This window comes from Pseudomonas sp. FW507-12TSA (genome assembly GCF_058781435.1).
The window spans coordinates 1-54,204 of sequence record NZ_JBYSWT010000042.1 but is presented as its reverse complement, the minus strand read 5'-3'; the positions used below and the strand labels follow the sequence as shown (position 1 = coordinate 54,204).

Sequence of the window (54,204 nt, the reverse complement as noted above, 5' to 3'; positions counted from 1 at the left end):
CATCAAGGTCGCGATGGAGTTGAGCTCGCCACTGGAGGTATCCAGGTCCGAGGCACTGCGCTGCAGGCTGGTGAAGGTCTGGGCGAGGAAGTCACGCAGGGTGTTGGCGGCCGCGGCCAGCTTGCCCAGCTCGTCCTGGCGAGTGTTGTTCACCCGCTGGGAGAACTGGCCACGGCTGAGCTGGGCCACATAGTCGATCAACTGGCGGATCGGCTCCACCAGGCTACGGTTGACCAGCCACAGGCTGAGCAGGCCGATCAGCAAGCCGGAAATGAGCATCACCAGGATACCCAGCCACACCGTACGATCGGCGGCCGCACTGATCTGCAACGACTGCTGTTGGCCCTGCTTGCGCAACTCGACCACCAGCTCGCTCATCTGCTCGCTGGCGGCACGGTCGAAGCCCTTCACCGCAGCATCGCCGGCACTCGGATCGGCACCGCCGGCCACATAGGCATCACGGGCTCTCTGGTAGGCCTGGCCAAGGGCCAGATGCTCCTGGGACAAACGCTGGACCCGGCTCTTGAGCGAGGTCTCCAGGCCCTGGGTCTGTGCCAGCTCGCCAAGGATGTTCTGCACGTCGCGCTGGCGATCTTCGAACTGCTGCCAGTACTTGTTCATTTCCTGGGGCTGCTTGCCTCGCAGCAGCACGTTCTTCCATTCCTGCACCTGGATCTTGAACTGCAGGTTGGCCTCGTCGATCAGTTGCGAACTGTGCAGCGGACCCTCGATCAGCTCGCGGTAGCTCTGCACGCCATTGGACAGCAATTGAAAGCACGCCAGGGCGATCAACAGCATCGCCAACAGGCTGCCACTCAGCAGGGCAAGAATTTGCCCTCTCAGGGATTTTTGCAAAAACATCGAGAAGATCTCATGGCAGGGATGGAGCAGGCCCGATAAGGCATGCGTAAGTCCGAACGTCCCTGTCGGGGGCATTCGAGACGGCTCGAATGCGCATGGCATGTGAGCGTGATCGGCATCGACGACACATTCTTGAGAGCCGCCGACCGCCGGTGTAACGCGGCGAATCATGGACTTTCAATTGTCACAAAACCGTCAAGAAGCATTGCCATGATGTGGTTCAAGTGAACCTGTGAAACCCGCGTGGGCACTGTCCCTCCTGCGAGCCCCCATGAACCACAGCATCGACCAGAGTCACCGCGATTCCGATCTGTTCGGCCTGCTCTACGGTTACCGCTTCCGCCCCGGCGAACGTGGTCGCGAAATGGATTCGGCCAAGGCCCTGCAAGCCCTGCAATGCGCCGAACACCAGGATGAATTTCTCTGGCTGCACCTGAACCTGGCCCATGCCGCTTGCGAGCGCTGGATGCAGGCCCACCTGCAACTGCCCGATGAATTCTTCGAAGCACTGCATGAAGGTTCGCGCTCGACCCGCATCGAGCACGTGGACTCGGCCCTGCTGGCGGTGGTCAACGACGTGGTGTTCAACTTCAGCAGCATGCTGTCCTCGGACATCTCCACCCTGTGGGTCTGCGTGCGCAGCAACCTGATCATCAGCGCCCGCCTGCAACCCCTGCATTCGGTGGACAAGCTGCGCTCCTCGGTCAAGGCCGGCGAGCACTTCCGCTCGCCCCTGGAACTGCTGGTCCACCTGCTGCGGGACCAGGGCGAGGTGCTGACCCAGATCGTGCGCAAGACCAGCCTCAGCGTCGACCAGATCGAAGACCAGTTGCTGGCGGCCAGGGTCTCGGCCAACCGCGCCGAACTGGGAGCCATGCGCCGGGTACTGGTGCGCCTGCAACGGCTGCTGGCCCTGGAGCCGGGCTCGCTGCTGCGGCTGCTCAACCGGCCGCCGCAGTGGTTGCAGAAGGACGACGTCAAGGAGCTGCGCAAGTCCACCGAGGAGTTCGCCCTGATCATCAGCGACCTCACGGCCCTGGGAGAGCGGATCAAGCTGCTGCAGGAGGAAATCGCCGCCAACCTCAACGAGCAGAGCAACCGCACCCTGTTCACCCTGACCGTGGTCACGGTGCTGGCCCTGCCGATCAACATCATCGCCGGCTTCTTCGGCATGAACGTCGGCGGCATTCCCTTCTCCGGCGATCCGGAAGGCTTCTGGATCCTGGTGGCGCTGGTGGCCACCTTCACCGTGATCGCCGGGCGCTGGGCCTTTCGCAAACGCCAGGACTACTGACCCCGCGGCCGTACGCAGCCTCGCTGGCGCTCGACAGCGGCTACACAGCACCACCGTATCCGCAACCCCGCCTCGTGTAGCCGATGCCGCAGGCTGCGCACGGCTCGGCACGAGCCGCCGGGGGGCAAACGGATCAACGGGCCTGTCAATCGCACAAACCATGACCTGGGGCAGTCTGCCTGTAACATTCGGCAACGATCATGGAAGCCATTCCTTCCAGCCACAGGATTGTCCAGCAATGGCCACCCCTTCCCTGACCGTCGCCTCTCCCAGCGTCGACGCCAAACCGCAACTGGATAAGAAACCCGGCCCCTTCACCCTGGTGGTGTTCTTCGCCGTATTGGCCCTGGGCCTGTTGTTCACCGCCTACAGCCTGATGCACGACATGCACGAACTGGGCACCACGGTCACCACCTGGACCCCGTTCCTGCTGCTTGGCGTCGCGCTGCTGATCGCCCTGGGCTTCGAATTCGTCAACGGCTTCCACGACACCGCCAACGCGGTGGCCACGGTGATCTACACCCATTCGCTGCCACCACAGTTCGCGGTGGTCTGGTCCGGCCTGTTCAACTTCCTCGGGGTGCTGCTGTCCAGCGGCGCAGTGGCCTTCGGCATCATCGCCCTGCTGCCGGTGGAGCTGATCCTGCAGGTGGGCTCTTCCGCCGGCTTCGCCATGATCTTCGCCCTGCTGATCGCCGCCATCCTGTGGAACCTCGGCACTTGGTGGCTCGGCCTGCCGGCCTCGTCGTCCCACACCCTGATCGGCTCGATCATCGGCGTCGGCGTAGCCAACGCCCTGATGCATGGCCGCGATGGCACCAGCGGAGTGGACTGGGGCCAAGCCACAAAGGTCGGCTATGCCCTGCTGTTCTCGCCGCTGATCGGCTTCGTGTTCGCCGCCCTGCTGTTGCTGGCCCTGCGCCTGTTCGTCAAGAACCGCGCGCTGTACCAGGCGCCCAAGGGCGACACCCCGCCACCGTGGTGGATTCGCGCTCTGCTGATCCTGACCTGCACCGGGGTGTCGTTCGCCCACGGCTCCAACGACGGCCAGAAAGGCATGGGCCTGATCATGCTGATCCTGGTGGGCACCCTGCCCATGGCCTACGCCCTGAACCGCACCATGCCCGCCGACCAGGCCCTGCAGTTCGCCGCCGTGGCCGAAGTCACCCAGCAAGCCCTGGCCAAGAGCTCCCCACAGGCGGCGCCGGCCGATCCTCGCGCGGTGCTCTCGGAATACATGCGCAGCAAGCAAGCCACGCCCGAACTGGTGCCGGCCCTGGCCGCCCTGGCCGGTGCCATCGGCAATGAAGTGAAGGGTTATGGCTCGCTGTCCAAGGTTCCGGCCGAAGCCATGGGCAACGTGCGCAACGACATGTACCTGACCAGTGAAACCATCCGCCTGATGGACAAGAACCAGGTCGGCCATTTCGACCAGGACACCCGCGACAAGCTGCAACTGTTCAAGCAGCAGATCGACAACGCCACGCGCTTCATCCCGTTGTGGGTGAAGATCGCGGTGGCCATCGCGCTCGGCCTGGGCACCATGGTCGGCTGGAAACGCATCGTGGTGACCGTTGGCGAGAAGATCGGCAAGACCCACCTGACCTACGCCCAGGGCGCGTCGGCGGAAACCGTGGCGATGCTGACCATCGGCGCGGCGGACATGTTCGGCCTGCCAGTGTCCACCACCCACGTGCTGTCCTCGGGGGTGGCCGGGACCATGGTGGCCAACGGCGGCGGCTTGCAGATGCGCACCATCCGCAACCTGGCCATGGCCTGGGTGCTGACCCTGCCGGCGGCGATCCTGCTGTCCGGCAGCCTGTACTGGCTGTTCACCCAACTGTTCTAGCCGGCAGTCCCCTGCGGTAGCGGCTACACGATGCGTGAGCCGCCACGGACGGGTGGATCAGGACGCAAACAGCTTGCTCAGGCAAGCCAGCTTCTTCTTGTAGGAACGCCGGGCCTCCAGTGCCTCTTCCAGGGTCACCGGAATAAAGCGCGCCTTCTGGTTGGGCTGCATCTGCCCCACCAGGTCCAGGTCGGCGCTGATCACCGTGCCGATCATCGCGTAGCCACCACCGGACACCGCATCCCGATGCAGGACGATGGGCTCCAGCCCCGCCGGCACCTGGATCGAACCGATGGGATAACAACTGTCGACGATATTCGACGGATCGGAGCCGGCACCGAACGGCTGCTCCCGAGGCTGGAAGCCCAGGGCGCTGCCGCCCTTGAAGCGATAGCCGATGCGATCCGCCTCCGAGCCCACGGTCCAGGGTTCAGCGAAGAAGCTCGCCTTGGCTCCCTCGCTCAGGCGTTCGTAATAGAGCCCCGGCACCACCCGCAGACCGATCTCGCCCCCCAGGGACTGGCGCAGCGCCATGGGCAGGCTGGCCCCCGGGCGGCCCTTGCCGCTGTCGATCCCCACCGGCAGCTCATCGCCGGCCGCCAAGCGCCGCCCCTGGAAACCGCCCAGGGCGCCCAGGGCATAGGTGGAACGGCTGCCCAGCACCAGCGGCACGTCGATGCCACCGGCCACCGCCAGGTAGGCCCGGGCCCCGGCCTTGGGGAAGTCGAAACGCAGCACTTGCCCGGCCTTGACCGCGAACGCGGTATCCAGGTGCCTGTCCACGCCATCGAGCTTGGGCGTCATGTGTGCACCACAGACCGCCACCAGGGCATCGACAGTGAACTCAAGTTCCGGCCCGAGCAAGGTGCACTCCAGGCCCGCGGCGCCTGCCGGGTTGCCCACCAGTTGGTTGGCGGCGCTCAGGGCGTACTGGTCCAGGGCCCCGGACGGCGGGATGCCCAGGTGATAGAAGCCCTCGCGGCCCAGATCCTGTACCGACGTGGCCAAGCCCGGTTTGATGACCTTGATCATGCCAACACCTCCTGCAGCGACTTGGGATAACCGACCGGGTCGGCGAGAAAGGCATCCAGGGAAAACTCCACCTCACGGATGCGCAGGTCGAAGCGCCCGGCCTCCACCTCGGCCACCGCGTGGTCATAGGCCTCGCGATCGATAGGCTTGAACTGCACGATGTCCCCCGGGCGGAAGAACACCATGTGCTGCTTGAGGTAGGCCAGTTGCTGCTGCGGGTCGTAGATCGGTGCCGGGGTCACGCCGAACATCTGGTAGCCACCGGCGCCGCGCACCGAGTAGATGCAGCCGAAGCAGCCGCCATGGCCCAGGGTCAGCTTCGGCGTGTCGGTGCGCGGCCGCAGGTACTTGGGCACCTGCAACTGGCGCTCGCGCTCGACCATCTGGAACATGAACGGCAGGCCGGCGACGAAACCCACCATGGAGACGAACCAGGGCGCGCCACTGTGGGCGGCGATGAAGGCGTCGACATCCGCCAGGCCGTTGATCCGCGCCGCGTACTCGAGGTCGGTGGCGTCCGGGTCCTGGTGCCGGTCGCGAAAACGCATCAGGGTTTCATGGGTCCAGGGGTCGTTGTACAGCACCGGGATCTCGATGATCCGCGTGTGCAGGCTGCGCTCGGCCACGGCGCCGGCCTCGGCCTCGCGCACGGCCTCCAGCAGGGCCTGGGGCGCGATGCGATCCGGATCGAAACGGATCTGGAACGAGGCATTGGCCAGGCATACGTCCAGTACCCCATCCAGGGCCAGGCGCTCCACCGCGCGGGTAACCGCCATGCCCTTGAAGAAAGCCTCCAGGGACATGCTGTCGCTGACTTCGGCGAACAGGTGCTCGTCGGCACCAAAGCTGTAGCGGATCGGTTGGTTCATGCGACACCTCCGGCACGGCGCCCGGCCAGCCAGGTTTCCAGGGTTGCGGTATGGAAGTCCGCGTTCGCCAGCCAAGGCTCGGCCAGCAGCTCGCGATGCAGGGTCAAGGTACTGGCCATGCCAGTCAAGGTCGTTTGCTCCACGGCCGCCCGCGCCCGAGCCAGGGCCTGCTCGCGGTCGGCGCCATGGACGATCAGCTTGGCCAGCAGCGAGTCGTAGTAAGGCGGCACGGCATACCCCGGATACAGATGGCTATCGACCCGCAGCCCCGGCCCTTGCGGCCAGGACAACTCCTGGACCGTGCCCGGGCTGGGGAAGAAGTCCCGCGCCGGGTCCTCGGCGTTCAGGCGCATCTGCAGGGCCGCGCCATCGAGGTGGATATCCTCCTGGCGCAGATCCAGCGGTTCGCCACCGGCAATGCGCAGCATGGCCTGGACCAGATCGACGCCAGTGATCAGCTCGCTGATGGGATGCTCCACCTGGATCCGGGTGTTCATCTCGATGAAGAAGAACTCGCCGGTGCTGTCGTCATACAGGTACTCCAGGGTCCCAGCGCCCTGGTAGCCCAGGGCCTCGGTGAGGCGCACCGCACTGCTGCACAACTGCTCGCGCTGGGTGGCATCGAGCACCGGCGATGGCGCCTCCTCGAAGATCTTCTGCCGCCGCCGTTGCAGCGAGCATTCACGTTCGAACAGGTGCACCGCACGCTTGCCGTCACCCAGCACCTGGACCTCGATATGCCGGGCCCGGCCAATGAACCGCTCCAGGTACAAGGCGCCGTTGCCGAACGCCGCCTGGGCCTCGCGCTGTGCCCGGGGAAACTCATCGGCCAGTTGCGCCGCATCCTCGGCCAGGCGAATACCCCGCCCGCCGCCACCGGCCGATGCCTTGATCAGCAATGGAAAACCCACCGCCTGCGCCGCTTGCAACGCAGCTGGCAGGTCGAACAGTTCGCCGGGCGAACCGGGCACCACCGGCACCCCGGCGGCCTGGGCGGTACGCCGGGCCTCGGCCTTGTCGCCCATGCGGCGGATGGTCCGCGCATCGGGGCCGACGAAGATCGCCCCGGCCTGGACCACCGCCTCGGCGAACTCGGCATTTTCCGCAAGAAAGCCGTAGCCCGGATGCACGGCATTGGCGCCGCTGGCCTTGAGGGCTGCCAGCAGGGCCTGGATGTTCAGGTAGCTCTTGTCGGCCCGGGCCGGGCCGATGATCTGCACTTCGTCGGCCAGGCGCGCGGCCATGGAGTCGGCGTCTGCCTCGCTGCAGGCAGCGACGGTGGGAATGCCCAGGGCCTTGGCCGCGCGAATGATGCGCACGGCGATCTCGCCACGGTTGGCGACCAGCAGCTTGCGAATGGATTCGGTCATGGGGCGGCCCTCACTCGACCAGGGTCGCGACGACCTGGCCCGGTTCCACCGGGTCACCGTCCTCGACCAGGAAGGCGCCGACCTGGCCGGCGCTGCCGGCAGTGAGCTCGGAAAACTGCTTCATGACTTCGATCAGGCCGATCACGGTATCGGCGCTGACGCTGTCGCCGACCTCGACGAAAGGCGCCGAATCGGGCGTGGCCTTGCGGTAGAAAGTGCCCGGCAAGGGGGTGATGACGTTGTATTCGGCCATGTCTGTTTCTCTTGGAATAGTTGTCGAAAGGCAGGCAAAAAAAGCAAACCGCTTGCAGACGCGTCGATGCGCGAGGCTTGGCGGGCAACGCCTCAGCGCGGTGCTCGCACCTGGATGCCGGCCAGGTCCAGCGCGGCGCGGGTGGCTTCCACCAGGTCCAGGGCACCTGGGGTGTCGCTGTGCAGGCAGATGGAATCGAACTCGATGGCCAGGTCCTCGCCCTCCACGGTGCGGACCAGCCCTTGCTGGCAGGCGCGCAGGACCTTGGCGGCCACCTCATGGGGATCCAGGACCCGCACCCGGCGGGTAAAGACGATGGAGCCGCTGAGGTCGTAATCGCGATCGGCATAGAACTCGCGGATCACCGGTTGCCCCAGCTCCTGGGCGATCCGGCAGATCACCGAGCCGGGCATGCAATACAGCAGCAGTTCGGGTTCGAGTTTCTGCAGGTTTTCCACCAGCAGTCGCGCCGCCTCCTCGTCCCGGGCCAGGTGCATGTACAACGCGCCATGGGGCTTGATGTGCTGCAACTTGAGGCCCTGGACCCGGGCCAGCTCACGCAGGGCGCCCAGTTGGTAGAGCATGTCGTCTACCAGTTCCTGGGCCGGGGCGTTGATGTGGCGCCGGCCGAACCCCACCAGGTCGCGAAAGCCCGGGTGGGCCCCGATGGCCACGCCCCGCAGCCGCGCCTGCTCGATGGTGCGGCGCATGGTGCCGGGGTCGCCGGCATGAAAGCCGGTGGCGATGTTGGCCGAGCTGATGAAGCCCATCAGCTCGTTGTCGACGCCATCGCCGATGGTCCACGGGCCGAAGCTTTCGCCCATGTCCGAATTGAAATCCACTGCCTGCATCACTGTCGCTCCAACGTTCGTGACTTCGTGCGATGGACGTTAGAGCGGCCTTGACCCCTTGGGAAGATCTATTATCAGATAGAGCTTGTTCTGAAAATCAGATACGTGGACGGATAGAAATGTCGTTGACCCTGCGCCAGGTACGTTACTTCGTGGCCACTGCCGAGATCGGCCAGATCTCCCAGGCCGCAATCCACCTGAACATTTCCCAATCGGCGGTGACCACCGCAATCAAGGAACTGGAAGCGATGCTCGCCGTGCAGCTGTTCGTGCGGTCGGCCCAGGGCATGGGCCTGACCGATGCCGGCCGGCACTTCCTCAACCGCGCCTACGTGATCCTGCGCAGCGTCGACGATGCGCTGAACAGCCCGCTGCCCGACTACCGCGCCAGCGGCACCCTGCACCTGGCCGCCAGCTACACGGTGATCGGCTACTTCCTGCCGCACCATCTGCAGCGCCTCGGGCACTGGCACCCGGACGTCACCATCGAACTGCATGAGCAGGAACGCCAGGCCATCGAACAGGGGCTGCTGGCCGGGCGCTTCGACATGGCGGTGGTGCTCACCGCCAACCTGACCCACCCGGATATCGTCTCCGAGACGCTGTTCAACTCCGAGCGCCGGCTGTGGCTACCGGCCCATCACCAGCTGTGCGAACGGACCAGCGTCAGCCTGGCGGACGTGGCCGAGGAGCCGTTCATCCTGCTCACCGTCGACGAAGCGGAACAAAGCGCAATGCGTTATTGGGAACAGGCCGGCCAACAGCCCAGGGTGCGGGTGCGCACCAGCTCGGTAGAAGCGGTGCGCAGCATGGTGGCCAACGGCAGCGGCGTGGCGATCCTCTCGGACCTGGTGCATCGGCCCTGGTCGCTGGAGGGCAAGCGCATCGAGACCCTGAGCCTGAGCGATGCGGTCACGCCCATGAGCGTCGGCCTGGCCTGGCGTCGCGACCGCGTCTTCACCCCGGCGATGCAAGCGCTGCGGGACTACTTTCGCGATGCGTTCCTCGCCCCCCAGCAACTCTCCGCCCGGCGCTGAAGCGACCAGGCGACCTTCAGCGATCAAACGTCGATACGAAGCGGCTTGGGCCGCTGCACTGGATCAGGGGCAGGACCAGCGCTGGGCGGCGCCGGCGATCTGCCCGGCCAACTGGGCGATGGCCTGCTGGTGGGCCTGCACCAGGCTGCCGAGCTCGATGCCCGCCGGCTGGCGGATCTGGCTGCTGCAGGTCAGGCTGCGGGCCGGGGTGCCTTCGCTGCGCTGGCGCAGGCTCCAGACCACATCGATCAAGGCATAGCGCCCGGGCAGGGATTCGAAGCGCCGCACATCGGTCTGCAACGACAGCACCGGGCGCCCGGGCTGCTTCGGCAGGCCCTCGAGGTTGCGGGTCCCCAGCTTCGCCTCCATCTGGCTGGCCAGCGCATCGTGGAACTCATCCACCAATGGCGCGCTCCAGCGCTGGGTCTCGAGGATCGCCAGGGTGCCGCTGTCCTGGCGTACCACCAGCTGTGGCTGGTCCACCTGGACCGGGATGCGGACCGTGGACATCTCGAACTGCAATCCCGAGTTCCTGGCCGTGGCGCCTTCGGTCACTGGCGGCATCAGGGTGTAGTAATGGGTGGGCGCGGAGCTGCACGCGGCAAGTCCCAGGGTCAGGCTCAACAACAGGGCACGGGTTTTCATGGCTGGGCTTCCGGTACGGATTCGCGAACGGAGGAGGATGGCGACTGGTAGGCATCCGGTTGATTGTCCTTGAGGCGTCCGCGAATCAGCGCCTCAGGATGGCGGCCGAGGAAATCGGTGAGCACCCGCACCGAACGGGCCGTGCGCTGCACCTCCTCCATGGCCTGGCCAAGTCTCTGGCGCTGTGGCGAGTCCTCGGAGAAGCTCTCGTTGGCGCTGGCCAGGGTCTTCTTCGATTGCTCCAGGGTTTCGCGCAACTGCGGCAGGACCTGGCCGTTGACCTGCTTGAGGGTCTTGTTCATTTCCGCCAGGCTGGAATCCAGGTTGGCGGCGATGGAATCGATCGGCAGCTTGCTGATCTTGTCCATGGTCGCTTGCAGTTGCTCCTGCAGCTTGTCCAGGCTGCCCGGTACGGTAGGAATCTCCAGTGGCCGGGCGCTGGGGTTGTAGGCCACGGGCTTGGCGTTGGGCACGAAGTCCAGGGAGATGAACAGCTGCCCGGTCAACAGGTTGCCGCTGCGCGCCTGGGCCCGCAGGCCATTTCTGACGAAGGCGCCGATCAGTTGCGCGGAGCGGGCGTCGTCTTCGCCGCCGGTCTGCTTCAGCAGTTTTTCATGGGCCTTGCCCAGGCGCTCGGGGTAGATCACCGCCCCCACCAGGGTCGGGAAGTACTTGCGCTCCTGGTCGTAGTCCAGGTCCATGGACACCACCTTGCCGATGTTCACCCCGAGGAACTCCACCGGAGCGTTGATGGCCAGGCCACGCAGCGCCTGGTCGAAACGCATGCGGATGTAGTACGGGGCACCGTCTGGCGGCGCCAGGGCGGTGTCCTGGTCCCCGAACAGGTTGTATTCGGCGTTCTCTTCAGCCGGCTTGGCGTTGGGGCTGTACTTGGGTTCGACGAAGGCGATGCCACCGGCGAGGATCGACGACACCGACTCGGTGTTGACCTTCAGCCCGTTGGCACCGAGGGTCACGTCCACGCCGCTGGCATTCCAGAAGCGGCTATCGGTAGTCACGTACTTGTCGTTGGGCGAGTTGACGAAGATCTTCACGTCCACGCCCTTGCCGCTGTTGGCCAACTGGTAGGACACCACTTGGCCGACCTGGATGCGCCGGTAGTAGACCGGCGAGCCGATATCCAGGGAGCCCAGGTCGTCGGTATGCAGGGTGAAGCGCTTGCCCTTCTGGCCATAGGTGATGGGCGGTGGAGTCTCCAGGCCCTTGAAGCTGTCCTTGCGCTTGTCCGAGCGGCCGGCGTCGGCGCCGATGAAGGCCCCGGACAGCAGGGTGTCGATACCGGAAACGCCACTGGCGCCGATGCGCGGACGCACCACCCAGAACATCGAGTCCTCGGCGGTGAAAGGCTCGGCGGACTGGTCCAGCTCGACCTTGGCCACCACCTTGCGCCGGTCATCGCTCAAGGCAATGGAGGTCACCTTGCCGATCACCACATTCTTGTACTTGACCTGGGTCTTGTTGGCCTCCAGGCCCTCGGCGGTCTGGAAGCTGATGCTGATTTCCGGCCCGGCCGACATAGACTTGTGGACCACCATCGACAGCCCCACCAGGGCCGCGACTATGGGCACCAGCCATACCAGCGAGACATTGAAGCGTCGCGTGCGCAGCGCCGGGGCGCCAGGGGCTGACGGGGAACTTGCTGCGTTGGAACCTGGATGATCAGACATCTTCAACCTCTACATCCCAGATGAGCCGGGGATCGAAACTCATGGCGGCGAACATCGTCAGCACCACCACCAAACCGAAAAACAGAATGCCCATGCGCGGGTCGATGGAGCTCAAGGCACGGAACTGCACCAGGGCCGCCACCAGCGCCACCACCAGTACATCGAGCATCGACCAGTAGCCGATCACCTCGACGAAACGATACAACTTGGCTCGCTCGCGCTGGGCCCAGCGCGAGCGGCGCTGGCAGGTCACCAGGAGGATGCCGAGGACGAAGAACTTGATGCCTGGCACCACCACGCTGGCGATGAAGATCAGCAGTGCGATGTCCCAGGAGCCGGCTTTCCAGAACTCCACCACGCCACTCATGATGGTGTTCTCGCTGGCATTGCCGAAGATGTTGGTGTGCATCACCGGCAACAGGTTGGCCGGGATGTAGAAGATCAGGCTGGCCAGGAGCAAGGCCCAGGTACGCGACAGGCTGTTGGTCTTGCGCGCATGCACCACCGAATCGCAGCGCGGGCAATAGTGCTCGCACGCCTGGCAGACCTGGCCACAGGTGTGGCACAGCTTGAGTTGATGGTCCCGGGCATAGGGCGGTGTGCTCATCAGTAGCGACCCTCCAGGTCATCCCAGAGGTAGCGGATGTCCTTGCCGGAAATCAGGATGATCAGCACCGTCAGCATCGCCAGGGCCCACAGCCCCAGCCCGGGATGTACGTCGAGCATGCCCGCCAGCTTGACGATGGCCACCAGGATTCCCAGCAGGCAGACCTCGAGCATGCTCCAGGGCCGCAGGTGCTCCAGGGCGCGCATGCAGGCCTTGAACCCCGGCGCGGCGCGGCCGAAATTGGCAAAACCCAGCACCCAGCACAACAGGACGATCTGCAGGCCCGGGGCGAGGATGATGGTCAGGCCGGTGACTGCGGCAATCAGGCTGATCCGGCCCTGGGCCAGGGCCTCCACCGATTGCCAGAGCGTCGCTTCGTTGCTCAGGCCTTCGAGGCTGATCTTGATCACCGGGAAGAAATTGGCGAAGACGAACAGCAACCCGGCGGTGATCGACAAGGCGAACAACTGCTGCACGTTCAGGTGCCGGGCGCGGGCCAGCAGCGCACCGCAGCGCGAACACTGCGCCGCCTGACCTTTACCGAGCGGCACGGACTCGTACAGGGAGTCGCAGTGTTCGCAGATGATCCAGTTGCGAGAATTAGTCATGTTTTTCAGAAAGCCGGAAGGATGGCGAGCACAGAGGAAGGCTCCCGCCGCCGGGTATTTTCAGCAAAAGTAGAAGGTCGTGTCTAGTTTTTCCAAGGACTGGACGCAACCTTCTACGCCATAATAGGCGCCCCCGAAAAACTTCGCCGACCATGACCGACACAGCGCCCTCCTCCTCCAAGCTCCAGCGCATGCCCAAGCAGACCCGCGGCCACCAGCGGGTCACGGCCATTCTCCAGGCCTGCGCGCGCCTGCTGATCCAGCTGGGGGTAGCGAACCTGACCATGCACGGCATCGCCCGGGAAGCAGGCACCTCCATCGGCTCGCTCTATCACTTTTTCAGCGACAAACAGCAGGTGCTGGAGGCCCTGGGCCAGGGCCATATCGCCGCCATGAGCGCGATCGCCGAGCCCCTGCACGGCGTCGATGAGAGTCATTGGCGAGGCTTGAGTTCCCGACAAGTGATAGAACAGACCAGCCTGCCGCTCCTGCAATACATCGAGCAGCACCCCGACCTGTTGCAGATGCTCACTCCGGGCTATGCCCTGGGCCAGTTGCAGGCCCCGGGCCTGCACGTCCAGATGCAGAACCTCTATGACCGGGTATTGCGGGCGCGCCTGCCCAATGCCAGCGCCCGGCAGCGCGAAACCTGGGTGCAGGTGCTGCTCGGCCTGCCCCTGGGCCTGTTCCAGCGGGCCCAGGAACACCAGGAGCTCAAGCGCGAGTTATTGCTCGAAGAAGTGCCGCGAGCCTTGGCAGCCTACCTGGACACCATCGAGAAGCTGCTCGCTCCGGCATGAAGCTGGCCCTCAATGCGCCAGCCGTACCTGCAGCCACTTGTTGCGCAACACGTCATAGGCCCAGTGGTAGAGGTAGGTATAGGGCAGGAAGAACAGCAACACGCCAATGTCGAGGATCAACGCCTGCAGCAGGCTGATCCCCAGCCACCAGGCGATCAAGGGCACGGCGACCACTACCAGCCCAGCCTCGAACAGCAGTGCGTGCACCACCCGGCTCCAGCCACCATGGGCTATCCGCAGGCGCTTGAGCAGCCGATCGAAGAGGCTATTGAACAGCACGTTCCAGGCCAGCGCCAGGAGACCGATGCCCAGGGTGACCACGCCCATGTCGACCATCGGCCGATCCATGACCCAGGACAGCAGCGGAGTACAGATCAGCAACGCCAGCAATTCGAAGGCGACGGCCTGGGCAATGCGTTCGGTGAGGGATTTGTGAAGGCTCATGGCCTGCTCCTGAAGTGAAGACGCTGGCGATCTTCCAGGATGCGATCGATAGTTCCTAACCAATAACCATCGACCAAGGCGATACTTCATGGCATCCAACGAAGTGCTGCTGGCATTCGTCCAGGCCGCGACCCAGGGTTCGTTCTCCGCCGCCGCGCGCAAGCTCGGCAAGAGCCAGTCGACCATCAGCGCCGCAGTGGCCAGCCTGGAGATCGACCTCGATGTCCAGCTGTTCGACCGCTCCAGCCGCAAGCCCGGCCTGACCCCGGCCGGACAGGTGCTGCTGCGCCGCGCCGAGGAGATCCTCGCCGCCACCAGCCGCCTGGAACTGGCCGCCAGCCAGTTGTCCCAAGGCATCGAGGCGAGGCTCACCGTAGCCCTTTCCGATACCTACCAGTCCGATCGCTTCGAAAGCTGCCTGAATGCCTTCGAGCAACGCTACCCGGAGCTGGAACTGGAATGCCTGATCGCCGAGTGCGATGACCTGGTCGACCTGGTGCAAAGCGGCCGCGCGCAGATCGCCTTCGCCGAGAAACAAGCCGATTACCCGGCCGACCTGGAGCACCAGACCATGGCCGAGCGCGGCGAGGTATCGCTGTTCGTGTCATGCCAGCACCCCCTGGCCAGGCTCGATCGGGTGGATCAGCAGGCCCTGGGCCAGCACCGCGAACTGCGCCTGGCCACGGTGCTCAACCCCTATGACAGCCGCCCCCAGGGCCGGGTCTGGTCGGCCCCCAGTTACCTGATGCTGATGGAAATGGCCCAGGGCGGTTTTGGCTGGGCGCCGTTGCCGCGCTGGCTGGTGGAGAACTTCGGCGCCGGCAGGCTGCAGGAACTCAAGGTCCGCGGCTGGCCACGGCCGGTGCTGGTGGACGCGCTCTGGTCTCGCCTGCAGCCACCGGGGCCGGCCGGCAGCTGGTTCCTGCAACGGATGCTCGGCTGATCGAGACTACAGCTGGCCCAGGCGACGCTCGAGAAAACGTCGCTCCGGCGCCTGGCGGACCAGCTCCAGGGCCCGCCGGTAGGACTCGCGCGCCGCCTCGACCTGCCCCAGCTGGCGACAGAAATCGGCGCGGGCGGCATGGGCCAGGTGATAGTCGGCCAGCTCGCCGCGACGCAGGATCCGTTCGACCTGGGCCAGGCCGGCCGCCGGTCCGTCACGCTTGGCCAAGGCCACCGCGCGGTTGAGTTCGATCACCGGCGAGGGCTGCAACCGCAGCAGCACATCGTACAAACCGACGATCTGCGGCCAGTCGGTCTGGCTGGCCATGGGCGCCTCGGCATGCACCGCGGCAATCGCCGCCTGCAGGCAGTAAGGCCCGCCCCCGCCGCTGCGCAAGCCTTGCTCCACCAGCGCGCAGCCTTCGTCCATCAGCTCACGTGACCACAAGCGGCGGTCCTGTTCTTCCAACAGGATCAACTCGCCATCGGCGCCCAGGCGCGCCGCCCGCCGCGATTCGTGCAGCAACATCAGGGCCAGCAGGCCCATCACCTCGGCCTCCGGCAGCAGCTCCAGCAACAGGCGCCCCAGGCGGATCGCCTCGCGAGTCAGGTCGGCGCAGGTCAGCTCGTCCCCCAGGGACGCCGAGTAGCCTTCGTTGAACACCAGGTAGATCACCCGCAGGACACTGTCCAGGCGCTCGGGCAACTCGTTCAGTGCCGGTACCTGGTAGGGAATCGCCGCATCGCGGATCTTCGCCTTGGCGCGCACGATGCGCTGGGCGATGGTGGCCGGGGTCGCCAGGAAGGCGCGGGCGATCTGCTCGGTGCTCAGGTCGCAGATTTCCCGCAGGGTCAACGGCACCTGGGCATCCGCCGCCAAGGCCGGATGGCAGCATGTGAAGATCAGCCGCAGGCGGTCGTCTTGCACGTCTTCACCGCTCCAGTCCTCCTGCTCCAGTTGCTCCAGCTGGCTGGCCAGGGCGGCCTGGGAAGCGGCGAAACGTGCCCGCCGGCGCAGGCCATCGATGGCCTTGAAGCGCCCGACGGACACCAGCCACGCCCGGGGGTTGGCCGGGATGCCGTCGTCCTGCCAGCGCTCCACCGCCACGAAGAAAGCCTCATGCAAGGCTTCCTCGGCCAGGTCGAAATCCCCCAGCAGGCGGATCAGGGTGGCAAGGATGCGCCGCGACTGCTCGCGATAGACCTGCTCCACCAGCGCCGTCACCGCCGCTCCGGCCTGGCCCGGCATCAGTCGGGCATGCCCTGGGTGACTAGGGTCACCAGGCGCTCCAGGCTCTGCCCCCAGCCCTCATGGAAGCCCATGGCTTCATGGGCCTGGCGATCGGCCTCGCTCCAGTGCATGGCGCGAGCGGTGTAGAGAGTCTGGTCGCCCCGCTCCTCGAAGGTCACCTCGGCGGTCATGAACGGCTTGCCCGAGGGGATCCAGCCCGGCAGGAAGGCGTCGGTGAACACCAGCCGCGACGGTGCGTCGATCTCCAGGAACACCCCCATGGTCGGATACTCGCTGCCATCGGGGGCGCGCATCAGGGTCCGAAACTGACCGCCGACCCACAGGTCCATCTCGCACTCGGGAGTGGTCATGCCGTGGGGCCCCCACCATTGCGCCAGCAACGCCGGTTCGGTCCAGGCACGGAACAGCTTGCTGCGCGGGGCATCGATCAAGCGGCTGATCGACAGTTCATGTTCGGCGGGCACGCGGCCCGCAGTCTGCAAAGTCATCGCGACGCTCCTCTGGCTGATTGCCATCAGGGATTGAGTTCACGTACCGGGCGCACTTCCACGCTGCCGACCCGGGCTGCCGGAATCTGCCCGGCGACCTGGATCGCTTCGTTGAGATCCCGGGCCTCCACCAGGTAGAACCCGGCCAACTGCTCCTTGGTTTCGGCGAACGGGCCATCGGTGATCGACAACTTGCCGCCGCGCATGCGCACCGTGGTAGCGGTCTGCACCGATTGCAGGGCCTCGGCGGCGAGCATCCGCCCGCTGTCGCGCACCGCCTCGGCATAGGCCAGGCACTCGGCGTCCTTCGGGCTATCGGGCAGGCTGTGCAGCAGTTGTTCGTCGCTATACACCAGGCATAGGTATTTCATGGGCACCTCCATGATCGGGCTGATCAACTATGGTCGCTGTTCGTGGCTTTGGCGAACCCGCCGACGGTCAGGGCTCGAGGTCGAACAAGGTGGTGCCGGTCTGCATGTCGAAGGGCGCCGACCAATGCTCGTGCACCACCTGCCACTGGCCGCCCAGGCACTGGTACGCCGCGCTGACCCGCATCCAGCAGGCCTTGCCCACACCGTCGGCATCGGTGCCACCGCAATGGGCCAGCCAATGGGCGAACGCCAGCTCGTCGCTGGCCCGCACCTGCAATTGATGGAACTCGAAGATCCCGGGACCGGGGCACACCTGCATGCAAGCCTGCCAATGCGCACGGTAGGCCTCCTTGCCTTTGAATTGCAGGGCGCCGACCGCGTCGAAGGAGACGATGTCATCGGCGTAGAAGCTGACGATCTGCTCGATATCCCTGGCCATTACCGCCTGCCGCCAGTGGTCGATCAGGCTGCGTACGCGGGCTTCACTGGATGGATTGGACATGGCGAAATTCCTCGGAAGGTGAATGGGTATCACCGAGCTAACTGCTCGATTCATCCCTAGTCGCCTGGGCTTTCGCACAATCGACAATGCCGATGAAAAAAATCACGCCAACCATGCAGGCACAAAAAAGGCCGCGACATAGCGGCCTTTGGCGGTGGCGGAACTACAGAGCCCGCACCATCTCATGCCAGGCCATGCCGCCGTGGTCCGAAGCCGATGCCTTGAGGTAGACGAAACCGAAGCGCTCGTAGAGCGGTACATGGCGCTCCTTGCACATCAGGTGGATACGCGCCTTGCCAGCGCCTGCCATGCGCGCGATGAACGCTTCCAGCAACTGCCGGGACAGGCCCAGGCCCTGGAAGTCCGGATGCACCACCACTGACATGATCACCACCTCGGAGCCCGCCGGGTCGTGGCCGACCAGTTCCTTGAAGGCCTCGTCGGCCATCTGCACCTCGAAGGTGGCGCCGGAGTTGATGAAACCGGCCACCACACCCTCGACCTCGGCGACGATGAAACCCTCGGGCCAGGTGGCGATACGCGTGGCGATCTTGTCCCGGGTCGCGGCTTCGTCGCCTTCATAGGCCAGGGTCTCGATGGCGAAGCAGCGATCCAGGTCGGCAGGCAGGACGGTGCGGATCAACGGGGTCGGAGCGGTCATGGAACAGCAGCCTGAAGTCAGTTGAGGGGGCATCGATTCTAGCAAGGACCCGGCGTTGTGTATGACCGGCGTAGCGTTCGCTGGCTACCCCGTAAAGCTTTCATATAAGCCCTGGCCAGGCTCGCGCCGAGGGACTATCTATCAGCTCCCCGACGCTTCGCGAACGGCTCCCGGGCCGCTTCGCCGCGCCTTGCCAAGGACCTAGACCATGAGCTCTGCCCAGATCGGTTTTTTCATCTTGCTCGCCATCGCCATCTTCGGCGGTATCACCTTCTACCTCGATTTCTTGCACGAACGCCGTCGCGACAAGCGTGTATCAGACGCTAGCCATGCCCGGGCTCAGAGCCCCACCAGGCGATAACCCACCTGCAATTCGGTGACCAGATGCTGGGGCTGGGCCGGATCGGCCTCCAGCTTCTGCCGCAGATGGGCCATGTGCACCCGCAGGTAGTGGGCCCGGTCCACATAGTCCAGGCCCCAGACTTCCAGCAGCAGCTGGCGATGGGTCAGGACCCGGCTCTGGCCGCGGATCAGCGCGCAGAGCAAGCGGTACTCGATCGGCGTCAGGTGCACCGGCTGCCCTTCGCGGCGCACTTCATGGGTCGCCAGGTCCACCTCGATGGCGCCGAAGTTGACCTTGCTGGTGGCCGCGGCCGCCCCGCTCTGGCCATGGCGGCGCAGTTGCGCGCGAATCCGCGCCAGCAACTCCGGTACGCCGAACGGCTTGACCAGGTAGTCGTCGGCCCCGGCGTCCAGGGCGGCGACCTTCTCCGCTTCCCGATCCCGCGCCGAAAGCACCAGGATCGGCACCGCCAGCCAGCCCCGCAGCTCGCTGATCAGTTGCTTGCCATCGCCATCGGGCAGGCCCAGGTCGACGATCACCAGGTCTGGCTGGCGGCTGGCTGCATGGATCAGCGCGCGCTTGACACTGTCGGCCTCGAATACCTGGAAACCTTCGTCCTCCAGGGCGATACCGACGAAGCGGCGGATATTGGCTTCGTCCTCGACGATCAGGATGCGTGGGCTGCTGCTCATAGGGTTTCCATCGAAGGCGGTTGTCCCGCCGGCAAGGTGATGACAAAACTCAGCCCGGCGTCGGCGTGAGGCTGGGCCTCGATCCGTCCGCCATGGGCCTCGACGATACGCTTGGCCAGGGCCAGGCCCAGGCCGATCCCGGCCACGGCCGATTCCTGCTGGCCACGGCTGAAGGCCTCGAACAGGCTGGCCGGGGAACTGCCCTTGGGGCAACCGGGGCCGCTGTCGCTGACCTGCAGGATGATCTGCTGGTCGACCTGGCGCGCGCTGACCTGCACCAGGGTACCGGCCGGCGTGTACTTGGCGGCGTTGTCCAGCAGGTTGACCAGTACCCGCTCCAGCAACAGCGCGTCCACCTCCACCAGTGGCAACTGCGGCGCCATGGCGACCCGCACCTGATGCCCGGCCAGGGGCTCGCGCAACTGGCGCAGGGCACTGCCGACGATCTCCTCCAGGGAGTTCCACTGGCGATTCAGGCGCACCCCACGCTCCTGCATGCGGGCCATGTCCAGCAGGTTCTCGATCAGCCGCTGCATGGAGCCGGCCTGGTCATGGATACCCCGCAGCAACTGCGCCAGGACGCCGTCGGGGGCATGGGGCAAGGCGGCGTCGGCAGCGCCGATGATGGTGGTCAGAGGGGTGCGCAAGTCATGGGAGATCGCCGCCAGCAGGGTGTTGCGCATGCGCTCGCCCTCCATCTGCACCACGGTGCTCTGGGCCACCTCGACGTAGTGCACCCGTTCCAGGGCGATCGCCAGCTGGCTCATGCAGGCTTGCAACAAGCGTTGTTCTTCCGGCTCGCGCAGCCGCTCGGCGTCCGCCAGTTCCAGTACCAGCACGCCACGCACGCGCATCGGCGCCTTGAGCGGCAAGTAGCGCCCCCGGGCCGCCGCCAGGGTATCGGTGCCGCTACCGGCCGGCTGGCCATGATCGTAGGCCCACTGGGCGATGCTCTCGTCCAGTTCCAGGCCATTGGCGCTCAAGGCCCGCACGCGATCGCCGGCATCCGGCAGAGCCAGCCCGACCCGCGCCGCGAACACCCCGCTGAAGGTGCGCAGGGCCACGGCGCAGATCTGCTCCTCGGTGAGCGCCGCCGACAGTTCCCGGGCCAGCCCGGCCAGGGATGTGGCCCGGCGCTCACCCTCGGCGGCGGTACGCGCCTGGTGGCGCAGGCGCGCGGTGAGCTGGCCGGTGATCAGGGCGATGCCGAGCATCAGGGCGAAGGTGAAGAAGTACTGGGTGTCGTTGACCGTGAACGACCACACTGGCTGGACGAAGAAGAAGTCGAAGCACAACACCGCCAGCATCGCCGCCCAGACCCCGGGGCCGCGCCCCAGGCGCAGGGCCACCAGGACCACGGTGAGCAGGAACAGCATCACCACGTTGGCCGGGTCGAAGACCTTCAACAATAGCGCCGCCACTGCCGTGGCGGCGAAGCACGCCAGGCTGGCCCACAGGTAGGCCGGCGCACGACTGGGCGCCAGGCCGGCCTCGGGCTTGGGTGCCACGCTGCGCTCGCGGTCCGCTGGCCCATTGGCGATCACGATCTGGTCGATTTCCGGGTGCTGGCGACTGAGGCGATCGCTCACCGACTGGTGCCAGACCTGCCACACCCGACGCGGGTAATGGCCCAGCACCAGGCGATTGGCGTTGTGCTCGCGGGCACAGGCGGCCAGGGCCTGGGCCACGTCCATGCCGGGCAGGGTCGCGGTCTCGGCACCGAACTCGGCGGCCAGGGCCAGGGTCTTCATGGCAGCCGCATACCGACTGGCGCCGATGCCCCGACGCTGGGCCGGCGCCACGTGCACCACCATCCAGTCGGCCTCGAGCTTTTGCGCCAGGCGCGCCGCCTCGCGCACCAGGCGCTCGTCCGCCGGATCCCCGGCGATCCCCACCAGCAACCGCTCCCGGGCTGGCCACAGGGCGTTGATCGAGCGTTCGCGGCGGTAGTCGCGCATCTGCGCGTCGACCCGGTCGGCGGTGCGCCGCAGGGTCAGCTCGCGCAGGGCCAGCAGGTTGCCCTTGCGAAAGAAGTTGCGCGAAGCCCGCTCCGCCTGGGGCGCCAGGTACACCTTGCCATCCTTGAGCCGGCGCAGCAGGTCGTCCGGCGGCAGGTCGATCACCAGTACTTCGTGGGCGTCGTCGAACAGATGATCGGGCACCGTCTCGCGCACGCGGATGCCGATGATCCCGCTGACGATGTCGTTGAGGCTTTCCAGGTGCTGGACATTGAGGGTGGTCCAGACGTCAATGCCGGCCCGCAACAGTTCCTCGACGTCCTGCCAGCGCTTGGGATGCCGGGAACCCTGGACATTGCTGTGGGCCAGTTCGTCCACCAGCAGTACCGCCGGCTGGCGGGCCAGGGCGGCGTCCAGGTCGAATTCGGGCAAGGCATGCTCACGGTGCATCAGCTGGTGCCGAGGCAGCACCTCGATGCCTTGCAGCAGCTCGGCGGTGTCGCGCCGGCCGTGGGTCTCGACGATCCCGGCCACCACATCGCGACCCTGGGCCAGTTCCTGGCGGGCGGCGGTGAGCATGGCGCAGGTCTTGCCGACCCCGGCATTGGAGCCGAAGTAGATGCGCAACTTGCCGCGCCGGGCGGCCTGCTCGTCCTGCTGCAGTTTTTCCAGCAACGCATCGGGATCGGGGCGCCCATCGCGAGGGGGGATACCAGTGTCGAGAACAGCCATGTGCATCCTTGAATGAACAAGGCGGCGCTCCGGGGAGCGCCGCCTTGCGAGTCCTGTCAGACCAGGCCGAGCCCGGCCAGCAGCATGTCGATCAGCTTGATCCCGGCAAAGGGTACCAGCACCCCGCCCAGGCCGTAGATCAGCAGGTTGCGGTTGAGCAACGCCGCCGCCCCGATGGAGCGGTACTTCACGCCCTTGAGCGCCAGGGGGATGAGGAACACGATGATCAGGGCATTGAAGATCACCGCGCTCAAGATCGCCGAGTTCGGGCTGTTCAAGTGCATCACGTTCAACGCCGCCAACTGCGGGTAAGTAGCGACGAACGCGGCCGGTACGATAGCAAAATACTTGGCCACATCGTTGGCCACGCTGAAGGTAGTCAGCGCGCCACGGGTCATGAGCATCTGCTTGCCCACCTCCACCACCTCGATCAGCTTGGTCGGGTTGCTGTCCAGGTCCACCATGTTGCCGGCTTCCTTCGCCGCCTGGGTGCCGCTGTTCATGGCCACGGCCACATCGGCCTGGGCCAGGGCCGGGGCGTCGTTGGTGCCGTCGCCGGTCATGGCCACCAGCTTGCCCTTGGCCTGGTAGTCGCGGATCAGCTGCAGCTTGTCCTCGGGCCGGGCTTCGGCGAGAAAATCGTCGACCCCGGCCTCCACGGCAATGGCGGCGGCGGTCAGGCGGTTGTCGCCGGTGATCATCACGGTCTTGATGCCCATGCGCCGCAGCTCGGCGAAGCGTTCCTTGATCCCGCCCTTGACCACGTCCTTGAGCTCCACCACGCCCAGGGCCTGGGCCCCGTCGCTGACCACCAGCGGCGTGCTGCCACGGCGCGAGACTTCATCGACCCTGGCCTGCAGGGCTGGCGCAAAGCTGCCGCCCAGGGCCTCGATGTGGCGGCGGATGGCATCGGCGGCGCCCTTGCGGATGCAGCGGCCCCGGGGCAGGTCGACGCCACTCATGCGGGTCTGGGCGGTGAACGGCACGGCACTCGCACCCAGGGTCGCCAGGTCGCGCCCAGCGATGTCGAACTGTTGCCGGGCCAGGACCACGATGCTCCGCCCTTCAGGGGTTTCATCGGCCAGGGACGCCAGTTGCGCGGCATCCGCCAGTTCGCTGTCGCGGATCCCCGGGGCCGGCAGGAAGGCGCTGGCCTGGCGATTGCCCAGGGTGATGGTGCCGGTCTTGTCCAGCAGCAGCACGTCCACGTCACCCGCCGCCTCTACCGCGCGGCCGGAGGTGGCGATGACGTTGGCCGACATCATCCGGCTCATGCCCGCCACGCCGATGGCCGACAGCAGGCCGCCGATGGTGGTGGGAATCAGGCACACCAGCAGCGCCACCAGCACCGTGGCACTGACCACGCTGCCGGTGCCGCTCATGGCCACGGCGAACAGCGAGTACGGGCTCAGGGTAACGATCACCAACAGGAACAACAGGGTCAGGCCCACCAGGAGGATGGTCAGGGCCACCTCGTTGGGGGTCTTCTGCCGCCGCGCCGATTCCACCATGCAGATCATGCGGTCCAGGAAGGATTCGCCGGGGTTGACGCTGATGCGCACCACCAGCCAGTCGGACAGCACCTTGGTGCCGCCGGTGACCGAGGAGAAGTCGCCGCCGGCCTCGCGGATCACCGGCGCCGATTCACCGGTGATGGCGCTCTCGTCCACCGTGGCCACGCCTTCGATGACCTCGCCGTCCAGGGGCACCAGGTCGCCGGCCTCGATCAGCACCACCATGTCCTTGCGCAACTCGCTGGCGGCCATGGGCAGCCAGGCGGCGCCGTGCCGTGGCTGTTGCAGCAACTTGGCCAGGGTCTGGCGCTTCATGCCCTTGAGGCTCGCCGCCTGGGCCCGGCTGCGGCCCTCGGCCAGGGCCTCGGCGAAGTTGGCGAACAACACGGTGAACCACAACCACAGGGCGATGCTCAGGATGAAGCCGCTGGGGGCCTCGCCCTGCCCGCCCAGGGACTGCAGCCACAGCAAGGTGGTGAGCAGGCTGCCCAGGTAGACCACGAACATCACCGGGTTCTTCCATTGCGCCTGGGGCAGCAGCTTCTTCACGGCATCCTGGCACGCCGTGAGCAGCAACCCACGGTCGAACAAAGCAATACGAGCGTTCTTACTCATGGTCTCTTACTCACTGGCCGCGAGGGGCGAGGCAGGCATGGGCGCCAGGGCGTCCAGCGCGAGGTTCAGTTGCAGCACATTGACCCGGGGTTCGCCCAGCAGGCCGAAGGTGCGGCCTTCGCTGTGTGCTTGCAGCAGGGCTTGCAGCTCGCCCGGCGGCAGGTGCCGGGCGCGGGCCACTCGCTCCAGCTGCAGCCGGGCGTTGGCCAGGGAAATGTGCGGGTCCAGGCCAGATGCCGAAGCCGTCACCGCGTCCACCGGCACCAGGCTGTCGGCGGCCAGGCCATTGAGTTGGCGGTAGGTACGGGCCCGCTCGGCGACGCTGTCCAGCAGCTTCTGGCTGGTGGGCCCCAGGTTGCTGGCACCACTGGCCCCGGCGTTGTAGGGCTGCGGCACGCTCTTGCTCGGGTCCAGCGGATCGCTGCCCAGGGTCATGCTCGGCCGACCCTGGAAATACTCCGGCCGCTGGAAGGCCTGGCCGATCAGGCTGGAGCCCACCACCAAGCCGTTGCGCTGCAGCAGGCTGCCCTGGGCCTGGAACGGAAACAACAGGTTGGCCAGCAGCGTGGTCGCCAGCGGATAGGCCAGGCCGGTCAGTGCCAGGCACAGCAACGCTGTCGCCAGCACCGGGCGCAGCAGGCCCTTGAACAGCACCGCGGTGGTGCCCTGGGTTTGCATTTGCGTAGTCATCACAACCCCTTACTTGTAGGTCTGGCCGGCCAGCAACTGCAGTTGCTCCACCAGCGGGCCGAGCGCGAGCGCCGGCAGGAAGGTCAGGCCACCGACCACCAGCACCACGAACACCACCAGGAACATGAACAGCGGGGTCGCGGTGGGAATGGTGCCGGCGCCGGCCGGGATGTTCTTTTTCGCCGCCAGGGAGCCGGCCACGGCCAGCATCGGCAGCATGGTGAAGAAGCGCCCCATGAGCATCGCCAGGCCGATGGTGGTGTTGAAGAACGGCGTGTTGGCGTTCAGCCCGGCGAACGCCGAACCGTTGTTCGCGGTGCCCGAGGCGTAGGCGTAGAGCACCTCGCTGAAACCATGGGGACCCAGGTTGTTGAGGCTGTTGAGGGTGTCTGGCCAGAGCGCCGCCAGGGCGGTGAACCCGAGGATGCAGATCGGATGCGCCAGCACCGAGAGCATCACCAGCTTGATCTCCCGGGCCTCGATCTTCTTGCCGAGGAACTCCGGGCTGCGGCCGATCATCATGCCCACCAGGAACACCGTCAGCAGGGCGTACTGGATCAGGTTGATGAAGCCCACGCCGTCGCCGCCGAACACGCAGTTGAGCATCATCTGCGCCAGGGGTACGAAACCGCCCATGGGGGTCAGCGAGTCATGCATGGCGTTCACCGAGCCGGTGGTGGCACCGGTGGTGGTGGTGACGAACAGCGCAGTGTCGGCGATGCCGAAGCGCAGCTCCTTGCCTTCCATGTTGCCGCCGCTCTGGGTCGCCGACAGTTGCTGGTCGGCGCCGGCCAGGGTCAGCAGCGGGTTGCCGCTCTGCTCGGCAGTGAACACGATGGCCAGGAAGCCTGCGAACATCACCAGGAAGGTGCCGAAGAACACCCAGCCCTGGCGCCGGCGCAGCAGCATGCTGCCGAAGGTGTAGGTCAGCGCCGAAGGAATCAGCAGCATGCTGAGGATGTGCAGGACGTTGGTCAGCGGCGTCGGGTTCTCGAACGGGTGCGCGGCGTTCATGCTGAAGAAACCGCCGCCGTTGGTGCCGATGTGCTTGATCGACTCGAAGCTGGCCACGGCGCCGACGATCAACTGCTGGCGGCCGCCTTCCAGGGTACTGGTCAGGGCCTCGGAATTCAGGGTCTGGGGCATGCCCTGCCAGACGTAGACCAGGGCCATCAGCAGGCACAAGGGCAGCATCACCCGGTACAGCACGCGGATGAAATCCACCCAGTAGTTGCCGATGTCCGCCGAGCTGGAACGGCTCAGGCCGCGGATGAAGCCGGCGGCGGCCACCACTCCGGCGGTAGCGCCGACGAACATCAGGAAGGTGATGGCCGCCATCTGGCTGAAGTTCGACAGGCTGCTCTCGCCGGAGTACGCCTGCCAGTTGGTATTGGTGATGAACGAGGCGGCGGTGTTGAACGCCAGGTCCGGGGTCTGCGCCGCCAGCCCCAGCGGGTTCAGGGGCGTCAGCCCTTGCAGGCGCAGCACCAGGTAGCCCAGCAGCATCATCGCCGCGTTGGACAGCAGCAAGGCCGAACCGTAGCGGGCCCAGCCCATGGCCTCGCCAGGATCGATCCCCAGCAAGCGGTAAGTGGCGCGCTCCGCCAGGGCATGGCCGCGGCCGCTGAAGACCCGGGCCAGCCACTTGCCCATGAGCACGGCGAGCCCGGTCATCAGACCGAGGATCACCGCGTATTCCAGCACAGTACTCAACATGTCGATGCTCCGCTCAAATCTTGCCCATGGCGACGATGCCCAGGGCCGTCAGTACAAAGAACCCCAGGGACAGGCCCACGAAGATCAGGTCGTACATGGCTGGTTTCCTTTCTCGAAAGCGCCCGGCCGGGCGCATGCCAATGCATGGCGAATGCTGGGAACGCGCATCAGAACTTCTCGGCGCGGATCAGCGCGTACCCCAGGTAGGCGAACAGCAGCACAGCGCAAAAGCCGCTGGCGCCGTAGATCAATGGCAGTGTCAGCAAGACGGTTCCCCTCGATGGCGTTTGGGGCAGCGCCAGGCCTCATCAGCGGCTCGCGGCGCTACCGTTGGCGGTGCCCGGCAATGGGCGCCGGCAGGGAGGCGGGAACAGGTGGTCGACCGCCCTTCTCTGCGCCACGCAGGTTAGGCGAGGGCGTATCAAGGTCGGGCACTGATTGCGGGGGGCGGTATCAAGACCGCATAAAGATTGCCGCCCTGTGCAGGCGAAGCAGGGGCGCCGACGCGCCCCGAGAGGTTCAGGCCGTCTTCAGGGGCAGCCAGATTTCCAGGCTGCCATGCCCGGTATTGGGATTGAAATCGGCGCTGTAGCGCTCGAAGCAGGGGGCATCGGCGGCCTGCTGGCCCGATTGCGGGAGCCAGGTCTGCCAGATGTAGTCGAAGGTGCAGGGCAACTGCTGCAATGAACCGTGGTGCTCGAACACCGCGTACTGCTGGGGCTGCAGCTCGACCCAGCGATAGTGGTCGGGCAAGTCGTCGAGCTTGCTGATCTCGACCCCGGCGATGTACTCGAAGCCGCCCTGCCCATCGGGGTTGCAGCACACGCCGTAGGTGACGTCATCCACCTGCCCCGGCACCTTGCCGATATGGGGAATGAAACGCTGCCACAGCTGGCCGATCACCTGGATGTCGGCAGGGGTGAAGTGCTGGCTGAAACCGGCGACCAGCAGGAAATGCCATCTTTCGAAGCGTGGTTGCGGGCCACTGCCCTGGTTTTGCTCATCCATGAATGCCACTCCTGCCACTTAAAAAAGGGTTCGCAGGCAAGTATAGAAGCCTGTGGCCAAGGCCTGGATCAGAGCGCCGGAAGGTCGAGCGGCCGGGCACCGACGATGAACTCCTGGTAACCGGATACGATCACGTAAACCGCGAAATAGCAGAAGATCGCCGCAGATGCCAGGTAGCAATAGCGCAACAGCTTGTCGCCCAGTAGCTTGCCGCCCTGGGTCGCCGCCAGGCACAGGCCCATTGTCCAGGCCAGCCCGGCGCAGAAGAAACCGGCCAGGAACAGCGCGGAATCAGCCGTGCCGCCGCCCCCGGAGCGGGCGATCAGGGTGCCTCCCACGGCGGCGAACCAGAGGATCGCGCTGGGCGAGGACATGGCCAGGAAGATCCCCCGCAGGAACTCCTTGCGCGGCGAGCCCCGGTCCACCTCGCCACGGGTGTCGAGCAGCGCGTCGTGATGGATCGCGGCGTAGATCATCTTCGCCGCGAAGTACACCAGCAGCACCGAACCGCCAAGCCACAGCACCCAGCGCACCGTCTCGTACTGCAGCAAAACGGTCATCCCGGCCAGGGCCAGCAGCGCATAGACCAGGTCACCGACACAGGTGCCCAGGCCCAGGCAAAAGCCCTGGAAGTAACCACGCTGCATGGCCAGGGTGATCATCGCGATATTGGCCACGCCGATATCCAGGCACAACGAAAGGCTGAGCAAGAAGCCGCTGGTGAATTCCATCATCCATCCCATGTACTGCTGTTGTTCGAAGGCTCGTCGGGGGAGCTCGTGCCCGGGAAAACCTGCCTGGCCCGCCCCTTTCCCGGCCAGGGCCAGCAAGAAGCGTGCACGTTATAGCGGCAAAGCCTGCGCCCCCGCAAATGCCCGCCAGCCCGGGAAAATAATTTTTCACGCCTCTGGACAAGCCGCCGCCAGCGCCCTTATCGTCTGCCCCGCAGGCCACCGCAGTGGCCAACGTCGCTCGGACGGTTCCGGGCGCTTACGTCTTCTCGAGGCAACCATGGCCGAACAAGTTTCGCCGCGCCGCTTTGCGCGTATCGATCGACTCCCCCCCTACGTTTTCAATATCACTGCCGAGCTGAAGATGGCTGCGCGTCGGCGCGGCGAAGACATCATCGACTTGAGCATGGGTAACCCCGACGGCGCGACTCCGCCGCATATCGTCGAGAAGCTGGTGCAGGTCGCCCAGCGCGAAGACACCCATGGCTATTCCACCTCCAGGGGCATTCCACGGCTGCGCCGGGCGATTTCCCGCTGGTACCAGGAGCGCTACCAGGTCGACATCGACCCGGAAAGCGAAGCCATCGTCACCATCGGCTCCAAGGAAGGCCTGGCGCACCTGATGCTCGCCACCCTGGACCACGGCGACACGGTGCTGGTGCCCAACCCCAGCTATCCGATCCATATCTACGGTGCGGTGATCGCCGGCGCCCAGGTGCGCTCGGTGCCGCTGGTGCCCGGCGTGGATTTCTTCGCCGAACTGGAACAGGCCATCCGCGGCTCGATCCCCAAGCCGAAGATGATGATCCTCGGCTTCCCGTCCAACCCCACCTCGCAATGCGTGGAGCTGGACTTCTTCGAACGGGTGATCGCCCTGGCCAAGCAGTACGACGTGCTGGTGATCCACGACCTGGCCTACGCCGACATCGTCTACGACGGCTGGAAGGCCCCGTCGATCATGCAGGTACCCGGGGCCAAGGACATCGCGGTGGAGTTCTTCACCCTGTCCAAGAGCTACAACATGGCCGGCTGGCGCATCGGCTTCATGGTCGGCAACCCGGAGCTGGTCAGCGCCCTGGCGCGGATCAAGAGCTACCACGACTACGGCACCTTCACCCCGCTGCAGGTGGCTGCCATCGCGGCCCTGGAAGGCGACCAACAGTGCGTGCGCGATATCGCCGAGCAGTACCGGCAGCGGCGCAATGTGCTGGTCAAGGGCCTGCATGAGCTGGGCTGGATGGTGGAGAACCCCAAGGCCTCGATGTACGTCTGGGCCAAGATCCCGGAGGCCTATGCCCACCTGGGCTCGCTGGAGTTCGCCAAGAAGCTGCTGGCCGAGGCCAAGGTCTGCGTCTCGCCGGGCGTAGGGTTCGGCGAATACGGTGACGATCACGTGCGCTTTGCCCTGATCGAGAACCAGGACCGTATCCGCCAGGCCGTGCGTGGCATCCGCGGCATGTTCCGCGCCGACGGCCTGGTGCACAAAGGCGCGTGATGCGGCCTCTGTAGGAACCAGGCTTGCCGGCGCTGGACGATAACGCTGAGCCAGCCATCGCGGGCAATCGAGCGTCGACCGGCCGCTCCTACAATCGAACAGGCACAAAAAAACCGCATCGCTGCGGTTTTTTTGTGGGCGGCGTAGCGCAGGAGGTCAGACTACCAGCGACAGCAGCAGGATGAAGATCAGGCCCACCACCGACAGGATGGTCTCCATGGCCGTCCAGGTCTTGAAGGTCTCGGCCACGGTCATGTTGAAGTACTGCTTGACCAGCCAGAAGCCGGCATCGTTGACATGGGACAGGATCAGCGACCCGGCGCCGGTGGCCAGCACCAGCAGTTCGCGGTTGACCCCGGGGATCATCCCCACCACCGGGACCACGATCCCTGCGCCCGTGATGGTGGCCACGGTGGCAGAACCGGTGGCGATGCGGATCACCGCCGCTACCAGCCAGGCCAGCAGGATCGGCGAGATCTGCGCGTTGACCGCCATGTGGCCGATCACATCACCCACGCCACTGGTCACCAGCATCTGCTTGAAGCCACCACCGGCACCGATGATCAGGATGATCGCCGCGGTCGGCGCCAGGCTGGCGTCCAGGAGCTTGAGCATGCGCTTGGAGTCGATGTTCTGCTTGTAGCCGAAGGTGTACAGCGACAACAGCAGCGCCAGTAGCAAGGCAGTGATCGGGTGGCCGATCATGTCCATCCAGATGCGGAAGAAATGCCCGTCGGCCAGGGCCACGTCGGCGAAGGTCTTGAGCAGCATCAGGAACACCGGCAGCAGCACGGTCACCAGGGTCACGCTGAAGCTGGGCAGCTCGCTGCTCTGGGGTTCGCGGGCCAGCTGGTCCACCAGTTCCTGGGATGGGTTGCCAGGAATGTACTTGGCAATGAAGGTGCCGTAGATCGGACCGGCGATGATCGCCGTGGGCAGCGCCACGATCAGGCCGTAGAGGATGGTCTTGCCGATATCGGCGCCAAACACGCCGATGGCCAGCAGCGGCCCCGGGTGCGGCGGCACCAGGCCGTGGACTGCGGACAGGCCGGCCAGCAGCGGGATACCGATCTTGATCAGCGAGACCCCGGTACGCCGGGCGACGATGAACACCAGCGGGATCAGCAGCACGAAGCCGATCTCGAAGAACAGCGGGATCCCCACCAGGAAGGCGGCGAACATCATCGCCCACTGCACCCGCTCCTTGCCGAACGAACGGATCAGGGTCTGGGCGATCTGATCGGCGCCGCCGGACTCGGCCATCATCTTGCCGAGCATGGTGCCCAGCGCCAGGATGATGCCGACGAAACCGAGCACGCCACCGAAGCCGTCCTGGAACGCCTTGATGATCTTGTCCACCGGCATGCCCGACGTCAGGCCCAGGAAGCCGGCCGCGATGATCAGGGCGATGAAGGGGTGCAGTTTGAAGCGGGTGATCAAGACGATCAGCCCGATGATGGTGACCACTGCATCAACCAGCAGATAGGTCTCTTGGGACATGCCAAACATGAGTTTGCCTCCGGTTTGTTGTTTTTATTAAAGCGTTAAAAACAAGGGCCGAGTGGATAGCGCTACCTTTTTCGAGGCGACACCTAGCGTGAAGTTTCGAGGCCGTTTGCCAGCCACCATTGGTGGGCCAGTTCGGCCAGGCGCAGGACGCTCAGGTTGCTGGCATCCAGGGCCAGGGTGAGCGGCTCCCCCACCGGGGATTCGAGGGTGGCGAACTGGCTGTCGATCAGGGTCGATGGCATGAAATGCCCTGGCCGGTGCGCTACGCGGTCGGCGGCGACTTGCGGGCTCAGTTCGAGGAAGACAAAGCCCAGGCCGGGGGTCGCGGCGCGCAGGCGCTCGCGATACTGGCGCTTGAGGGCCGAGCAGGTCAGTACCGGCTGCTGGCCGGCGGCCAGGGCACGGCGCAATTCCTCGCACAGGCTGTCGAGCCAGCCGGCGCGGTCGTCGTCGTCGAGGGGGATTCCGGCACTCATCTTGGCGATGTTCGCGGCAGGGTGGAACGTATCGCCTTCAATGGCCGTGGCACCGCTGCGCTGGCACAGGGCCTGGCTGACGCTGGATTTGCCACAGCCGGCAACGCCCATGATGACCAGGGCGGTAATAGGTTGACTCATATAAGACCTCAGCGCGCAGACAGCGCTACCTTCGCTAGTTCTAGTTCTAGTACAAAAACAGTGTCTGCCGACGCCTTCTTGTCATTTTTGTGGGTTGCCGCGTATATAGTCCGCCAAAACCAAAGAGCGAGGAGTCAGGCACACCTCGCTCACGCATTGCAGCTGTTTTAGGACAGCGCTACCTTAGTGACTTGAATTTTGTTTGGCAAGCCGTCTGATGACCACCCAGAAGAACGATAAAAATTCCCGTACCACGGGCCGCCCAACCCTCAACGAAGTCGCACGCCTGGCTGGCGTCAGCCCGATCACCGCTTCCAGGGCGCTGCGCGGCGTCAGCAGCGTGGCCACCGAACTGGTGGAAAAAGTGCAGAAGGCGGCGCTGGAGCTGAACTACGTGGTCAACTCCGCCGCCCGCGCCCTGGCCTCGGCCCAGAGCCAGTCGGTGGTGGTACTGGTGCCGTCGCTGTCGAACCTGCTGTTCATCGAAACCCTGGAAGCCATCCACCAGGTCCTGCGGCCCAAGGGCTTCGAAGTGCTGATCGGCAACTACCACTATTCCCGGGACGAAGAAGAGAACCTGCTGCGCAACTACATGACCTACCAGCCCCGGGGTTTACTGCTGACCGGCTTCGACCGCACTGAAAGCGCCCGGCGGATGATCGAGGCGAACAACATTCCCTGCGTCTACATGATGGACCTGGACAGCGCATCCGGGATCAACTGCGTGGGCTTCTCCCAGCTCAGCGCCGGGGAGACCGCCGCCCAGCACCTGATCTCCCGCGGGCGCCGGCACCTGGCCTACATCGGCGCGCAACTGGATCAGCGCACCCTGCTGCGCGGCGAAGGCTTCCGCCGGGCCCTGCAGGCTGCCGGGTTGTACAACCCGGACCTGGAACTGCTGACCCCACGCCCCTCCTCCGTGGGCCTGGGCGGCGAGTTGTTCCTGCAACTGATGCAGAGCCAGCCCCAGGTGGACGCGATCTTCTTCGGCAACGACGACCTGGCCCAGGGCGCCCTGCTGGAAGCCATGCGCTGCGGCATCAAGGTTCCCGAGCAGGTGGCGGTGCTGGGCTTCAACGACCTGCCGTCCTCGGAATACATGGTGCCGCGCCTGAGCAGCATCAGCACCCCACGGGAAGCCATTGGCCGGCGCGCCGCCGAGCAGATGCTGACCCTCTTGGCCGGCAACAGCGTGGCCGAACCGGTGGTGGACATGGGCTTCGAGCTAAGGGTCCGCGAAAGCACCTGAGGCGCCTCAGGGCCGCAGGCCCAGGGCACCGAGCAACAGGCCGAAGCCCACCAGCACCACGCCGAACAGCTGATCGATCCGGCGCTTGTAGGCCAGCAGCCGGCCAGCGATGGCCGGCGCCGAGAAGAATAGCGCCACCGCCACGAACCACAGCACATGGGCCAGGACGATGATCGCGCCGTAGCCCAGTTGCACCGGCAAGCGGGTTCCCGGCTCGATCACCTGCATGAACAGGCTGAGGACGAAGATCATGGTCTTCGGATTCAGCGCATTGGTCAGCAGGCCACTGCGCAGGGCCACCCAGCCGGACATCGCCTGGCCCTGCGCCAGCGTCTCCTGCCCAGCCGACGCCGGGCTGCGCAGCAGCTTGTAGCCCAGGTAGATGAGGTACATCGCCCCGGCGCTCTTCAGCACCGTGAACCACAGCAGCGACTGCTGCAGCAGCACCCCTACCCCCAGCAAGCTGTAGCCGATATGCAGCATGACCCCCAGCCCGATGCCCAGGGCGGTGAGCACGCCGTGGCGCCGCGAAAGCATCAGGCTGTTGCGGGTGACCAGGGCGAAATCGGCTCCGGGGCTGAGTACAGCAAGAATGGTAATGGTGAGTACGACTAACAGTTCAGTCACGTTACATACGCCTTGGTTATAGAATCAGGCGCTACTGTATGGGGACCGCCACGGAAACAGCCAACGATGAAAACTGACACTTACGGTGATAAAAACTCACAGTCATTACGTCGCCGCCTGCCGCCACTGGGGGCCCTGCGCTGCTTCGAGGCCGCGGCGCGCCTGGAGAGCTTCACCCGTGCCGGTGCCGCCCTGCACCTGACCCACGGCGCCATCAGCCGCGCCGTACGAGCCCTGGAAGAAGACTTGGGCACGCCGCTGTTCGAGCGTCGCAACCACCGGGTATTCCTCACCGCCGCCGGCAGCGAGCTGCTGCATAGCGTGAGCCAGGCCCTGGACCTGGTCGAGCATACTGCCGTTCGCCTGCGCAGCGCCCAGGCCCTGGGGCCCTTGGTGTTGTCCTGCGAACCCACCCTGCTGATGCGTTGGTTGATCCCCCGGCTGCCGCAATTCCAGGCGGCATATCCGCAGGTGTCGATCCAACTGCTGGCCGGTGGCGGCCCCTTCTCCTTCAATGCCGGGATCGACCTGGCGATCCGCCGCAACGACTTCACCTGGAGCAGCGAAACCCAGGCCCACTGGTTGTTCGATGAACGCATCGGCCCGGTGTGCCGCCCGCAGCACCAGGCAGACTGGGCGCCACAGACAGAAGATCGACCGCGACTGGCCGGACACGCCCCGCGCCTGCACAGTGCCACCCGGCCGACGGCCTGGCAGCAGTGGCTGCAATTGCAGCAGCTAGCTGATAGCCCCGCACCCCAGGAGCAAGGGTTCGAGCATTTCTACTTCAGCCTGCAAGCGGCCGTGGCGGGACTGGGACTGGCCATCGCGCCCTGGCAACTGGTACGCGACGACCTGGCCAGTGGGCTCTTGTGCGCCCCCTTCGACTTCATCGCCGACGGCAGCGCCTACTACCTGCTGTCGCCCGGCCCCATCGATGCCGACTCGCCGGCAGGGTTGCTGTTGCACTGGCTGCGGGAACAGGCTCGGGACTGAGCATTACGCCACCGGCACAGGCGGGCTATCGAGCGCCGGGTCCTGGCCGCTGAGCAATTGCACCAGGGCCAGGGCGCCTTTCTGCAACGCTTGGCTCTTGAGCCACACTGCATGCACCGGCAAGGTCAGGCCGTTGTCGATGTTCTTGAAACGCAGGCGCTGCAGACGCCCGGCCGCGAATAGCGGGCGCAACACCGACAGCGGGAAGTTGCCCCAGCCGATCCCCGCTTCCACCATGTGCAAGGCCATGGCCAGGCTGTCGGTGCGCCAGCGGGATTCTCCCACCAGGGGCCGGGTATCGCTGATGGGCAAGTCGCGGCTGGCCACCACCACCTGGCGTACCTGGATCAGGTCCTCCAGGTACAGGCTGCCGTCGCTGGCCTGGAACAGCGGATGGCGGGCGGCAATACAGGCCGTCATGCGCTCGCTGCCCACGTACTGGAAGTATTCCAGGGCGTTGACGCTCAAGCCGGCGAATGCCACCGCGACACTGACCCGCCCGCTGTGCAGCAACTGCAGCACATCGTCCTGGGGCGCACTGAGCACTTCCACCTCCAGCAACGGGTAACGCTCGGCAATCAGCTTGATCGCCGCCAGCACTCGCTGCTTGTCGATATCGTCCACCACCGCCACCGCCAGCTTGCTTTCCAGGCCCAGGGACAGCTCGACGGCATGTACCTGCAACTGTCGCAGCTGATCGGCGATCAAGCGCGCATGGGGCGCGAGGGCCAAGGCCAGCGGCGTCGGCACCGGCTCGCGATGGCTGCGATCGAACAAGGCATAACCCAGTTCGGCCTCGAGGTTGGCGATCCCCATGCTGACTGCCGAGGGCACCTTGCCCAGGAACCGGGCGGCGGCGGAAAAGGAGCCGCGCTCGAGCACGGCAAGAAACAACTGGATGCTGTCGCTGGAAAAATTCATCGCCCCAACCTATCAGAAACACTGAAAGCTTCCGACTTTTTCTGTCACCTAAATTGAAGCTATCTTCTGCGCACTTCACCAGCTCCAGGCTGGCTCCCCCCCCTTTTCACCAAGGAACTCCCATGCAAGGCGTGAAACGCAAACTGGTCTATGTCTCGCTGTTCGAAGTATTCGGCATGACCTTCTCGGCCTTGGGCCTGGCCTTGCTGTCCGGCACCTCGCCCACCAGTACCGGCCCGCTGGCCGTGATCATCACCAGCATCGCCGTGACCTGGAACTTCATCTACACCAGCCTGTTCGAGCGCTGGGAAAGCCGTCAGGTCTCGCGGACCCGAACCGTCAAGCGGCGCATCGCCCATGCCGTGGGTTTCCAGCTGACGCTGATCGTGTTCCTGATCCCGCTGATCGCCTGGTGGATGGACATCAGCCTGGTACAGGCCTTCCTGCTGGACCTGGCGCTGATCCTGTTCATCCCGTGCTACACCTTCGCCTTCAACTGGTTGTTCGACCGGGTCTTCGGCCTGCCCGCCTCGGCGCTGCCCGACCCGGCCTGAAAACCGCCAGCGTTGCGCCGGGTAAATTGCCCGTCGCGGCGCCGGCGCGACGCTGTTAGATTCCCAGGACCTGCCAGAACCAAGAACAAGGAAGCGTCATGGGAACCCCCTGCAGAATTCTCGGTAAAGCCTCGTCCATCAACGTCAGGAAAGTCTTGTGGACCTGCGAGGAACTTGGCTTGCCCTATCAACAGGAAGACTGGGGCAGCGGCTTTCGCTCCACCCACACCCCTGAATTCCTTGCCCTCAATCCCAATGCCCAGGTCCCGGTGCTGATCGACGACGCCGGCGTCCTGTGGGAGTCCAACAGCATCTGCCGCTACCTGGCCAACCTGCATCCGGGCAGCGGCCTGCTGCCGATCGCTCCGCGGGCCAGGGCCCTGGTGGAGCAATGGATGGACTGGCAGGCCACGGAGCTCAACCCGTCCTGGAGCTATGCATTCATGGGCCTGGTGCGCCAACACCCCGATTGCCAGGACAGCCGGCGCCTGGGGGCCAGCCTGCTGGCCTGGAATGCCAAGATGCAGATCCTCGAACAGCAACTGGCCCGCACCCAGGCCTATGCCGCCGGCGATGATTTCAGCCTGGCGGATATCGTCCTCGGGCTGTCGGTCAATCGCTGGCGAATGACTCCCATGGAGCACCCGGACTTCCCCGCTGTGGCGGTCTACTACGAACGCCTGAGCCAGCGCCCGGGTTTCCTGTTGCATGGGCGCAACGGCACGCCTTGACCCTGCCTCACTCAATCACTGGAAGTACGACATGGACAGACTAAACGTACTGCTGACGGGCGCCTGCGGCCGGATAGGCAAGGTATTTTTCCAGGGCAGCCTGGAGCGCTATCGCTTCACCCTCACCGATCGGCTGGAACCGACCTTCGAGGTTCCCGCTCCCCACCGCTTCGTGCGCCTGGACCTGAACGACCCGCAGGCCATCGAGCAATTGCTGGCCGGCATCGACGTCATCGTGCATCTGGCCGGGATCCCCCATGCCCAGGCCGGTTTCGACGAGTTGCTCCCCACCAATATCCTCGCCACCACCTACCTGTTCGAGGCGGCAGCGAACGCTGGCTGCCAGCGCCTGGTGTTCGCCAGCAGTGCCCAAACCATCGAAGGCTACCCCGTGGATCGGCAGATCGACACGAACATGCCCGTGATGCCGGCCAACCTGTACGGCGTGAGCAAGTGCTACGGCGAGGCGCTGTGCGGGTTCTATGCCGGCAAGGGACTGTCGTGCATCGCCTTGCGCATCGGTGCCTTTGAGTTCCCCGACCAGCATGAACTGACCACCACCCGCGACCTCAGCGCCTGGCTCAGCCCACGGGATGCCGTACAACTGCTGCAGCGCGCGGTACAAACGCCAGGAATCCGGCACTTCATCGGCCATGGCATTTCCAACAACCGCTTCAAGCGCCTGGATCTGAGCGAAACACGGCGTGTCCTGGGTTATGAACCGGTGGATGATGCCTTCCAGCAAGACTTCGGCATCGCCATCACCTATTGAGCCGGTCCCCGGCCCTGGCAAGCCGGCCAAGCCGGTTATTGCCAGGAAGCGGCAAGAACTGTCCGCTTTCTGCCTTCTCGGGCCTGCCGCCGGCCACAACCCCTTGATTTACAAGGACCTGATCATGGGCATGGAACTTGCTAAATTTTTGGCCTGGTTCCCTTACACAGGTTCTCGATCATGTTCGTTAACGCCCAGACATCCGTTTCAGTGCAGCCTACTGCGCGCACCGACATGGACCCGACCACGGCCGCCGCCAGTGCGTTGTACAGCGGCATGCTGCAACAAGCCACGCCACCGGCCGCCAATACGCCACAGGCCAACAGCGCGACCCAGAGCGATGCCCTGTCCGATTTCAAGGACTACATGAGCAAAAGCCCCGAGCAGCGCCTGCGCGACAGCATCCTCAAGGAGCTGGGGCTGACCGAGGAAGACCTGAAGAACCTGCCGCCGGAGCGCCAGATGGCGATCAACCAGGAAATCACCCAGCGTATGCAAGACAAGGTGAAACTGGCCAAGGAAGAACAGCAGCAGTCCAAGGACAGCGTGAAGCCGCTGGAAGAGAAGTTCCTCGCCTCGCTGTAAAGACTGGCAACGCAAGGTCGGATAATGAACGAGGGTTCCCATCGGGAACCCTTTTTCGTACCTGGCCGGCTACTGCAATTGCAGGGATGTATTGAACTGGCTGATGGCATCCACCACATGCCGCGAGCCCTGCTGGATCTCCAGGATCACTTCCCCTGCCTCGTTCGCCAGCTCGACGCCCAGCCCGGTGCGGCTCAGGCTCGATTGCATGCTGGTGACCGCGCTCTTGGACAGGTCGTGGTTCTTGCGCACCACCTCGACGATCTCCACCGTCGCCTGGCTGGTGCGGGCCGCCAGGCTGCGCACCTCGTCCGCCACCACCGCGAAGCCTCGTCCATGCTCACCGGCCCGGGCAGCCTCGATGGCGGCATTGAGCGCCAGCAGGTTGGTCTGGTCGGCGATTCCGCGGATGGTCTGGACGATGGTGCCGATGATCTCCGACTGCTTGCTCACCGCATCGATACTGAGCGCCGCTTCGTTCAGGTCGCGGGAGATCTGCTGGATGATCCCCACCGTCTGCTGCACCACCTCCGAACCTTTCTGCGCGCAGGCGTCGTTCTGTACGGAAGTGCTATGGGCCGATTCTGCGGCGGACTGCAAGGTGGTCATCTGCTGGGTGATGTCGCTGGCGAACTTGACCACCTTGTACAGCCGGCCCTTGGCATCGAACAGCGGGTTGTAGGAGGCCTCGAGGAACACCGTCTGGCCGTACTTGTTCTCCCGTTCGAAGCGATGGGAGTGGTACTCGCCACGGTTCAGGGAGGCCCAGAACTGCTTGTACTCGGCGGACTCGGATTCGGCCCGGTGGCAGAACATGCTGTGGTGCTGGCCGACGATCTCGGCGAGGGAGTACTGCATGGTCTTGAGGAAGTTGTCGTTGGCCGTGATGATCCGGCCGTCCGGGCTGAACTCGATGATCGCCATGGAGCGACCGATGGCGTTGAGCAGGCTCTGGTTCTCGTGCTCCAGGTGGATCCGGTCGGAAATGTCCGAGGCGACCTTGATCACGCTCCTGACCTGGCGATTGGCGTCGAATACCGGCATGTAGCTGGCTTCGAGCCAGATCTCCTCGCCCTTCTTGTTCAGCCGCACGAAGGTGTCGCTGATCGGTTCGCCCCGGGCCAGGTCGCGCCACAACTTGTTGTAGTCCTCGCTGCGGTAGAACTCTTCTTCGCAGAAAATCCGGTGATGCTTGCCGCGTATTTCCTCGACGGAATAGCCCATGACCTGACAGAAGTTCTCGTTGGCGTCGAGGATGACTCCGTCGGGGGAAAACTCGATCATCGCCATTGAACGACTGATGGCCGCCAACTTGCCGTTGGCTTCGCTCAAGGCGCAGTTGAAACGCTCGATTTCCAGCAGGTCAGCCTTGTGATGTAGGTTAAACATGGACGTATCACCTTCAACGCTGTCTTTTGATTGACGGAAGTTCCTAGTCTTTCAACTGATCCACCACAACGTTCATAAAACATGGCAAGCGCTCCCTGCATATGCGCAAGGAAGTGTCAGGTGATAAATGATGTTTAATCGGAGAGTCCATGTTGCAACACTCTTATCAAGCCATCCTTTTCTCGATGACCCATTGCCGGGTCGGACCTAACAGGGCATCAGGCTCCCTCCGAGCGAACGTTCCTGAGCCGGCGACACCTCTGGCCTAGCACTCTTGCGGTGACTGGCAACTCCGGCGCAGCGTTCTGGAAAGAGTCGAACAAACATCGTCTACATGGACATGAACATCGCGAAGCAGATATTCGAAGGCCGACGGATACGAATTTTCACGCTTGAGCATAGACAGCCGTCGACTCTATGCAAGTCCACTAGTCAGGCTGTTCGCGCAACTTTCCCGGCATTGCAGTTGATTAGCGATCATGTAACAAACAAGACACGAACATTGCCTGCTTACAGCTCTTGAAGAGGCTGCCCGTCAACGCTCGTCGAGAATGTCGAGGAAGGCTCGCACCAACGCATTGGGCTCGCTGCCGGTGGCCGGCACCAGGGCGAACTCACGCTCCAGGACAGTGGCCAAGGGCAGTATCCGCAGTCCCTGGCGCTGTTCGGGCAAGGTGCTGCGGGGCACCAGGGTCACTCCCAGCCGTTCGCGCACCAGGCTGAAGGCGCTGTTCCACTCGCGTACCTCGACCCGTACATCCGCCAAGGCCAGGCCCGCCCTGGCGGCCAGGCTGCGAGCATTCACCGAGCAGCCGCCCGTGGCCAGGACGAAGGGCTGGGCCACAAGGCTCGCCAGGTCGATGCTGGACCCGCGCCAGCCATGATCCTCGGGCAGCACTGCAACCCAGGAGTCGCGCCCCAGCAACCACGAGCGACGTTCGGGCTCCGGGTTCAGCACCACGCCCAGGTCCACCAACTGCGCGTCGAGCAAGGCATCCACTTCGTCGTCGCTGACCTGTAGTTGCACCACCTCGATCCCCGGGTAGAGCTGGTTGAAGCGCTGCAGCAACGGCGGCATGAAGGTCGCCATCACCACCGGAAACCCCGCCAGCCGCAGGCTGCCCCGGGGGATGCCGCGGGCGGTGTCCACCAACTGGCGAATCTGCGCCAGGGAGCCGAGCATCGCTCGCGCCTGCTCCAGCACTTGCAGGCCGATCGCCGTGGGCAGGACCCGCCGGTGGTCGCGGACGAACAAGCGCACGCCAAGCATGTCCTCCATCTGCGCCAGGGCCTGGCTGGCGCCGGATTGCGTCATGCCCACTTGCCCGGCGGCGCGGGTGATGGTGCCGTACTCGGCAATGGCCACCAACAACCGCCAGTGCATCAAGTTCATCATGACAGTAGCTATCCTTATGGAGTATTTCTGAAAGAGTAATTTTACCCATGTTGCCGGTGTCCTCCACACTGGCTCCACCTTCACCTCAAAGGGAATTGCCCATGAAACTCTACTACGCTCCCCAAGCCTGCTCCCTGGCCTCCCACATCATCCTGCGGGAACTGCAATTGCCGTTCGAACTGGTCCGCGTCGACGTCCACACCAAACGCACCGCGGACGGCCAGGACTTCTACAGCATCAACCCCAAGGGCTACGTGGTGGCGCTGCAGCTGGACAACGGCGAGCTGCTGACCGAGGGCCCCGCAGTCCTGCAATACCTGGCCGACCTCAAGCCCGAGGCCGGCCTTGCCGCAGCCAATGGCACCTGGCAGCGGGTCCGCCTGCAAGAGACCCTGAACTTCATCACCACTGAAGTCCACGGCATCCTCAACTGGCTGTTCAACCCCGATTTCGGGGACAAGGCCCGGGAAATATTCCGTCAGAAATTGGCCAAGCGCCTGGCCTTCGTGGACAAGCAACTGGAACGCCAGGATTACCTGCAAGGCGCCCAGTTCGGAGTCGCCGATGCCTACCTGTTCACCGTGCTGCGCTGGACTGCACTGTTCGATATCGACCTGGCCGCGTGGCCGGCCCTGGTGAAATTCCAGGCCCGCGTCGAACAGCGCCCAGCCGTGCGCGCGGCGCTGGAAATCGAACTGGCCTGAGCCGACCGCTGACCCTTGAGCGGTACCGAACCGGTGCCGCCTCCCGGGTCGATCACACTGGTGCACGCACCTGTGATCGGCCCGGGATTTCCTTATAATCCGCGCTCCTCCACCACCCGCCGTGCCTATGCCCAGCTACCGCATCAGCCAGCTTGCCGAGGCCTCGCGGCCCTTGCTGAACAAGTTCTATCGCCAGCATCGATCATCCATGCGCGCTTCGGCCGATGGCCAGCTGTGGGTGTTGCGCGATGGCGAGATTCTGGCGGGAATGAGCCTGAGCCCGGTGGCCCAGGGACATTGGTTGACGGGGTTGTTCGTTGCCCCGCCCCAACGCGGCCAGGGTTTGGCCGGGCGTTTGCTGGAAGGCGCGCTAGGTTCGCTCGAAGGCCCGGTCTGGCTGTTCTGCCACCCGGACCTTGTCCCCTGGTACCAACGCCTGGGATTTGTCGCCGCTCTCCAACTGCCGCAACCCCTGGCCGAACGGCTGCTGCGCTACCAGCGCAGCAAACCGCTGCTGGCCATGGCCCGGGGTTGAACCCCGCAGTCAGTCGTCGGCCTGGGGATCGAGGTCGGGAAACAGCACCTCGGTGAACCCGAACTTGCGAAAATCGCTGATACGCGATGGGTACAGGCGGCCGATCAAGTGGTCGCATTCATGCTGCACCACCCGGGCATGGAAACCCGAGGCCACGCGGACGATGGGCTCGCCCTTGGGATCGAAGCCTTCGTAGCGGATATGCCGATGCCGCTGGACCACGCCACGCATGCCAGGTACCGAGAGACAGCCCTCCCAGCCCTCTTCCAGTTCCGGGTTCAGGGGGGTGATCAAAGGGTTGATGAGGATGGTCTGCGGCACCGCCTCGGCGTCCGGGTAGCGCTCGCTGTGCTCGAAACCGAAGATCACCAGCTGCAGGTCGACGCCGATCTGCGGCGCCGCCAAACCCACGCCACCGACGCTTTCCATGGTCTGGAACATATCGTCGATCAGCTCCCAGAGTTGCGGGCTGTCGAACATCTCGGGCGGTACCGGGGGAGCGATGCGCAGCAGGCGCTCATCGCCCATCTTGAGGATTTCACGGATCATGTTCAGGCTTCGTCAGTGCTCGGCTGGAGCGAGTGATCGCGGCCCAGTCCCGAAATGTGTTGTTTGCCGCCGGGCTCGTCAAAGTCCTTTGCACCAGGGTCCTTGCCTTCGACCGACATGTGTTCGATCACCGCATTCATTTCCGCTCCCAGCAACAACACCGCCGAAGATATGTAGAAGTACAGGAGCAGGACGATGATCGCGCCGATACTGCCATACATCGCGTTGTAGTTAGCGAAGGTCTTCACATAGTAGGCGAACCCCAGGGACGCGATGATCCACACCACCACCGCCAGCACCGAACCTGGGGTGATGAAGCGGAATTTCTGCTTCACATCGGGCATCACGTAGTACATCAAGGCCACCGCCACCATCATCAGCAGCACGATCACCGGCCAGCGCAGGATGGTCCACAAGGTGACGATGAAATCCTCCAGGCCCACCTGCCCTGCCAGCCAGGCCATCACCTGCGGCCCCAGGACCATCAGCGCCGCAGCCGCCAGGAGCATGCCGGCGATACCGACGGTGTAGAAGATCGACAGCGGGAAGCGCTTCCAGATCGGCCGCCCCTCCACCACGTCGTAGGCGGCATTCATCGCGCTCATCATCAGCCGCACACCCGCCGAGGCGGTCCACAGGGCGATGACGATACCCACCGACAACAGGCCGCCCTTGGACTGCTGCAATTGGTCGATCACCGGGTTCACCTGCTCCAGGGCTTCGCGGGGCAGCACCAGCTCGGCCTGCAAGCGCAGCCAGGAAAAGAAGTCCGGCAGGTGCAGGAAACCGATCAGGGCGATGAGGAAGAGGATGAAGGGAAACAGCGAGAACAGCATCTGGTAGGCCAGGGCCGAGGCATAGGTGGACATCTCGTCCGCGATGAACTCGTTGACCGTGCGGATCAGCACCCGGTGCAAGGGCAGGCCTTTGAGGTCCGGAAAAATCATAGCGTCTCCTTTCGCCGCAAAAAGATTGAAGTCGCTGGCGACTCAGGGGGCGTTTTTCTACAACAAATTAGCCTAGTTGGCGAACCACAACCACGGTGGATGCCGGATCACGGCTATCGCGGACATGAAAACGGCCATCCGAGGATGGCCGCCGGGACTGCTCTCGAGCATGCCGTGTCAGGCCTTGTCGACTGTCTTCTTCACCGCGTCCTTGGCCTTGCCAAGGGCCTGCTGGGCTTCGCCTTTCTTTTCCTGGATCTTGCCCTCGGCCTGCAACTTAGTGTTGTCAGTCGCCTTGCCAACGCCTTGCTTGACGTTGCCGACGGCTTCGTTGACCAGACCTTTTGCCTTATCCGCTGTGCTACCCATGGTATTTCTCCGTGAGACGAAGGTGGTTCGAACAAAAAGGGAAATGCGTTGCTACCCTGGATTGACCTGCGGCCGTTGCGCAGAGTTTCAATTATTTTGCTCCAGCCTTCGATTACCGATCCGCAGTTGCGCTTTATGTTTGCCGGGCAACCCTGGAGAATGCGCGGCCGTTCAGGCCAAGCCCTGAAGATCCCATTTGCGTAGGAAGCTTATGAAATTCGATAAAAAGCAGGCCATCGCCCGTAGAAACCAGGAACTGGGCCGCGCGGTGCTGGACGTCGACAATTGCCAGTTCGCGGAACTCAACCGCAACCGCAATATCTGGTGGTTCGACATCCTGCTCGCCCGCCTGGCGGTGGGCCAGCAAGAATGGCTGCACCTGCTGCTGTACACCCCGAGCACCGACCAGTTGATCCACCTGAAGGTGCCGACCAGCTTCCTGCGCAAGAAACGCGAAGGCCTGGAAGTGCGCAACGAAGGCAAGCGCAAGGCGGCCCTGAGCCTGGAGCTGAGCGCCGACAAGGACTCCTTCCTCAAGGATGTACGCCCAGCCGGCACCGGCGTGGGTTTCGCCCAATTCCAGCAGTAATTGGCCGGCATGAAAAAGCCCCGCACTGGCGGGGCTGTTTCATGGGCGCTACGGCTTACTTCTTCACGCCGAGCTTCTTCAGTTCTTCGTCACGCAGCTCGCGGCGCAGGATCTTGCCGACGTTGGTGGTCGGCAGGGCATCGCGGAACTCCACGGCCTTGGGCACCTTGTAGCCGGTGACGTTGGCGCGCATGTGGGTCATCACCTGCTCCTTGGTCAGGGTTACCCCCGGCTTGGCGACGATGAAGATCTTGATGGTCTCGCCGGACTTCTCGTCCGGCACGCCGATCGCCGCACACTGCAGGACGCCCGGCAACGAGGCCAGCACATCTTCCAGTTCGTTGGGATACACGTTGAAACCCGAGACCAGGATCATGTCCTTCTTGCGATCGACGATACGGATGTAGCCGTCGGGCTGGATCAGGGCGATGTCACCGGTCTTCAGCCAGCCTTCGCTGTTGAGGACTTCGTCGGTGGCGTCCTGGCGCTGCCAGTAGCCCTTCATCACTTGCGGGCCCTTCACGCACAGCTCGCCGACTTCACCCAGGGGCAGTTCCTCGCCAGCATCGTTGACCACGCGGCACAGGGTCGACGGCACCGGGATGCCGATGGTGCCGATCTGGATGTTCTGGATCGGGTTGACCGTGGCCACCGGGCTGGTTTCGGTCATCCCGTAGCCTTCGCAGATCGGGCAGTTGGTCACCGACTTCCAGCGCTCGGCCGCGGCCAATTGCAGGGCCATGCCGCCGGACAGGGTGACCTTCAGCGCGGAGAAGTCCAGCTTGCGGAACGCCTCGCTGTTGCACAGGGCGACGAACAGGGTGTTGAGGCCGACGAAGCCGCTGAACTTCCACTTCGACAGTTCCTTGACCATCGCCGGCAGGTCGCGCGGGTTGGTGATCAGGATGTTGTGGTTGCCCATCAGCATGATGGCCATGCAATGGAAGGTGAACGCATAGATGTGGTACAGCGGCAGCGGCGTGATGAGGATTTCGCAACCTTCGTTGAGGTTCGAGCCCATCAGGGCCTTGCATTGCAGCATGTTGGCCACCAGGTTGCGGTGGGTCAGCATCGCGCCCTTGGCCACGCCGGTGGTACCACCGGTGTACTGCAGTACCGCTACGTCGGAACTGGCCGGGTTGGCCTCGCGAACCGGCTGGCCCTGCCCCTTGCGCAGCACGTCATTGAACTTGATGGCCTGTGGCAGGTGGTAGGCCGGCACCATCTTCTTCACGTACTTGACGACGCTGTTGATCACCAGGCGCTTGAGCGGCGGCAGCAGGTCGGCCACCTCGGTGATGATCACGTGCTTGACCCCGGTCTTGGGCACCACGCTCTCTGCCAGGTGGGCCATGTTGGCCAGGCAGACCAGGGCCTTGGCCCCGGAGTCGTTGAACTGGTGTTCCATTTCCCGCGCGGTGTACAGCGGGTTGGTGTTGACCACCACCAGACCGGCGCGGATCGCACCGAATACCGCGATCGGGTACTGCAGCAGGTTGGGCAGTTGCAAGGCGATTCGATCGCCAGGCTGCAAATCGGTATGCTGTTGCAGGTACGCGGCAAAAGCCCCGGACAGCTCGTACAGCTCACCGTAGGTGATTGTCTTGCCGAGGTTGCTAAAGGCCGGTTTGTCAGCGAAACGTTGGCAGGACTGCTTCAATACCGCCTGAATATTCGGATACTCGTCTGGATTGATATCGGCAGCAATCCCAGCTGGGTACTTATCCTTCCAAAAGTCTTCGATCATGGAAGCCCACTCCTCAGCAACGCGAATTCATCACCGCATTCGATGCGATTTTTATTGGGTGTGTGTTTTTATTGGTGTCTTTTTTGTGGTGAGTCTGGCTTTTTACTAGGCCGAGAAGTCACAAAGCGCGCCGAGAGTAGCAGCTTTGGAAAAGGCCGCCTAGGGCCAAAGAAGGCCTGATTAGTCACAAATATGACTCAAGACTAATCAATGGTCATTTTTAGAGTAAAAATTCTACAATCGCCGATTCCGCTCTGGCCCGCGGCTTTGCGCCCGACCAAAAGCCGCGCGGGCAAGCCGTTGCACCAACCGGCTTGCCCGCCCAAGGACGAACGGACGGGTTTCAGGCGGTATCACGCAGCTCGCGGCGCAGGATCTTGCCCACCGGGGTCATCGGCAGCGACTCGCGCAGGACGATGTGCTTGGGCACCTTGTAGCCGGTGAAATTCTCCTTGCAGTAGGCCTTGAGCTCTTCGAGGCTGACCCCTGTTTCCCGGGGCACGACGAATAGCTTCACGGCCTCGCCGGAGCGTTCGTCCGGCACTCCGATCACCGCGCAGTTGGCCACCTTCGGGTGGGCCATGACCACATCTTCGATTTCGTTCGGGTACACGTTGAAACCCGAGACGATGATCATGTCCTTCTTGCGGTCGACGATACGCACGAAACCGTCCGGATCGATCACCGCGATATCCCCGGAGCGGAACCAGCCCTCGGCATCCAGCACCTCGGCCGTGGCCTCGGGCTTCTGCCAGTAGCCCTTCATGATCTGCGGTCCCTTGATGCACAACTCGCCACGCTCACCCAGCGGCAACTCGACGCCCTGGTCATCGATGACCTTGACCAGGGTGCCCGGTACCGGCAGGCCGACGGTGCCCAGCCGTGAACTGTCGCCATAAGGGTTGGTGCAGGCCACCGGCGACGTCTCGGTCAAGCCATAGCCTTCGGTGATGCGGCAACCGGTGAGTGTCTGCCAGCGCTCGGCCGTGGCCTTGACCAGCGCCGTGCCGCCGGAGTTGGTCAGCTTGAGGTTGGAGAAATCCAGGTTCTTGAATTCCGGGTGGTCCATCAGCGCCACGAACAGCGTGTTGAGGCCCAGGAATGCCGAGAACCGCCAGTTCTTCAACTCCTTGATGAAGCCACCGATATCCCGCGGGTTGGTGATCAGCACGTTGTGGTTGCCGGTGACCATCATGCACATGCAGTTCGCGGTGAAGGCATAGATGTGGTACAGCGGCAGCGGCGCCACCATCACCTCCTGGCCCTCACGCCACTGGGTGTTGCCATCGGGGCCGTGCTGGCCAAGACAGGCACGGGCTTGCTGCATGTTGGCCACCAGGTTGCCGTGGGTCAGCATCGCGCCCTTGGCCAGGCCGGTGGTGCCGCCGGTATATTGCAGCACGGCGATATCGTCGAGCCCTATCGCCAGCGGCTTGATGCCCTGGCCACGCCCCAGGCGCAGGGCGCTCTTGAAGGAGATGGCCTGGGGCAGGTGGTAGGCCGGCACCATCTTCTTGACCTTGTCCACCACCATGTTGACCAGCCAGCCCTTGGCGGTGGGCATCAGGTCGCCCATGCGGGCCTCGATCAAGTACTGCAGATCGGTGTCGCCCAGCACTTCCTGGACCTTCTGCCCGAACATGTTCAGGTACACCAGGGCCCGGGCCCCGGAGTCCTTGAACTGATGGCGCATCTCGCGCGCGGTGTACAGCGGGTTGGTATTGACCACCACCAGGCCGGCGCGCAGGGCACCGAACACGGCGATCGGGTATTGCAGGACGTTGGGCATCTGCACCGCGATGCGATCCCCGGGGGCCAGGTCGGTCTGGCTCTGCAGGTAGGCGGCGAACGCCGCGCTATAGCGCTCCAGCTCGGCGTAGGTCAGGGTCACCCCCATGTTGCTGAAGGCCGGGCGGTCGGCAAATTTCTTGCAGGAACGCTCAAACACCTCGATCACCGACTTGTAGGCCCCCTGGTCGATGTCGTTGGGGACGCCGGCGGGGCGCTTATCATTCCAGAAATCAGGTTGCATTATTCTTGTCCTCTTATTTTGCCTGAACGATCCTGGCCGCCTCTGCAACGCTGCCAGGGCGGGGCTCTTCGGACGTTAGCAGCTATGGCGATTCAGGCAAATATGGGCAAGTGTGTCATTAATTGTGTGAATCTTGCTTCCAACAGGCGCCCGAATCGGACGCGCCGGCAACGATGGGCTATATAGTGCAGCGTCTTCGAGCAAAGGAATCGCCATGACCCACGACATGTTCTGGTTGACCACGAGTGACCACCACCGGCTGTTCGTCAACCAGTGGATGCCCGCCAGCCCGCCCAAGGCGATTGTCCTGCTGTCCCATGGCATGGCCGAGCACAGTGGTCGCTATGCCCGCCTGGCCCAGGCCCTGTGCGACGCGGGTTACGGTGTCTGCGCCCCGGACCAGCGTGGCCATGGGCGTACCGCCGAGCATGGAGTGCTTGGCCACTACGCGGATCACGGCGGCTGGAGCAAGGTGGTGGGCGACCTGGCCAGCCTCAACCAGCATATCGGCCAGCAGTACCCCGGCACGCCCATCGTGTTGCTGGGGCACAGCATGGGCAGCTACATCGCCCAGGCCTACCTGCAGCACCACAGCGCCAGCCTGCATGGGGCGATCCTCAGCGGTTCGAATTTCCAGCCGGTGGCCCTGTACCGCGCCGCCAGCCTCATCGCCCGTTTCGAGCGCTGGCGCCAGGGCCGCCAGGGCCGCAGCGCCCTGATCGAATGGCTGTCCTTCGGCTCGTTCAACAAAGCCTTCAAGCCCAGCCGCACGGCCTTCGACTGGCTCAGCCGGGACCCGGCGGAAGTCGACAAGTACGTCAGCGACCCTCTATGCGGCTATCGCTGCACCAACCAGCTGTGGATCGACCTGCTCGGCGGACTGCAGCAGATCAGCAAGATCCCCAACCTGGCACAGATCGATCCGGGCCTGCCGCTGCTGGTCATGGGCGGCGAATGTGATCCGGTGAGCGATGGCAAGCGTCTCAAGGATCTGGCCGGCGCCTTGCGCGAGGCCGGGAGCCAGTGCCTGCAACTGAATATCTACCCGCAGGCGCGCCATGAACTGTTCAACGAGAGCAATCGTGACCAAGTGACCCAGGACGTACTGGCCTGGCTGGAACAGGCACTGCAACACCGCAGGCCGCCGCGATCGGAGTAAGCCGGGCCAGTACGCTCATTTATCTGCCAGAGGATTTGCACAACATGACCCAGGTTACCAACACCCCATACGACGCCCTGGAAGTCGGCCAGACCGCCCAGTACAGCAAGACCGTCGAGGAGCGTGATATCCAGCTGTTCGCCGCCATGTCCGGCGACCACAACCCGGTGCACCTGGACCCCGAGTTCGCCGCCGCCACCATGTTCAAGGAGCGCATCGCCCACGGCATGTTCAGTGGCGCGTTGATCAGTGCGGCAGTGGCTTGCGAGCTGCCCGGCCCGGGCACCATCTACCTCGGTCAGCAGATGAGCTTCCAGAAGCCTGTGAAGATCGGCGACACCCTGACCGTGCGCCTGGAGATCCTGGAAAAACTGCCCAAGTTCCGCGTGCGCATCGCCACCCGGGTGTTCAACCAGAACGATGAGCTGGTGGTCGACGGCGAAGCCGAGATCCTCGCGCCGCGCAAGCAACAGACCGTGACCCTGCCAACCCTGCCAGCCATCACCATCGGCTGACCCCGGGCCGATAGCCGGCCCCGCTACTTGCTCCCCTCTTCGACCTGGACGCTGGCGGTCATGCCGGCGCTCAGGTTGATGCCTTGCGGCACCTTGTCGAGCTGGATCCGCACCGGAATCCGCTGGGCCAGGCGCACCCAGTTGAAGGTCGGCTCCACCTCGGCCAGCAACTGCCCATCGGGCGTGGCATTGCGGTCGGTGATGCCCCGGCTGATGCTCTGTACATGGCCCTGCAAGGCATCGCCTGCACTCATCAACCAGACCTTGACCGGATCCCCGACCTTGATCCGCGGCAGCTTGGTTTCCTCGAAATAGGCCTGGACATAAAAGGTCGAGTCATCCACCAAGGCCATCACCGACTGCCCGGCGTTGACGTAGTTGCCTTCGGCCAGGCGCAGGTTGGTGATGTGCCCATCCCGTGGCGCGCGAACCTGGCTGCGGGCCAGGTTCAGTTCAGCGACCTTGGCCTCGGCCTGGGCCTGGCGCAGTTCGCCGCGGGCAATCCCGGCGTTGATCTGGGCATTTTCCCGCAGCTCGGCACTGATGGCCTGGGGCCCCAGGGCCGCACGCCGACTGGCCTCGTGCTCGCGCAGGCTGAGCTGCTGCTGGCGGGTCTGTACCACGGCCTGGGCCTTTTCCAGGGCCGCCTCGAAACGATCGCGATCGATGCTCAACAACAGCTCGCCGGCCTTGACCTGCTGGTTGTCCGCCACCTTGAGCTCGCGCACCCAGCCGGAAACATCGGGGGCGACGATCACCACGTCGGCGCGGATTCGCGCGTCGCGGGTCCAGGGGGTGAGCATGTAGTACTGCCACAGGTGGTAACCGGCGAAGGCCGCCAACGCCACCAGGCACAGGGTAAACAGGACACGTACCGGTGTACGCATGGACAACTCCTTATAAAGGTCCGAGGGCGAACGTCACCGCCGCCAGCACACAGACATACAACGCACAATCGAACAACGCTTCGTGCCAGATCCAGCGCCCCAGCCCGCAGACCCGCAGTAACAGGCGCAGCGCACCGGTGAGCGCCAGCGCCAGCACCACGTAGGTCAGGAACGGACTGAGCAGCACCCCGCCCAGCGACCACTCACGCAGCCCCATGATTTTCCTCCTGCTGCCGGCACCAACTGCGCCAGCTGTTTTGCAATTGCAGCACCGCGCCCTTGGCCAGCTTCAGTGCATCGCTGGGTGGCTGCTGCTCCAGGGCTGCGAGCAAGGCGGCGCTGGGCTCCACCAGGGCGTCCTGGCGGCTGCCTGCCGGACCTTGCTCCAGGGTTCGCTGCAGGTCTTCAAAATACCTGTGCTGGGCGACGCTCGCCGGCACTTGGGCCACCGCCAGGCTCAGGCGCAAGTGCATCAGTTCATCGCCGATATCCAGGCCCAGCAGGCCATCGTCCCAGCGACTGCGGGCCGGCTCGGGCAACTCCGGGTAGTGCCGGGCCAACTGCAACAGGCGGTCGGCCATGCGCCCGCCAAACCAGCTTTCGGCCCCCCGCAGGTTGCGCCGGGTCAGGCGCCCCAGGTCAGCCAGGGTCGCCGCCAGCAGGCGCCGGCCATGCCAGGCGGGATTTCGCAAGATCAACAGATGAAAGGCCAGCACTGCCGCCCCCACCCCCAGCACCATGGCCTGGGCGTTATTGATGAAGCTGGCCACGTCGAAGGTCATGCGGTTCATCGGCGAGATCAGCACGATGAAATGCAGGCAGAACGAAGTGGCGGTGGCGCCGATCTGCGGCTTGGCCATGCCCAGGGCGCCAAAGAACAGCGGCACGCCCATGGCCATGGCCAACATCGGGAAACCACTCCACTGGGGCAACAGGATCTGCCCGACGAAAAAGGCCGCAGGTACCGCCAGGAAGATTCCGCGCATGAAGCTCATGCCGATCTGCGCGCCGTTCTCGCGACTGGCGAACAAGCCGCAAACCACACAGGTCAGCAGCATTGCCCCGGAGGCTGCAGGCCAGGCGGTGGCTAGCCAGAAACTCGCCACCGTGAGGAAGGCCAGGGCACTGCGAGCGCCGAAGACCAGGGCCAACGACAGGTCCCGGTGGGGCGTCAGCTTCGCCGGTTGCTCCACCGTTCCCCGCCCCTGCTGCACCGCATCCAGGGCCTGGTTCGCGGCCAGGGCGGTGTCGAGCAACAGGGCGAAACGCGCCAGGCAAAAACCCTGGGCCGGGCTCAGGTGTGGATCATGGGAGGCATCCAGCAGGCGCGGACGCAGCGCCTGCAAATCGGCCTTGTCCGCCGTGGCCAGGGCCTGCTGCAACTGATCCATCCACGGCTGCAACTGCCGGGACTCATCGGCATCCAGCTGCTTCCACTGGCGCCGTACCGAACGCGAGATACGCAACAGCTTCAACAGCTTCTGGCTCAGGCCGCTGATGGCCCGGGCCCGCAGGCGCCCCGAAGGCCCTTCGAACCAGGCGTGCTCGCGCTGGGAATCCACGGCGACGATACGCCCCAGGATCTCCAGCAAGCCCTTGCGTGCCAGGGCATCACCGGCCAGGGTCGAGCGGGCGGCCTGCATCCCACTCTGCCAGGCGGCACGGGCCTGCTCCGCCAACTGGCGCTCGACCCGCAGCGGCCAGATCAGGGCGCTGCTGGCGGTGGCACAGATGATCCCCAGGGAGATTTCCGTACAGCGCGCCACCGCCTGGTCGAAGATGCTCAACGGATGGTTGATGGCCGGCAAGGCGATGATTGCCACGGTGTAGCCGGCCAGCACGAAGGAATAGGACCAGGCGCTGCGCAACAAGGTAGAACTGGCGGTGCACAGCCCCAGCCACAGCGCCAGGGCCAGCAGGAACAACCAGGGAGTCTGGGCGAACAGGCCCATGAACAGCACCGACATGATGGTGCCGACCAAGGTTCCCAACAGCCGCGCCAGGCCCTTCTGCAAGACCATGCCCGACAGCGGCTGGGCGACGATGAACGCGGTCATCAGGGCCCAGGAGGGCTGCTCCAGGCCCCAGCGCAGCGCCAGCCACAGCGCCAGCCCGCCACCCAGCAGGGTCTTGATCGCGAACTGCAGCGCGGGGAGGCTTGGGGCAAGCAGGGCCTGCAAGGTAATGGGCACGGACAAGGACTCTTGGAGGTACGAATTAAACATAGCCGGGAACGCCCAGGACGGGCGCGAGCCAATTATTAGCAAGCTAACTAAAACCCGTCCAGCGCTAAATCCAAGGCACAAAAAAACGCCAGACTGGCTGGCGTTTTTGACAGGTTTTAACCTTAAGAACGGGCGCGAGCCTGGTTCCGCAGGGCCTTGACCTGGTCATGGTTGCGTTGCGCACCGTGGTACTGACGCTCCACCACATCACGAATGCCCACCAGGTTGTGCTTGGAGATTTTCTCCAGGGCTTCCTTGTAGGCTTTCAGGGCATGGTCTTCACCCCGCTCGGCCTCGTTGAGCACGGCTTCCTCGTCCTTGCCGGTCACCATGGACTTGAGATCGACCCAACGCCGGTGCAAGTCGCCGCTGACGCTGGTGGAGGTCTCCGGATCGCCACCCATGGAACGCACCACGGACTGCAACTCGGCCGCAGCGGCGGCGCAGTCGGTGGAACGCTTGATGAACAGGGCCTTGAGCTCCGGATGCTTGATGTCCTCGGCACAGGTCTTGAAGCCCTCCTGGCCATCCTTGCTGGTCTCGATCAGGCTGTTGAGTACCGAAATCGCTTCTTTGTTCAAGTCAGTCATTTTCAGGTTCCTTGCAGGTTACGAGAATGGGATCGACCATGGCCGACCTTCCTGCCGTTTACCGTTGCAGAGCCCATGCCAGACTTTCAAAT

The 54,204-nt window shown here is 64.5% G+C and carries 57 protein-coding genes and 2 pseudogenes (1 of these 59 only partly in view); 18 read left to right on the top strand and 41 right to left on the bottom strand.

From position 1 onward, the window contains the following. A protein-coding gene (locus AC3WK8_RS29345; protein WP_103326472.1) for a methyl-accepting chemotaxis protein crosses the window boundary here: on the bottom strand, nucleotides 1–861 show its 5' portion. Its footprint begins 765 nt before the window's first position; 861 of the gene's 1,626 nt are visible here — the first part of the coding sequence; its start codon is at nucleotides 859–861; its stop codon lies off the left edge, out of view. 271 nt (nucleotides 862–1,132) lie between these two features. Here AC3WK8_RS29345 and AC3WK8_RS29340 point away from each other — a divergent pair, with 271 nt between their 5' ends. Further along, the gene (locus AC3WK8_RS29340; protein ID WP_085597301.1) at nucleotides 1,133–2,155 is read left to right on the top strand and encodes a transporter; all 1,023 of its coding nucleotides are present in this window, start codon (nucleotides 1,133–1,135) and stop codon (nucleotides 2,153–2,155) included. Nucleotides 2,156–2,393: 238 nt separating this feature from the next. Beyond that, nucleotides 2,394–4,004, top strand: a complete 1,611-nt coding sequence (locus tag AC3WK8_RS29335) for an inorganic phosphate transporter (RefSeq protein WP_103326473.1) — start codon at nucleotides 2,394–2,396, stop codon at nucleotides 4,002–4,004. Between the two features lie 57 nt (nucleotides 4,005–4,061). On the opposite strand, the gene AC3WK8_RS29330 is transcribed toward AC3WK8_RS29335, so the two are convergent. The 5 genes from AC3WK8_RS29330 to AC3WK8_RS29310 form a co-directional block, all read right to left on the bottom strand. Beyond that, nucleotides 4,062–5,036 (bottom strand): 5-oxoprolinase subunit C family protein, encoded by a 975-nt coding sequence (locus AC3WK8_RS29330; RefSeq protein ID WP_085597303.1) that lies wholly within the window; start codon nucleotides 5,034–5,036, stop codon nucleotides 4,062–4,064. Further along, nucleotides 5,033–5,905 carry a 5-oxoprolinase subunit B family protein gene (locus tag AC3WK8_RS29325; protein WP_053137130.1) on the bottom strand — a complete coding sequence of 291 codons (873 nt, stop codon included), beginning with the start codon at nucleotides 5,903–5,905 and terminating at the stop codon, nucleotides 5,033–5,035. Before AC3WK8_RS29325 ends, AC3WK8_RS29330 begins: the two co-directional genes overlap by 4 nt. Then, nucleotides 5,902–7,275 (bottom strand): acetyl-CoA carboxylase biotin carboxylase subunit, encoded by a 1,374-nt coding sequence (locus AC3WK8_RS29320; protein ID WP_103326474.1) that lies wholly within the window; start codon nucleotides 7,273–7,275, stop codon nucleotides 5,902–5,904. The genes AC3WK8_RS29325 and AC3WK8_RS29320 overlap by 4 nt, the downstream gene beginning before the upstream one ends. 10 nt (nucleotides 7,276–7,285) lie before the next feature. After that, complete coding sequence (locus AC3WK8_RS29315) at nucleotides 7,286–7,528, bottom strand: acetyl-CoA carboxylase (protein WP_022640376.1); 243 nt, start codon at nucleotides 7,526–7,528, stop codon at nucleotides 7,286–7,288. A 92-nt stretch (nucleotides 7,529–7,620) separates the two neighbouring features. Beyond that, nucleotides 7,621–8,379: a 5-oxoprolinase subunit PxpA gene (locus AC3WK8_RS29310; protein WP_022640377.1), complete on the bottom strand. Its 759-nt coding sequence runs from the start codon at nucleotides 8,377–8,379 to the stop codon at nucleotides 7,621–7,623. A gap of 119 nt (nucleotides 8,380–8,498) precedes the next feature. Here AC3WK8_RS29310 and AC3WK8_RS29305 point away from each other — a divergent pair, with 119 nt between their 5' ends. Further along, nucleotides 8,499–9,416, top strand: a complete 918-nt coding sequence (locus AC3WK8_RS29305; RefSeq protein WP_085597306.1) for a LysR family transcriptional regulator — start codon at nucleotides 8,499–8,501, stop codon at nucleotides 9,414–9,416. Nucleotides 9,417–9,479: 63 nt separating this feature from the next. On the opposite strand, the gene AC3WK8_RS29300 is transcribed toward AC3WK8_RS29305, so the two are convergent. The 4 genes from AC3WK8_RS29300 to AC3WK8_RS29285 are packed head-to-tail and all read right to left on the bottom strand — an operon-like array spanning nucleotide 9,480 to nucleotide 12,964. Then, a complete protein-coding gene (locus tag AC3WK8_RS29300; RefSeq protein WP_103326475.1) occupies nucleotides 9,480–10,061 on the bottom strand; it encodes a PqiC family protein in 582 nt (193 codons plus the stop codon). Next, nucleotides 10,058–11,749: a PqiB family protein gene (locus tag AC3WK8_RS29295; RefSeq protein ID WP_103326476.1), complete on the bottom strand. Its 1,692-nt coding sequence runs from the start codon at nucleotides 11,747–11,749 to the stop codon at nucleotides 10,058–10,060. Before AC3WK8_RS29295 ends, AC3WK8_RS29300 begins: the two co-directional genes overlap by 4 nt. Beyond that, nucleotides 11,742–12,356 (bottom strand): paraquat-inducible protein A, encoded by a 615-nt coding sequence (locus tag AC3WK8_RS29290; RefSeq protein WP_103326477.1) that lies wholly within the window; start codon nucleotides 12,354–12,356, stop codon nucleotides 11,742–11,744. Before AC3WK8_RS29290 ends, AC3WK8_RS29295 begins: the two co-directional genes overlap by 8 nt. Further along, entirely contained in the window at nucleotides 12,356–12,964 is a 609-nt protein-coding gene (locus tag AC3WK8_RS29285) for a paraquat-inducible protein A (RefSeq protein ID WP_031320352.1), read from the bottom strand. The genes AC3WK8_RS29290 and AC3WK8_RS29285 overlap by 1 nt, the downstream gene beginning before the upstream one ends. 152 nt (nucleotides 12,965–13,116) lie before the next feature. Here AC3WK8_RS29285 and AC3WK8_RS29280 point away from each other — a divergent pair, with 152 nt between their 5' ends. Further along, complete coding sequence (locus AC3WK8_RS29280) at nucleotides 13,117–13,764, top strand: TetR/AcrR family transcriptional regulator (protein WP_085597310.1); 648 nt, start codon at nucleotides 13,117–13,119, stop codon at nucleotides 13,762–13,764. Between the two features lie 9 nt (nucleotides 13,765–13,773). Here the strand turns inward: AC3WK8_RS29280 and AC3WK8_RS29275 are convergent, their stop codons facing one another. After that, on the bottom strand, nucleotides 13,774–14,208 hold the full coding sequence (locus AC3WK8_RS29275; RefSeq protein ID WP_022640385.1) for a multidrug/biocide efflux PACE transporter: 435 nt from the start codon (nucleotides 14,206–14,208) through the stop codon (nucleotides 13,774–13,776). Between the two features lie 88 nt (nucleotides 14,209–14,296). On the opposite strand from AC3WK8_RS29275, the gene AC3WK8_RS29270 reads away from it, so the two are divergent. Further along, nucleotides 14,297–15,151, top strand: coding sequence for a LysR family transcriptional regulator (locus AC3WK8_RS29270; protein ID WP_085597312.1), 855 nt, complete (start codon nucleotides 14,297–14,299; stop codon nucleotides 15,149–15,151). A 6-nt stretch (nucleotides 15,152–15,157) separates the two neighbouring features. Here AC3WK8_RS29270 and AC3WK8_RS29265 read toward each other — a convergent pair whose 3' ends face one another. The 5 genes from AC3WK8_RS29265 to AC3WK8_RS29245 form a co-directional block, all read right to left on the bottom strand. Then, a complete protein-coding gene (locus AC3WK8_RS29265) occupies nucleotides 15,158–16,399 on the bottom strand; it encodes an RNA polymerase sigma factor (protein WP_085597313.1) in 1,242 nt (413 codons plus the stop codon). Continuing rightward, nucleotides 16,399–16,890 (bottom strand): SRPBCC family protein, encoded by a 492-nt coding sequence (locus AC3WK8_RS29260; protein WP_022640389.1) that lies wholly within the window; start codon nucleotides 16,888–16,890, stop codon nucleotides 16,399–16,401. Before AC3WK8_RS29260 ends, AC3WK8_RS29265 begins: the two co-directional genes overlap by 1 nt. A gap of 26 nt (nucleotides 16,891–16,916) precedes the next feature. After that, complete coding sequence (locus tag AC3WK8_RS29255) at nucleotides 16,917–17,261, bottom strand: YciI family protein (protein WP_022640390.1); 345 nt, start codon at nucleotides 17,259–17,261, stop codon at nucleotides 16,917–16,919. A 67-nt stretch (nucleotides 17,262–17,328) separates the two neighbouring features. Next, nucleotides 17,329–17,763 carry a YybH family protein gene (locus AC3WK8_RS29250; RefSeq protein WP_103326478.1) on the bottom strand — a complete coding sequence of 145 codons (435 nt, stop codon included), beginning with the start codon at nucleotides 17,761–17,763 and terminating at the stop codon, nucleotides 17,329–17,331. Nucleotides 17,764–17,926: 163 nt separating this feature from the next. After that, nucleotides 17,927–18,424 (bottom strand): GNAT family N-acetyltransferase, encoded by a 498-nt coding sequence (locus AC3WK8_RS29245; RefSeq protein WP_103326479.1) that lies wholly within the window; start codon nucleotides 18,422–18,424, stop codon nucleotides 17,927–17,929. Between the two features lie 208 nt (nucleotides 18,425–18,632). Here AC3WK8_RS29245 and AC3WK8_RS29240 point away from each other — a divergent pair, with 208 nt between their 5' ends. After that, nucleotides 18,633–18,785 (top strand): hypothetical protein, encoded by a 153-nt coding sequence (locus AC3WK8_RS29240; RefSeq protein WP_022640393.1) that lies wholly within the window; start codon nucleotides 18,633–18,635, stop codon nucleotides 18,783–18,785. Here AC3WK8_RS29240 and AC3WK8_RS29235 read toward each other — a convergent pair. The 9 genes from AC3WK8_RS29235 to AC3WK8_RS29195 form a co-directional block, all read right to left on the bottom strand. Next, nucleotides 18,764–19,459, bottom strand: coding sequence for a response regulator (locus tag AC3WK8_RS29235; protein WP_053137160.1), 696 nt, complete (start codon nucleotides 19,457–19,459; stop codon nucleotides 18,764–18,766). The two genes, AC3WK8_RS29240 and AC3WK8_RS29235, sit on opposite strands and share 22 nt — an antisense overlap. Further along, a complete protein-coding gene (locus AC3WK8_RS29230) occupies nucleotides 19,456–22,149 on the bottom strand; it encodes a DUF4118 domain-containing protein (RefSeq protein WP_178088063.1) in 2,694 nt (897 codons plus the stop codon). Before AC3WK8_RS29230 ends, AC3WK8_RS29235 begins: the two co-directional genes overlap by 4 nt. Before the next feature lie 56 nt (nucleotides 22,150–22,205). After that, nucleotides 22,206–24,278: a potassium-transporting ATPase subunit KdpB gene (gene kdpB / locus AC3WK8_RS29225; RefSeq protein ID WP_103326480.1), complete on the bottom strand. Its 2,073-nt coding sequence runs from the start codon at nucleotides 24,276–24,278 to the stop codon at nucleotides 22,206–22,208. 6 nt (nucleotides 24,279–24,284) lie between these two features. Then, the gene (gene kdpC, locus AC3WK8_RS29220) at nucleotides 24,285–24,968 is read right to left on the bottom strand and encodes a potassium-transporting ATPase subunit KdpC (RefSeq protein ID WP_103326481.1); all 684 of its coding nucleotides are present in this window, start codon (nucleotides 24,966–24,968) and stop codon (nucleotides 24,285–24,287) included. Nucleotides 24,969–24,977: 9 nt separating this feature from the next. After that, a complete protein-coding gene (gene kdpA / locus AC3WK8_RS29215) occupies nucleotides 24,978–26,684 on the bottom strand; it encodes a potassium-transporting ATPase subunit KdpA (RefSeq protein ID WP_085597318.1) in 1,707 nt (568 codons plus the stop codon). Between the two features lie 13 nt (nucleotides 26,685–26,697). Beyond that, the gene (locus AC3WK8_RS29210) at nucleotides 26,698–26,820 is read right to left on the bottom strand and encodes a hypothetical protein (RefSeq protein ID WP_256224242.1); all 123 of its coding nucleotides are present in this window, start codon (nucleotides 26,818–26,820) and stop codon (nucleotides 26,698–26,700) included. A gap of 31 nt (nucleotides 26,821–26,851) precedes the next feature. Further along, the gene (kdpF, locus tag AC3WK8_RS29205; RefSeq protein WP_022640401.1) at nucleotides 26,852–26,950 is read right to left on the bottom strand and encodes a K(+)-transporting ATPase subunit F; all 99 of its coding nucleotides are present in this window, start codon (nucleotides 26,948–26,950) and stop codon (nucleotides 26,852–26,854) included. 253 nt (nucleotides 26,951–27,203) lie between these two features. Next, complete coding sequence (locus tag AC3WK8_RS29200) at nucleotides 27,204–27,692, bottom strand: GyrI-like domain-containing protein (protein WP_085597319.1); 489 nt, start codon at nucleotides 27,690–27,692, stop codon at nucleotides 27,204–27,206. 68 nt (nucleotides 27,693–27,760) lie between these two features. Beyond that, nucleotides 27,761–28,423: a LysE family translocator gene (locus tag AC3WK8_RS29195; protein ID WP_103326482.1), complete on the bottom strand. Its 663-nt coding sequence runs from the start codon at nucleotides 28,421–28,423 to the stop codon at nucleotides 27,761–27,763. A 280-nt stretch (nucleotides 28,424–28,703) separates the two neighbouring features. On the opposite strand from AC3WK8_RS29195, the gene alaC reads away from it, so the two are divergent. Beyond that, nucleotides 28,704–29,918 carry an alanine transaminase gene (gene alaC, locus AC3WK8_RS29190; protein WP_085597321.1) on the top strand — a complete coding sequence of 405 codons (1,215 nt, stop codon included), beginning with the start codon at nucleotides 28,704–28,706 and terminating at the stop codon, nucleotides 29,916–29,918. Between the two features lie 156 nt (nucleotides 29,919–30,074). Here the strand turns inward: alaC and AC3WK8_RS29185 are convergent, their stop codons facing one another. Beyond that, nucleotides 30,075–31,427, bottom strand: coding sequence for a GntP family permease (locus tag AC3WK8_RS29185; RefSeq protein WP_053137179.1), 1,353 nt, complete (start codon nucleotides 31,425–31,427; stop codon nucleotides 30,075–30,077). 83 nt (nucleotides 31,428–31,510) lie between these two features. After that, nucleotides 31,511–32,044, bottom strand: a complete 534-nt coding sequence (locus tag AC3WK8_RS29180; RefSeq protein WP_085597322.1) for a gluconokinase — start codon at nucleotides 32,042–32,044, stop codon at nucleotides 31,511–31,513. A gap of 217 nt (nucleotides 32,045–32,261) precedes the next feature. On the opposite strand from AC3WK8_RS29180, the gene gntR reads away from it, so the two are divergent. Then, nucleotides 32,262–33,293, top strand: coding sequence for an HTH-type transcriptional regulator GntR (gntR, locus tag AC3WK8_RS29175; RefSeq protein ID WP_068579305.1), 1,032 nt, complete (start codon nucleotides 32,262–32,264; stop codon nucleotides 33,291–33,293). Nucleotides 33,294–33,299: 6 nt separating this feature from the next. Here gntR and AC3WK8_RS29170 read toward each other — a convergent pair whose 3' ends face one another. Continuing rightward, nucleotides 33,300–33,920, bottom strand: a complete 621-nt coding sequence (locus AC3WK8_RS29170) for a LysE family transporter (protein WP_103326483.1) — start codon at nucleotides 33,918–33,920, stop codon at nucleotides 33,300–33,302. Between the two features lie 66 nt (nucleotides 33,921–33,986). Here AC3WK8_RS29170 and AC3WK8_RS29165 point away from each other — a divergent pair, with 66 nt between their 5' ends. Then, nucleotides 33,987–34,916, top strand: coding sequence for a LysR family transcriptional regulator (locus AC3WK8_RS29165; protein ID WP_103326484.1), 930 nt, complete (start codon nucleotides 33,987–33,989; stop codon nucleotides 34,914–34,916). A gap of 3 nt (nucleotides 34,917–34,919) precedes the next feature. On the opposite strand, the gene AC3WK8_RS29160 is transcribed toward AC3WK8_RS29165, so the two are convergent. Next, nucleotides 34,920–35,837 carry a LysR family transcriptional regulator gene (locus AC3WK8_RS29160; RefSeq protein WP_103326485.1) on the bottom strand — a complete coding sequence of 306 codons (918 nt, stop codon included), beginning with the start codon at nucleotides 35,835–35,837 and terminating at the stop codon, nucleotides 34,920–34,922. Nucleotides 35,838–35,959: 122 nt separating this feature from the next. On the opposite strand from AC3WK8_RS29160, the gene AC3WK8_RS29155 reads away from it, so the two are divergent. From AC3WK8_RS29155 to AC3WK8_RS29140, 4 genes are all read left to right on the top strand, one after another. Further along, the gene (locus tag AC3WK8_RS29155) at nucleotides 35,960–36,391 is read left to right on the top strand and encodes a PACE efflux transporter (protein WP_022640409.1); all 432 of its coding nucleotides are present in this window, start codon (nucleotides 35,960–35,962) and stop codon (nucleotides 36,389–36,391) included. Between the two features lie 98 nt (nucleotides 36,392–36,489). Then, the gene (locus AC3WK8_RS29150) at nucleotides 36,490–37,122 is read left to right on the top strand and encodes a glutathione S-transferase family protein (RefSeq protein WP_103326486.1); all 633 of its coding nucleotides are present in this window, start codon (nucleotides 36,490–36,492) and stop codon (nucleotides 37,120–37,122) included. 31 nt (nucleotides 37,123–37,153) lie between these two features. After that, entirely contained in the window at nucleotides 37,154–37,894 is a 741-nt protein-coding gene (locus tag AC3WK8_RS29145) for an NAD-dependent epimerase/dehydratase family protein (protein WP_103326487.1), read from the top strand. A 180-nt stretch (nucleotides 37,895–38,074) separates the two neighbouring features. Continuing rightward, nucleotides 38,075–38,479 carry a hypothetical protein gene (locus AC3WK8_RS29140; RefSeq protein WP_103326488.1) on the top strand — a complete coding sequence of 135 codons (405 nt, stop codon included), beginning with the start codon at nucleotides 38,075–38,077 and terminating at the stop codon, nucleotides 38,477–38,479. A 69-nt stretch (nucleotides 38,480–38,548) separates the two neighbouring features. Here AC3WK8_RS29140 and AC3WK8_RS29135 read toward each other — a convergent pair. From AC3WK8_RS29135 to AC3WK8_RS29125, 3 genes and pseudogenes are all read right to left on the bottom strand, one after another. Further along, a pseudogene (locus AC3WK8_RS29135) lies at nucleotides 38,549–38,974 on the bottom strand (methyl-accepting chemotaxis protein); the annotation flags it as partial. Between the two features lie 120 nt (nucleotides 38,975–39,094). Continuing rightward, nucleotides 39,095–39,763 (bottom strand): annotated as a pseudogene (locus tag AC3WK8_RS29130) (PAS domain-containing protein); the annotation flags it as partial. A gap of 640 nt (nucleotides 39,764–40,403) precedes the next feature. Then, on the bottom strand, nucleotides 40,404–41,264 hold the full coding sequence (locus tag AC3WK8_RS29125; RefSeq protein ID WP_103326489.1) for a LysR family transcriptional regulator: 861 nt from the start codon (nucleotides 41,262–41,264) through the stop codon (nucleotides 40,404–40,406). Nucleotides 41,265–41,365: 101 nt separating this feature from the next. Between AC3WK8_RS29125 and gstA the strand changes: the two genes are divergently transcribed. Continuing rightward, nucleotides 41,366–41,968: a glutathione transferase GstA gene (gene gstA, locus AC3WK8_RS29120; protein WP_085597332.1), complete on the top strand. Its 603-nt coding sequence runs from the start codon at nucleotides 41,366–41,368 to the stop codon at nucleotides 41,966–41,968. A gap of 127 nt (nucleotides 41,969–42,095) precedes the next feature. Continuing rightward, a complete protein-coding gene (locus AC3WK8_RS29115; RefSeq protein WP_053137203.1) occupies nucleotides 42,096–42,503 on the top strand; it encodes a GNAT family N-acetyltransferase in 408 nt (135 codons plus the stop codon). Between the two features lie 9 nt (nucleotides 42,504–42,512). On the opposite strand, the gene def is transcribed toward AC3WK8_RS29115, so the two are convergent. From def to AC3WK8_RS29100, 3 genes are all read right to left on the bottom strand, one after another. Beyond that, entirely contained in the window at nucleotides 42,513–43,052 is a 540-nt protein-coding gene (def, locus tag AC3WK8_RS29110) for a peptide deformylase (RefSeq protein WP_022640418.1), read from the bottom strand. A 2-nt stretch (nucleotides 43,053–43,054) separates the two neighbouring features. Then, complete coding sequence (locus AC3WK8_RS29105; protein WP_103326490.1) at nucleotides 43,055–43,999, bottom strand: YihY/virulence factor BrkB family protein; 945 nt, start codon at nucleotides 43,997–43,999, stop codon at nucleotides 43,055–43,057. A 177-nt stretch (nucleotides 44,000–44,176) separates the two neighbouring features. Then, nucleotides 44,177–44,368: a CsbD family protein gene (locus tag AC3WK8_RS29100; RefSeq protein ID WP_085597335.1), complete on the bottom strand. Its 192-nt coding sequence runs from the start codon at nucleotides 44,366–44,368 to the stop codon at nucleotides 44,177–44,179. A gap of 211 nt (nucleotides 44,369–44,579) precedes the next feature. Between AC3WK8_RS29100 and AC3WK8_RS29095 the strand changes: the two genes are divergently transcribed. After that, nucleotides 44,580–44,957, top strand: a complete 378-nt coding sequence (locus tag AC3WK8_RS29095) for a hypothetical protein (protein WP_053137205.1) — start codon at nucleotides 44,580–44,582, stop codon at nucleotides 44,955–44,957. Nucleotides 44,958–45,012: 55 nt separating this feature from the next. Here AC3WK8_RS29095 and fadD1 read toward each other — a convergent pair whose 3' ends face one another. Together fadD1 and fadD2 are read right to left on the bottom strand one after the other, a co-directional pair. Then, nucleotides 45,013–46,704 (bottom strand): long-chain-fatty-acid--CoA ligase FadD1, encoded by a 1,692-nt coding sequence (gene fadD1 / locus AC3WK8_RS29090; RefSeq protein ID WP_103326491.1) that lies wholly within the window; start codon nucleotides 46,702–46,704, stop codon nucleotides 45,013–45,015. A gap of 343 nt (nucleotides 46,705–47,047) precedes the next feature. After that, nucleotides 47,048–48,736, bottom strand: coding sequence for a long-chain-fatty-acid--CoA ligase FadD2 (fadD2, locus tag AC3WK8_RS29085; protein ID WP_085597337.1), 1,689 nt, complete (start codon nucleotides 48,734–48,736; stop codon nucleotides 47,048–47,050). A 214-nt stretch (nucleotides 48,737–48,950) separates the two neighbouring features. Here fadD2 and AC3WK8_RS29080 point away from each other — a divergent pair, with 214 nt between their 5' ends. Beyond that, a complete protein-coding gene (locus AC3WK8_RS29080; RefSeq protein WP_085597338.1) occupies nucleotides 48,951–49,895 on the top strand; it encodes an alpha/beta hydrolase in 945 nt (314 codons plus the stop codon). Nucleotides 49,896–49,939: 44 nt separating this feature from the next. Next, nucleotides 49,940–50,410: a MaoC family dehydratase gene (locus tag AC3WK8_RS29075; protein ID WP_103326492.1), complete on the top strand. Its 471-nt coding sequence runs from the start codon at nucleotides 49,940–49,942 to the stop codon at nucleotides 50,408–50,410. A gap of 23 nt (nucleotides 50,411–50,433) precedes the next feature. Here AC3WK8_RS29075 and AC3WK8_RS29070 read toward each other — a convergent pair whose 3' ends face one another. From AC3WK8_RS29070 to AC3WK8_RS29055, 4 genes are all read right to left on the bottom strand, one after another. Further along, complete coding sequence (locus AC3WK8_RS29070) at nucleotides 50,434–51,297, bottom strand: efflux RND transporter periplasmic adaptor subunit (RefSeq protein ID WP_103326493.1); 864 nt, start codon at nucleotides 51,295–51,297, stop codon at nucleotides 50,434–50,436. Between the two features lie 10 nt (nucleotides 51,298–51,307). After that, entirely contained in the window at nucleotides 51,308–51,514 is a 207-nt protein-coding gene (locus AC3WK8_RS29065) for a DUF1656 domain-containing protein (RefSeq protein WP_022640427.1), read from the bottom strand. Further along, nucleotides 51,501–53,489, bottom strand: a complete 1,989-nt coding sequence (locus tag AC3WK8_RS29060) for an FUSC family protein (RefSeq protein ID WP_085597341.1) — start codon at nucleotides 53,487–53,489, stop codon at nucleotides 51,501–51,503. The genes AC3WK8_RS29065 and AC3WK8_RS29060 overlap by 14 nt, the downstream gene beginning before the upstream one ends. Before the next feature lie 155 nt (nucleotides 53,490–53,644). Further along, on the bottom strand, nucleotides 53,645–54,112 hold the full coding sequence (locus AC3WK8_RS29055) for a ferritin-like domain-containing protein (protein ID WP_022640429.1): 468 nt from the start codon (nucleotides 54,110–54,112) through the stop codon (nucleotides 53,645–53,647). Nucleotides 54,113–54,204 lie beyond the last annotated feature (92 nt).

Coding starts and splice junctions, on each gene's coding strand:
- AC3WK8_RS29340 (WP_085597301.1), top strand. CDS start 1,133: ATGAACCACAGCATCGACCAGAGTCACCGCGATTCCGATCTGTTCGGC.
- AC3WK8_RS29335 (WP_103326473.1), top strand. CDS start 2,394: ATGGCCACCCCTTCCCTGACCGTCGCCTCTCCCAGCGTCGACGCCAAA.
- AC3WK8_RS29330 (WP_085597303.1), bottom strand. CDS start 5,036: ATGATCAAGGTCATCAAACCGGGCTTGGCCACGTCGGTACAGGATCTG.
- AC3WK8_RS29325 (WP_053137130.1), bottom strand. CDS start 5,905: ATGAACCAACCGATCCGCTACAGCTTTGGTGCCGACGAGCACCTGTTC.
- AC3WK8_RS29320 (WP_103326474.1), bottom strand. CDS start 7,275: ATGACCGAATCCATTCGCAAGCTGCTGGTCGCCAACCGTGGCGAGATC.
- AC3WK8_RS29315 (WP_022640376.1), bottom strand. CDS start 7,528: ATGGCCGAATACAACGTCATCACCCCCTTGCCGGGCACTTTCTACCGC.
- AC3WK8_RS29310 (WP_022640377.1), bottom strand. CDS start 8,379: ATGCAGGCAGTGGATTTCAATTCGGACATGGGCGAAAGCTTCGGCCCG.
- AC3WK8_RS29305 (WP_085597306.1), top strand. CDS start 8,499: ATGTCGTTGACCCTGCGCCAGGTACGTTACTTCGTGGCCACTGCCGAG.
- AC3WK8_RS29300 (WP_103326475.1), bottom strand. CDS start 10,061: ATGAAAACCCGTGCCCTGTTGTTGAGCCTGACCCTGGGACTTGCCGCG.
- AC3WK8_RS29295 (WP_103326476.1), bottom strand. CDS start 11,749: ATGTCTGATCATCCAGGTTCCAACGCAGCAAGTTCCCCGTCAGCCCCT.
- AC3WK8_RS29290 (WP_103326477.1), bottom strand. CDS start 12,356: ATGAGCACACCGCCCTATGCCCGGGACCATCAACTCAAGCTGTGCCAC.
- AC3WK8_RS29285 (WP_031320352.1), bottom strand. CDS start 12,964: ATGACTAATTCTCGCAACTGGATCATCTGCGAACACTGCGACTCCCTG.
- AC3WK8_RS29280 (WP_085597310.1), top strand. CDS start 13,117: ATGACCGACACAGCGCCCTCCTCCTCCAAGCTCCAGCGCATGCCCAAG.
- AC3WK8_RS29275 (WP_022640385.1), bottom strand. CDS start 14,208: ATGAGCCTTCACAAATCCCTCACCGAACGCATTGCCCAGGCCGTCGCC.
- AC3WK8_RS29270 (WP_085597312.1), top strand. CDS start 14,297: ATGGCATCCAACGAAGTGCTGCTGGCATTCGTCCAGGCCGCGACCCAG.
- AC3WK8_RS29265 (WP_085597313.1), bottom strand. CDS start 16,399: ATGCCGGGCCAGGCCGGAGCGGCGGTGACGGCGCTGGTGGAGCAGGTC.
- AC3WK8_RS29260 (WP_022640389.1), bottom strand. CDS start 16,890: ATGACTTTGCAGACTGCGGGCCGCGTGCCCGCCGAACATGAACTGTCG.
- AC3WK8_RS29255 (WP_022640390.1), bottom strand. CDS start 17,261: ATGAAATACCTATGCCTGGTGTATAGCGACGAACAACTGCTGCACAGC.
- AC3WK8_RS29250 (WP_103326478.1), bottom strand. CDS start 17,763: ATGTCCAATCCATCCAGTGAAGCCCGCGTACGCAGCCTGATCGACCAC.
- AC3WK8_RS29245 (WP_103326479.1), bottom strand. CDS start 18,424: ATGACCGCTCCGACCCCGTTGATCCGCACCGTCCTGCCTGCCGACCTG.
- AC3WK8_RS29240 (WP_022640393.1), top strand. CDS start 18,633: ATGAGCTCTGCCCAGATCGGTTTTTTCATCTTGCTCGCCATCGCCATC.
- AC3WK8_RS29235 (WP_053137160.1), bottom strand. CDS start 19,459: ATGAGCAGCAGCCCACGCATCCTGATCGTCGAGGACGAAGCCAATATC.
- AC3WK8_RS29230 (WP_178088063.1), bottom strand. CDS start 22,149: ATGGCTGTTCTCGACACTGGTATCCCCCCTCGCGATGGGCGCCCCGAT.
- kdpB (WP_103326480.1), bottom strand. CDS start 24,278: ATGAGTAAGAACGCTCGTATTGCTTTGTTCGACCGTGGGTTGCTGCTC.
- kdpC (WP_103326481.1), bottom strand. CDS start 24,968: ATGACTACGCAAATGCAAACCCAGGGCACCACCGCGGTGCTGTTCAAG.
- kdpA (WP_085597318.1), bottom strand. CDS start 26,684: ATGTTGAGTACTGTGCTGGAATACGCGGTGATCCTCGGTCTGATGACC.
- AC3WK8_RS29210 (WP_256224242.1), bottom strand. CDS start 26,820: ATGCGCCCGGCCGGGCGCTTTCGAGAAAGGAAACCAGCCATGTACGAC.
- AC3WK8_RS29200 (WP_085597319.1), bottom strand. CDS start 27,692: ATGGATGAGCAAAACCAGGGCAGTGGCCCGCAACCACGCTTCGAAAGA.
- AC3WK8_RS29195 (WP_103326482.1), bottom strand. CDS start 28,423: ATGGAATTCACCAGCGGCTTCTTGCTCAGCCTTTCGTTGTGCCTGGAT.
- alaC (WP_085597321.1), top strand. CDS start 28,704: ATGGCCGAACAAGTTTCGCCGCGCCGCTTTGCGCGTATCGATCGACTC.
- AC3WK8_RS29185 (WP_053137179.1), bottom strand. CDS start 31,427: ATGTTTGGCATGTCCCAAGAGACCTATCTGCTGGTTGATGCAGTGGTC.
- AC3WK8_RS29180 (WP_085597322.1), bottom strand. CDS start 32,044: ATGAGTCAACCTATTACCGCCCTGGTCATCATGGGCGTTGCCGGCTGT.
- gntR (WP_068579305.1), top strand. CDS start 32,262: ATGACCACCCAGAAGAACGATAAAAATTCCCGTACCACGGGCCGCCCA.
- AC3WK8_RS29165 (WP_103326484.1), top strand. CDS start 33,987: ATGAAAACTGACACTTACGGTGATAAAAACTCACAGTCATTACGTCGC.
- AC3WK8_RS29160 (WP_103326485.1), bottom strand. CDS start 35,837: ATGAATTTTTCCAGCGACAGCATCCAGTTGTTTCTTGCCGTGCTCGAG.
- AC3WK8_RS29155 (WP_022640409.1), top strand. CDS start 35,960: ATGCAAGGCGTGAAACGCAAACTGGTCTATGTCTCGCTGTTCGAAGTA.
- AC3WK8_RS29150 (WP_103326486.1), top strand. CDS start 36,490: ATGGGAACCCCCTGCAGAATTCTCGGTAAAGCCTCGTCCATCAACGTC.
- AC3WK8_RS29145 (WP_103326487.1), top strand. CDS start 37,154: ATGGACAGACTAAACGTACTGCTGACGGGCGCCTGCGGCCGGATAGGC.
- AC3WK8_RS29140 (WP_103326488.1), top strand. CDS start 38,075: ATGTTCGTTAACGCCCAGACATCCGTTTCAGTGCAGCCTACTGCGCGC.
- AC3WK8_RS29125 (WP_103326489.1), bottom strand. CDS start 41,264: ATGATGAACTTGATGCACTGGCGGTTGTTGGTGGCCATTGCCGAGTAC.
- gstA (WP_085597332.1), top strand. CDS start 41,366: ATGAAACTCTACTACGCTCCCCAAGCCTGCTCCCTGGCCTCCCACATC.
- AC3WK8_RS29115 (WP_053137203.1), top strand. CDS start 42,096: ATGCCCAGCTACCGCATCAGCCAGCTTGCCGAGGCCTCGCGGCCCTTG.
- def (WP_022640418.1), bottom strand. CDS start 43,052: ATGATCCGTGAAATCCTCAAGATGGGCGATGAGCGCCTGCTGCGCATC.
- AC3WK8_RS29105 (WP_103326490.1), bottom strand. CDS start 43,999: ATGATTTTTCCGGACCTCAAAGGCCTGCCCTTGCACCGGGTGCTGATC.
- AC3WK8_RS29100 (WP_085597335.1), bottom strand. CDS start 44,368: ATGGGTAGCACAGCGGATAAGGCAAAAGGTCTGGTCAACGAAGCCGTC.
- AC3WK8_RS29095 (WP_053137205.1), top strand. CDS start 44,580: ATGAAATTCGATAAAAAGCAGGCCATCGCCCGTAGAAACCAGGAACTG.
- fadD1 (WP_103326491.1), bottom strand. CDS start 46,704: ATGATCGAAGACTTTTGGAAGGATAAGTACCCAGCTGGGATTGCTGCC.
- fadD2 (WP_085597337.1), bottom strand. CDS start 48,736: ATGCAACCTGATTTCTGGAATGATAAGCGCCCCGCCGGCGTCCCCAAC.
- AC3WK8_RS29080 (WP_085597338.1), top strand. CDS start 48,951: ATGACCCACGACATGTTCTGGTTGACCACGAGTGACCACCACCGGCTG.
- AC3WK8_RS29075 (WP_103326492.1), top strand. CDS start 49,940: ATGACCCAGGTTACCAACACCCCATACGACGCCCTGGAAGTCGGCCAG.
- AC3WK8_RS29070 (WP_103326493.1), bottom strand. CDS start 51,297: ATGCGTACACCGGTACGTGTCCTGTTTACCCTGTGCCTGGTGGCGTTG.
- AC3WK8_RS29065 (WP_022640427.1), bottom strand. CDS start 51,514: ATGGGGCTGCGTGAGTGGTCGCTGGGCGGGGTGCTGCTCAGTCCGTTC.
- AC3WK8_RS29055 (WP_022640429.1), bottom strand. CDS start 54,112: ATGACTGACTTGAACAAAGAAGCGATTTCGGTACTCAACAGCCTGATC.